Source organism: Flavobacterium sp. N1736, from assembly GCF_025947065.1.
GTDB lineage: Bacteria > Bacteroidota > Bacteroidia > Flavobacteriales > Flavobacteriaceae > Flavobacterium.
Genome location: NZ_CP109994.1, coordinates 4,902,075 through 4,959,745 on the forward strand (window position 1 = coordinate 4,902,075; position 57,671 = coordinate 4,959,745).

Below are 57,671 nucleotides of genomic sequence, written 5' to 3' on the forward strand. Positions count from 1 at the left end.
CTGTAATTTTTAAAGCGATTTTTATCTTCTACAATTCCCAATAGCAAATGTTTTGGAAATGAATTTATTGGCGGATTGCATTCTGTTTTTAGCTGAATAAAAAGATCTTTCAGTTCTTTGTAAGTCGCCACAACATCTTTTAATAAATCATATCGATAATGAATATCTGCCGGAATATTATTTGGGTCAATGCTAAGCAACGCACTAATACGCGTGTTAATAGCCGCAAGCTGTGTTACATAACCAAAAGGTATAAGAACGGTAGCTAAATTGGCAAGCAAGTCAGATTGAAACGAAACATCATTGACAACCGTGTTAAAAAGCTGTTTGATTTGATTGGCTGTTGCCGTACTATTAAATGTTGGAATTACTTTTTTTACGCCCAATTCGTCAAGCGAACTGTATTTTTCATAAACATCATATTTGTTGTAAAGACTGTCTTTTTCGGCAAAACCGTTTTTACCAATAATACTATTTGCATTTGCCTGACTCACAAGCAATACTCGTACATTAAAAATTTCTTCGCCACCTTTATTCGAACAATCGATTTCATCACACAAAGAAGCATCTTTAGTATAGTTTTCAAGATACAGAACAATAACATGATCTTTTAAATTAACAAAACTGCCCAACAAAGATTCGCCGCTTTCCAACGGAGTTCCAATTGGTTTTTCAGGCAATAACTCCCACATTGGCAGCATCACATTGTTTATATCTTTAAAAGGAAGATATTTGCCTTTGTCATTATCAAATAATCGGTAGGATTTATAGTCAATTTTTGAAAAATCAACGGAGAATAATTTTTGTTTAATAGCAGTTGCCAATGGCTTGTTGGTTTCTTTTTTTAATCGAATCAAATCGCCGTCAGTAGTAATTCCGGTTCCCTGAGTTATGGTTACGGTAGTATAATCAGCATTGGTTGAAACCTGAAAGCCACAAACAATCCCTGTACCGGAAAGAAATATTCTGTTTAATCGATTTTGGTCATCAAAATAATCAATAGTTTCGTTAAGCTGAAAGTGCGTTAACACCTGATCTTCTACATAACTATGATAATGCCCTGTGATGGTGGAAAGTTTTGTTGCCATGACCTTATATTTTATAATGTTCCTAAATTTGTTCTTCCTAAAACTATTTTACCCGAAATATTTTCTTCTTCGTCGACACAATTGTACAATGTGCCCGTAGGATAAATAGAATTTAATTTTGATAATGATCCAATAAATGTTGGTAAAGCGTTTTGTTTATTTTGCGTTTTATCCGTCAGAAATTTTTTAAAATCCCTTTCAAAATCCATCAAATCATTGTCTTTAGTTGTGATATGATCTTTTCGGTAGCCAATCCAGCAGATTTTACCCAAAATATGAGACGGAATTTCTTGTCGGATTACGTTTTCGGCAAAATTTCTAAAATCAACATCTGCAAAACGATACGTATATCCGGGTAAAACCACGCTAATTTTAAACGAATACGGATTAGGGATACAACAATCTTCTGAGCAATCGTCGATGCAAATTGGCATATAATAACTTTCGTTAATGACTTCGTTTGGGTTGGGAACCAGAAGAATATGTTCTACCAAAAAAACACCTTCATCGCTAAATTCTTCCTTAAAGAAAATGAGCAAATCCAGCATTGCCGCTTTTACTTCTTCCAACGTATTGTACAATTTGTATTGACGCGCAATAATTCTGTCAGGATTATTTTTATAATCAACAACTTCCGGATTTACAATATGAAATGAATATTTGTGCGTATCAGATTCAATTACTTCAAAAGTGTTGATAACAGTATCTTTAAAAGCAATTCCGTTATCTCTGTTTTTAATGAGAATTTCAAATTCATGCTCAATTTCTTTCTCGCTTGTTTCGTAAATTTTCAGGATAGAAAAGTACATTTCCTTAACGGCAGTCGATTGATTTTCATAATCTTCGGTTGCGGTTAATATTATTTTATTGGCACTGTTTTTAATTCTCCATCTCAAATGATTGGGAAGTTCGGAAGGACTCGGATCATAAATCTGAACAAATAAACTGGAAATATTTTTTCTTTTGATTCCTCTTTTGGATGTTACAGGGTTTTTATCGCCTTTAATTCCTAACAAACCCGCAATTCGGTTTTCTAATCCCGTTACATTAAATGTATTCCACAAATTAGAAACAGGCTGATTGAAATAATTAAAACCACTGCCTCGCTGACCGCTTATTGTATCGTAATTCATTAAAAAATCAGACTTGTTTTGCAGTACAATTTCTTCAGAAGCAGCGCCATATAATGATTTCATCAAAAAAGCATATTCTGCAAAACGTTCTGCAAAACGTGCAATAAGATGATCTTTTATTTGGTTTTGTCTTTTAATGGCGTCATCTAAATGTCCAAATAAAAATTCGTCCAGTTTTTCTTCGCCAGACGAGAGGTATTTTTCATTTACGATTTCGTCAAAACCTGCCATATCAGAAATTGCCTGTGTAAAATACGTATTTGGCAAATCATTATTGATCGAAAGCAATTCTTTAATGTTGCTTAAATGTTTAAAATAACTCGCCAGAATCTGATCAAAAAACAATAAATATCCTTTTAATTGTTTTGCTTTGGCTTTTCGTTCAACGCTCGCCGTTTCTGAAAGACCAATTTCGCCAATCCCATAATTTTCAGGAAAATTATTAGCAACGCTGCTGTAAAAATCAGATTCTACAATTTTGCCCTGAGGTATTTTTATTTCCCTGTTTTGAGCCGCTTTTTGCTGCGAATAAGCAAGATCTTCTTTTAAATCTTCTAAGTATTTTTTGGCTTTAACTTTATTGACTGTAACAGGCAAAACACCTTTACTAAAGTTCAGCGTACTTTTATAACAAAGACTTGGTTTTTTATTCGGCGGAATACAAATATTCCAAACACTTCCTTCTGTTTCTATGGCTTCGCAATTGTTTAGCGAAATATCTTTTATGACCGAAACACCTTCGATATTCATGATAATCTGCATAATATCAGAAAGGCGCACTTCGGTTTTTAACGACGAATTTTCTAATTCTGAAGCATCAATAAAACCATTATCCAAAAAAGGACCTTCAAAAATCTCATCGCTCGAATACCCTTTTTCAACCATTTCTGCCAACGAATAATATTTGATGGTTGGCGATAAATATTTTTCGAGTTCTAAAGTGATCAATGCATGCACATATTCTTCATTGGCTTCGGGATCAATTTCAATTAAAGCGCAAACGGCAATAGGATGAATTTGCACTTCCTGAACGGCTAAAATGTCTTCGCAAAGATTTCTGTTCTCATGAAATTTTTCAATTATTTTGGTTTTAAGCACATCTTTTTCAGCCGCGTTATTTTCATCAAAATCAACCAATACATTATAATATCCTCTAATTTCAGATTCTTTAATAAAAGTATCCAGCGTGCCGGCAAAATCTTCTTTTTTAAGTGAAATTTTCCCTTCCTTGCAATTGATATACAATTTTTTGGTTGTTTGTTGAAGCCAGCAGTTTTTGATTCTTTTTGGGTCAATATCAATTAAAATTTTTCTATAATCAAGAGCCGTAACAGCCTGCGTTGGTAAAATTTCAGAAGCCGTAAAAAACTGATCGTCAATTGGGTTCGCATTATTGCTTAATAAATCTTCGATAGGCAAATTGATACGCATGCCCAAATCGGTGATCGCATAACAAAGCACTTCCAGAATCGTGATTCCGGGATCATGCGTATTATAATCCGTCCAAAACTGACTTCCCAATGATTCAATGTACTCGATTCCTTTTTTTCGAAGGAAATCAAAACTCATGTCATTATTAGAACTGACGTTTTTTGGGATGCTGATATGTTGGTTTACAGTTGACATTCTTCTTTTGGTTCTATGGTTTTAACAGTACATTGTTTGATGTCGGTGCTTAATAAATGACTTTTTGCAGAAACTAAAATCGATTTTGGATTCGACGGAACGGCAACTTTATCTGAAAAAGCGCCATTTTTTAGCAGTTTTACATCTTGCAGATAATCAACATAACCCAATTTTTCGATGTAATTAATAAGCAAACTGGAGTGAATGCTGACTCCAAACGTGATCGGACTTTTTTTGTCGAGCGCCCAGGGCGATAAAAATTTGATGATATCAGCATTAAGTTCCTGCAAATAGAAATTCTCATCATAACCCGGTCTGAATTTTACTTTTAAATCAACCGTAACTTCTTCATAATTAGGGTTAATTACAAAAGTGTTTACGTGCAGCGAATTCAGTTTGTCGATATAATTTTTAACTTTATTAAGCATTGCTGTGCTCACACGTGGCTGGTAAATGTCGAATACGTTTTTGTTTACCGTGTCCGGAATAACAACAAGCGTTACATTTCCGGGAGATTGATACGATGTTTCCGAAGTATGATTGAGACATTTTACCTTATACAATCCGGTAAATTCCTGAAGAATAATATGCTCATAATCCCACATCGTGATGGCGCGGTTTTTATGGCGAAGGCGTTCGCTGATTCTTCTGTAGTAATCTTCGTTTGATTCCTGAGGTTTATAATCAAAGCTGTTGTATGGTTGCGTAACCGATTTTACATTGCTTAATCTTTGTATTAATTTCGAAATTGTTTCGGCTTCCAATCCGGTTTTGAGATGTGATAAATCATTGGCATTGTTTTGAAAACCAGCCAAAACAGCTTGCGAATGAATACCAATTATTTTGCAGACAACATCGTATTTTTTATGCATTTTGGCTTTAAGCCAAATATAATTTTTAGGAAGTCTGGTATTATTTTGAGTTGCTTCTTTTGGCAAGTTAAATTTCAAAATTCCCGATTGCAATAAGTTCTCGGTTTCATTCAGTAAAATATCCGAATAATCGAGATTGCGCCATTCGTTATGTCCTAAAACAGACCATTCTATTTTCTGTTTTCCCGAAAATGATGGCGTCAACGGATTTTCACTTCCTTCTAAAACCTGGAAAAGCAAGGTAATTTGCTGCAATTCCTGTACGTTTTCTAATCCAATAAATAATTCTCCGCCTTTGCAATATGTGGGAAGCAAATACGAATTTTTGTCTTCCACATACGCCAGATTTGACTTTAAAAAAGAATGTTCTTCAGAATATCCAAATGGATGAATGTGAAATAATTTTGCGTCATTTTTATCGTAAATACTTTTTAGGGTTTCCAATCCCATAGCTGTAAATCTGGTGGTTTCAAAAGCGGTATAATTCAAAACCAGACTTTCTACCAACGGCGTGTACGGTTCATTAGGAATTACCACATTTTTATTTTCACTGGACAATGCCAAAGCATAGGTTTTAGAATACAGATTGTTCAGAAATGAAGTATTTAAGGTTAGTTTTAACTGGGCATTTTTCTCTGTGATATAATTGGAATTGCTGATGTTAAAAGTGGTCTTAAACGGATTTGTTCCTGTAAACAGTTTTGTTGCCGCACCGAAATCCTGCCAGACATTATTGGATAAAATCGATAATTTATACTGAAAATAATCGTTGGTTGTTACGATTCCGCCCGCAGGTAAAAAAGTCGTTCCGCTAATGACACTGTCTCTAAACTTGTTTGTACTAATGGTTTTAAAAGAAGCTTCTTTATAAGCTTTATAATGTTCGACAAAATCTGCCGGAGTATTTTTCCAGACAATATCAACGTTGATATTGCTCCAGTTTTTGGTAAAAGCTTCCTTGTATTTGATGTAAAAACTGGAGCCTTTTACGGGTTGTGTCGAAAAAGGAAAAAATGGTTTTACAGGATTAATTATGCCATTATCGTTTTCTAAAAGTGCATTATGAATGTTTTGAACATCGATGTTAATGGTAATACTTTCTAATTTGTTTTGAGCTAATGATTTGTAAATGTCGTATCCATTTGCCTTTGCGGTATCCAGTTTAAATTTTGCAACAGGTAAATCAGTCGCAAATTCTTCACCGTATATTTTTGAATTATAACCTGTAATGGCGTCTACATTTTCATCAAGCTGAAAGGCAATTTTCATGACCTTTCCGTTTACGGATGTATTGTACGTTTCGGTTGGTTTTATAGCTATTGATAAAGGAATTTCAGGTACGTCAAACCATTTTTTGGCTGTAGTTAACTGAAGACTTAAACATTCTTTTATGGCAGCAGCAGTTACATTCGTGATATTATTCTGAAAAGTAAAACTCATTTGTATGCTGCGTTTTCCTTCTGCTAAAGACAGAATAGGAGAGGCAACGGCAAATCCTAAAGTCGCATTTGGTAATTCAGTTGGAAAACTGGCGTCGTTGGTATACCCAAAAGGCCACCATTGTGAATTGTCTTGATTTGGAAAAGCTTTTCCTAAACCGTCGTAAGAATTCGCCACCGGACTGGCAACTATTTTTTTTGAAGCTACGTCGTTATAGACATTTTTCAAGGAAGAAACGACTGTTTTATTAGCAATCAATTCGTTGTTTGAATAATAAGTTCTCGTTTTTCCGGAAGTATCTTTGCCACCGTCAAATCCTGTTTTGGCGTCGATTTTTTCCTGAGCGGCATTTTTTGCCAATTCAAAAATAAGATATACTTTATCCGGCGTTGCGGGCAATTTGTCAATTTTTAATATCTGATTGTAATAAAAATCGAGGTGACGTTTGGTAAGGTCGTTATATCTTTTTTTGCTGTTTTCAAGCAACATCAAAAAAGCAAGAAACAAAGTTAAATGCGGTGTAATGGCGTACTCCTTTTTATTTTTTTCAATTTGGTCGATCAGTTCGTTTTTAACACGATCCAGTTTCAATTGATTTTCTATGGATGGTTTTTCGCCCGTCCATTTAAAAAAATCAAAAAAAGCCTTCCAGTCACCTGAAGGAGTTTCCGGATTCGAGGTTTCAAAATAATTTACATATTCAGAAAAATTGTAGGCAAATAGAACCCAATCTGTTAATTCAAAATCATTAAGACGAATGTTTTCAGGTTGTAACGCATTGATATAGCGCTGCTTTTGGTCGCTGCCATTAGAAGTTAAAACACTCACTATAGTAGTACAATTACTCATCTTTCAACAATTTATAGATTGGTTCCTTCTTGTTTGTAAAATGGATAAACCATATTTATTCTCGAATTGGTAGCGCGCACTTTAAAATCGATCAGCACTAATAATACGCCGCCCAAATCGTCGCCTTTAGTAATGTCAATTTTTTCAACGTCAATTCGTGGTTCATGATACAAAATGGCGGTTTTAATGAGCTCGGAAACAAATGTTTTTAATGTCTGGTTCAACGGACTAAATAAAAGTTCATCCATATTGCAGCCGTATTTTGGCTGCATAATGCGTTCTCCAACCTTGGTTGAAAGCAAAATTTCCAAACTGCTTTTAATGTCTTCTTCATCCGTTAACATTGTTACAGCTTTGGTATTTTCTTTAAATTCAGGAGGAAAACTCCATCCAATACCTAAAAAATCTTGTTTTGTTTCCATAATCAACCAATTAAAACCGTTGCTAATCCGGCTACTATTGTGCCTCCGTGTGCAGTTGAATCGCCCATTCGTGCCGCTGGTTTACCGCCAATTAAAACCGTTGCAGAGCCTGCGGCGATGGTATCCGGCGGACCGGTACAGGTAATCATGTCGCCTAAACATGCAGCCGGAACGCCGCCAATTAATACGGTTGGCGCACCGCCGGGTAAAATTGGACCGCCCACATGCGGAACGGTTCCGGTTACCATTGGGCAAACGTGCATATCTGAAACTCTGGCGGCCGGTGCTCCCATAATTTTAATTTATTTGTACGACACTTCCTTTTACAATTGCCACTGCGCTCGATGATAATTCTGCACCTGCGCTTCCTTCTGCCTTGAACATTGCGGTGGCACTTATCGTAACATTTGTTCCTTCGATCTTAACATCTCCGGTTGCTTTTAATTCAATGTTTCCAGCGCTTTCCATTTTTATTCCGCTGCTGTCGATCGTGATTACATTCGAATTTTCATCTTCTATTTTAATGACGCCCTGATCTTCATCGAGCGTTATTTTTTTGCCGGCAGGAGTTTCAATTCCGATGGATTTTTTTTCATCATCAAACAAAACTTTCATTTCGCTTCGGGTTACAATTCCTTTTTGATGATTATCGTCAGACGCCACAATTGGAGCAGGTTTTCCACTGCTGTGAAGCATTCCCAGAACGATCGCATTATTTGGATCTTCATTGATGAAACCAATAAGTACTTCGTCTTCAATTTCTGGCCTGAAAAAAATACCCCGATTATTTCCTGCATCAGGCGAAGCCACGCGACACCAAATTCCTTGTTCCTCATTATTAATAATTGGAATTTTTACTAAAATCCGGTCTTCACCATTTGGATCTGATTCGAGTTGCGTAACAATGCCAACATGAAGCCCTTTTATGGCGGGAATAATTCCCGATCCTGTTGGTGTATGAATGTCAAATGTTTCAGAAAACCATTCCGGATTCAAGCCAAATTGAGCATCAATAGTCCAGTTTCCTTCTGCTATTTCATGAAAAACTCCGGTTATATAAGCATTTCCGTTAAAGCGATCGCCAACACCTTCGAGCGTAATAATGGTGTTTGGTTTTACGGCGGGAATTCCTTGAAATTTAACTCTTCCGCGAATTTTTGATAATTGTTGAAAAAGCAGTTTTGCATCCGCCCAATCCTGAAGTTCAACTTCAGTAATCGTTCCGCCGTGACGTAATTCAAGGTTTTCATGCTCGATAATTTCGGCTAAATCAGAAGCAGACAAATTACCGTTTAAACTGACACCCGGATCACTGGCTTCAATTTCTACCAATTCCTGATTGGTGTAATCCCAACTGTACGAAGACACTTTTGCAAATTGATTTCTTGCATCTATTTCGGCATCAAAATCAAGTAATGAAGCTCCAAAAGTTACTGTTTCAACCGGCGAAGAAGTTACGTTTGGTTTGCTGATGGTGATTTTACCATTTTCGACAAAACAAAGTTTCCCGTTAGCCTGCGCTCTTGAAACGATAAAATCCCAATCGGAAGTATTATATTGCACCAATTCTTTGTGACTGAAATTAGTAGCTTCAACATCCTTTTCTAATCCGTATGCACCAATAATTTCTTCAAATGCTTCGCTGTCTTTTACCTCATAAAAATATTTACTTTTTCTGCCAATGGTCATTTTCACCGCTTCGTCCTTACATTCTACAATTAACAAAGAGGCGCTGCCTTTTATTTTTATGGAATGTTTGATGATAATTCCTTTATAAATGGTTTCTTCATCATTGTGATAACCGGCTGTTATTTCGATTTTTTTTCCCGGAATGAGCAAATCTTCATTACTTAGTTTAAAATCCCTTTCAGAAGCTTCTCCATCCGTTAGAATAATTTGAGCCATAGGAATCCGGTTCACTTCATTTTGCACCACAAGACTTTTTACCTGATAGGTTTTGGATAATTCTTCGCCTTCAATTAAAATTTTATGCGTTACTAAATCGGCGCTTTTACTGGTTTGTATGACTCCGCTATTATTCATAATTGTTTTTGTAAGGGTGGAAAAAATATTCGCTGACCCGTTTTTAATCTTCTGAAATTGATGATATTATTCGCTTTGGCGACTTCGAGATAGTATTTAGAATCGCCGTAAATATGATACGACATCAAGGGCAAAGTATCGCCTTCTTTTACAATTCTGTAATGCGTTAAGTCAGGCGATTTATTATTCTCTCTCGCCGCTCTTAAATTATCTTCAACAAAACCCTGAAATTTTGCTTTTGCAACAGCTCTAATTGGAGTTCCGTCAGGTTTGAAGAGTTTAAACTCTACATCCATTTCGGTCAATGAGCCTTTAAAAAGCAATGTTCCCCACGAAATAATAAGGTAATTGGGTTTGTGTTCATCACCATTATAATCCAGAATAACTTTTTTGAATTTCTCGATGTCGTCGATGATTCCGTTGTCAGAACTTGGGTAACCATTGATAACTCCGGATCGGTCAAAAACAAAATCGAGTTCCAGATTTTCAGGTAATTTTTTATTGAACTTCGGCGAAACCGTACTCGTGCCGGAAGCCTGAGTTTCATCGCTTTCAATTTTATAGTGATACGTATATGTTTCCGGATTCATCAAAGTCGAAAATTCACCATCGGCGATTTTACTGTTAAATTCCGGGTCACTATACGCAACAACTTTAAGTTTTTCTAATTCTCCAGCCATGACTAACGTTCTTTTTTACGTTCCATAATTTTCATTACCTGTTCAACACATTCGGCTACGGGATCTTCACTTTTGCTTTTTGGAGCGCTTGGAGAAGGACTTGGTTTTGATCCTTCATTCACATTTATTTTGATGTGAAGCTCTTTTATTTCTATCGGCATAACTAACTTTTAATTAAGGTGAAATAGTTATAGGTAAGTTCAAAGTCTTCGACTACGAGCTTACTTTCCTGAGCATTAAAATCCTCAACCGACCATTTTACAGGATAGGCGTGAACCACATTCCATGAAATCAAAGGCTGATGTTCTTCATTAAGCAATTTGATGGTGAGGTTTACGGGTTTAAAAGCAAAGTTTTCGATGGCGTCTCTGCACCAGTCAATAACAACAGAATCAATCAGAATTCCTCTTTTTAAAGTCAGGTTTGGATATTTTGTCTTTACCGGAAGTTTGTGTTTGAATCTGTTTTCACCACCTTCGGCCATCTCCTCGGTTTCAATGTCTACAGACAAGCCGGAAACCGATTGAAACTGATGGTCTTTTTCCTGCGAGCCAAGACCTTCAAATTCAACTAAAAAGTGAAAACCGACAGGTGGATAATAGTTAGCCATGACTAATCATTTTGAATAGATAAACCTTCGTGAACCAACTCCATAGATTCGATAGCAACTTCGTTTCCATCGGCTTTTAAGTCAGTCGACTGTACTTTTGTAGGCCATGCATTTTTTACTTTCCAGGTAATCACGGGTTCGTGTTCTTCGTTAAGTAATTTTATGGTAATATCTCTTCTTTCTATGGTGTTTAGTTTTACCGTATTCCACCAATTGTAATACTCGTTATCGCTTGCAAACGATCCTCTTTTCATTGTAATATTGGAGAATTTTTGCATGCCGGGCATTTTGATTTTGGTATATTCGGGACTGGCTCCCTGACGGTATTCAATAACTTCAGTTTCTACATCTAATCCTGAAACTTCTGTAAATCCTATTTTTGTTCCACCCCAGTCAACTGAGAAATGAAACTTTGGTAGCGGATAACTCATGATCTATATTTTTTTAATGTTGATATTAATTAAGATTCCTGCATTTTGTGAGAGAAACGCAGAATAATGAATTCCGCCGGACGAACTACTGCAAGTCCTATTTCGACGATCATTCGGCCTTCCAGAATATCTAAAGCAGACATGGTTTGTCCAAGCCCGATTCTAACATAAAAAGCTTGTTCAGGTTTAGCTCCTGCCAATGCTCCGGCTCGCCATTGCAGAATTAAGAAATTCTCAATCATAGCTCTCACTCTTATCCAGGTATTGGCATCGTTTGGTTCAAATACAAATTGTTCAGTTGCTTTTTTGATGGATTCTTCGGCCATATTAAAGAAGCGTCGAACGGGTACATAACGCCATTCATTATCATTGCCGGCCAATGTTCTTGATCCCCAAATCAAGGTTCCTTTGCCGGTAAAGCTTCTGATGGCGTTAATAGATTTACCTGCAACTGTATCAACATTTAGGTTGTCCTGAATTGTGTTTGTTATTTTAACGGTTGGTTTTATTACGTAGTTCAAACTAACATTTGCCGGCGCTTTCCATACGCCTCGATCTTTGTCAACTCGGGCATAAACGCCTGCAACAGCAGAACTTGGAGGAAGTGTTATTGGCAAATTGTAAATTTCAGTAAGTATTTTATTGTAAGTCGCATTGTCTATACCTTCTAAAGAGCTTAATTTTCTTCCGTTCAATTCTCCATTATTTAAATCTTTTCCACTAACTGATTTAATGGCATTTAAAAGTGAGTCCAGATTTGTTGCAATAGCCGAAAAACTATTTGTAAGTCCTGAAATTCCGGTTTGAGCGTTTAAGGGTGCATAGTTTACCAGTTTTTTTAATTCTTTATCAAAACTAACATCGTCAGTTTGTATAATTTTAAGCAGTTTGGCTGCTGTGTTCTCATTCTGTATTTTTTTCTTTAATGTTTTTAAATTTTTATATACAGAGTCGATTTTATTTGCTGAAGAAAAATTCAAATTAAAAGCCGTCAAAGCACTTGAGATATTGCCTGCAATAACCATATTTTCATCAGATATTGTGCTGATTGCGGCATTTGCTTCTTCGTTTAAGTAATTTCTCAAAAGTGATAATTCTTCCAGAGTCGTAAGTAAGGAATCCAGATTATTTAAGAAAGCTGTTTTTTTGGCAGCGTCTGTCACAAAAGTTCCGCCCAGATCAAAACCGGTTGCATTATTACTGTACATCTGTAAAAACAAATCGCTTATTTGTCCCGCAACATCGCCCGCAACAGGTTCTTCGACCAATTTGGTAACTGCGGCATTAATTCCGGTTGTAGGATTTTCGACAAGAACCAATCCAGAAGCAATTTGATCGTATGCTTTTGCGGTATAAGAATAATGTTTTATAGTGATTTTAGTAGTGTCAAACGCATAATCCAATATGGTTTCTAAGTGTGGATAATAAACGGCTCCATGCTTAATGGTATCTTTTTCAGAACTGATTTTATCTCTTAAATCATCTATATTAGTATCTGTCGGACTTGATTCGTCGTAACTTAAAGTATCAATCAGGGTAAAACGATCCTGAAGTTTATTGCATTGCGCCAGTGCGTTGTTGTATAATCCGTAGAAATCCGTAGTGGTGATCGAAGATACTTGTGTGGCATCCGGAAACAGAATTAGGGTTGGTTCGTCTATTTTTTCTAATTCTAATAATCCGGCATTCAGCGCAGTACTATTATTGATTGTTGTTACCGGAGAATCTGCTTCATCCAAATCATTTCCATAACGACCAACTGAAACAATGTAGCACGGACCACCGCCATTTGCAAAAAATAACTGCATTGAATAGTACATTAAAAAAGGTTGTTTTGCAGTTGGCTGATCGACAATAATAGATCTTGTGTCGCCACTATCACTTGAAACATCATTAATTGTAACGCTAATTGTTGTTTCTGGTTTTGCAAAGCCAAAAAAGCGTTCGTACTCTAAGAGCGATGTGATTCTTGTTGGTTTCAATTTCAAATCTCCATTAATCTTGTTCGTAGCTTTTTCAGTATAGCCAATAAAAGCGGGAATCGCCGTTTCTACCTGGGCAACGGAAGGAGGAAATTTTACGATTTCCTCAACATATACCCCAGGTGTTTTGTAAGTTGTTGCCATGATTAATTGTTTTTAATTATTAAATAAATATTTCCGAATAATAATCACCATTGATTTTTATTATTGATTTTACAGATGGGTTAGGGTAATGGCTGTTCACCGGTTCCGGCGGCGTAAAATCGATAAGTGGGTCGATTTCAACAAAACCAAAACGTGTTAATGGTTTTGTTGCGTTGGTTTCAATTTCGGTTGCTGCTTTTCGGTTAATGTATTTCCAAAGCGTTTTTCGATTGTCAAAATGAATTTTAAAATTAGGACTTACCATTTTGCCGGGAATCGTCAGGATATTTCCTGAATTGTTATCGCCCCGCATGGTTAGTGAAATAAATCCAAAGACGCCTTGTTTTTCTGATGTTTGAAGTGTGGAAATTAAATCTGTAGTGGTTTCTTCGGAGACTAAATATTCATTTGAAATTAATTTGTTATCATTTATTTTTGGAAGGTATTCAAATGTTACCGGTTCCTTTAAAGACTTAACATTGCTGAATAGAAATACCTGATTGTAGGCAAAATCTAAATTGGTATAATTCTCAAATTGATAATCATTGATGGCGATTAAAAAGTTTAAGTTTAAATCGGCAGGAATTTTTATAAATGGATCGGCTTCGTCTGTTTCTTTGACTTTAACGTATATTCTAAAACCTGTTTTGGTTTTTTTGAATACCATTTTATAGTTTCTAAGTATTGTATTGGTTTCTAAAGTGGGCGTTATAGTTGTAAATGCATCTGTACTAAAACTTTGCAGTATTTTTTCTTTTGCGGAAGCTGACATACTTTGAAAAGTTTCTTCGCCATTATTCAGAAAATAATTGTGAAGAAGTGTCACTTCAAACAACAATCCATATGTAAGACTAAAACTCATGATTGTTTGCTTGTTTTTGTTACGCCTTTAACTTTGCTGATAAGTTGTCCTTCGCCCTGAATAACATTGCGTTCAATTTGTATCATGCTCACTTTGTATAAAGCAGATGGAAGTTGTTTGCCTCCCAACGTTCCCCAGATATAGTTTAACTCTTCAAAAGTGGGCGTGTAAAGTTCAACCGAGAATTTGAAGTTGTCAATATTGGTCATTGCAACATTGCTTCTGTTGTAAATAGTATTGGCTTGTGTAAATAGTTTTTTGCCCTGAAAAAATGCAATAATTTTCGAAATATCATTAAGTGAGTTGATGTATACGGTTCTATTAGCGCTAAAAAGCAAGTACAGATTTAAGTTGATAACACTGTTTTTATAAATTGTTTTAGCGTTTTCAATGGCATGATTGGGAAAGTTTTTTAAAGTTGCTTCTTCGTCTAAGTTAATTAAGGTAAGTGCCACTCTATCATCTAAATTTCCAGATACTGTTTCGTTTTGAGACTCTAAAAAAGCAACATTTTCAGGCACAACTGTTTTCTCTAACCCAATTTCGTCGAGATAGTTATTTACTTGTTCTGTAATTATTTGAATTATTTCAAAAATCATCTTGTGCTAAATTTTAGTGCATTTTATATTTATTCGCTTTTTTACGACGTCTCATTTATAATAATATGGTGTGAAATTTTGCTAAAAAAGATTAGCTCTAAGGCGCAGATTGAAAAACAAAAGAAGAATCTCCAGACTTTACTTGAAACTTGTAAAAGAAAAGAGGGCGTATAATATTTGTCGAAGTTAGAAAAACAGAAGTGTACCAAATAGGGGAAAAAGACCCTTTTTTTTAGAGGTTTTTTACTGTAAAATATTGATTATAAATTAGTTGTATTTTTAGTTTGCCTTTGTTTTGTCTGGCAAAAAAAGGAATTTCGGAACTGTGGAAACATGTAAAATTTAATAAAGAAAGGATGTGAAAAGTTTAGTTTTTGGGATGTGAGGATTTATCTTTCGTAGAATCAAATTTTATTAATTGACAATTTATTTGATAATGTTTGCAGAATTTGCTAGTTATAGCGGTGAAAATTTAGGAGTACGAAAATAGTTTTATTATCTATTTAATAGAAACAAATAGGAATGTCAAGAAAGTCAGAATTTGGATAAAAAACCTGAATTTGATAATTTTTAGCACGATTTATTTGTATTAAATAATTACCTGGTAAAAGATGATAAAAAAAATATAATCCATAACCATTTGTTATTGTTTGACTTAAAAATCTGTATCCAGATGGCGTCGGGACATAAAGATCTACAATTGCATTTGGAAGAGTATAATATTGATTATATGAAATATTGTAATATTGAACTTGACCTCTTATATTTACTGCATTTTGTGCTCTACAATTAATACTTAAAAATAGTATTATTAATAATAATCGAATTGCATTTTTCATAATGACATATTTATACTTGCGAGTTACTTAATAGTGTCGTTTTTATTATTTGATGTATTTTGATTTACAGGTTGAAGTTGTATAGTTCCAGGTATTCCTTGGTTTGGATTAGTGGGGCTGCTAGAATATTTGTAAGGAGTAGATTTTTTAAAAGAGATTGTTCCAATATCTATTTCACCATCAGTATTATTGACCTTTTTCGTTTTATCAAGTTTTAAATTAAACGAAACGTCTGGAAACCTATTTTTAGTGTCAGTAAAATTTAATATTATATTTCTACCTGTTTTATCAGTTCCTACAGCATAGAACTGAACTCGTCTTTCACATTTTTCAATTATTACCGGAGGATTGGATTGTTGTACAAATACTTCCTTAATATATTCTGAGGTAGGTAATGTATCATTATTTTCGTCTAAGTAGCGAACTTTTGCTGTTACCAACCAAACTTTATTAGAGTTGTCAGTCATTTGCGTTTTAAAGATATATAAACAAATGGCTACTATTTCAAGGATAAGGGCAATAAAAAGTTTATTCAAAAATTTTGGTTGAATATTGATTTTATTAATTAATCCTAATAGCGTTATAATACCTGTTGCTGCAAAAATCCCTACGCAAACAACACTAAGTAAATCTTTTACATCCATAATTAAAAAAATTGGATTTAAATATAAATATGATACTTCGCAAACACCCAATAATGAGTTGTTATCTTTCGTTTTCTAAATTAGCTACTGAAAAATTTCATACAATGATAAAGTTGTTCTTAGAGGATAGAGATAATTCTTGAGCTAACTTTCATCAGAATTTATAATAGTTTTTTACGATTTTATACGTAGGCTACAAAACAATAACGTAATTAAAATTATTAGTATACTATTAAATTTAAATGTTGATTATTAAGTTTAAAGCAAATTTAATGATTATAAATATTTAATATACAGGTATTTATACCCGTAATGTACAGGTATAAATACCCATTTTTTTGTGATTGGGTTTTAAATGTTGTTGTTAAAGCAAAGCCATATTTTACCGCTCTCCGAAGAATCTAATGAAAAGCTATGTGAATATTTCCTGATTTCGCACGCATAATTTAAAGGAAACAAAAAAAGCTCCAGATTTCTCTGAAGCTTTGTGGTAGTAGCCCGTAGCGGAATCGAACCGCTCTTACATGGATGAAAACCATGCGTCCTAACCGATAGACGAACGGGCCTGTTTTTCTATGCGGGTGCAAAAATGCAATTAATTTTAAAATACACAAAAAGATTTTTTTAAAATGGCCTTTACTTATTCAGAAAATATCCTGTTTATAAATAATCAATCCGAAATAAAAACAGGTTAATTAAGATCTATTTGATTGATTAATAATTGCTTGTTTTTGTATGAAAAAGGATTTTTTTTCTTCTTTTATTAAAATCACAACTTTAAATAAATTGAAAATTATTTTTTTTGAAAGAATATTCTTTTGACTTTTTTATTGCATTTTTGGAAAAGTTGTCAATATTGTTTTGAATTTATAGCATTTAAGGAATCTCAATTTACATTCGAAGAAAATTAGTTTTAAAGTCAGAGACTTTATGAGGTTTCTATTTTTAAATTATATTTGTTTGCGATGGCGCAAAGTCGGAGACATTTACGCAGCGTGAACAAGAACACTTCGCAGAGCGGGTGAACATTTAAATCTTTAACTTCTGCAGGTTTTGTATCTAGAATGTTTTGGTGTTTTTTGATTATATCGCTACATTAAAATAGTATATAAGTTTATTAAATGGCGCGTTATTTGATAATCAGTAGTTTGTATGGTGTGAAAAAAAGTTGTATTTTGAAACTTTTGTAATGTCTATTAAATAATTTGCTACATTTGTAGTATAATTAGATAACAATACTGTTTAATTAAATTTATTAAAAATGAAAACTCAAGACGTACTATTAATCGAAAAGCCTTCTAAGGGGTTATTGGCGTTGGTGCGTAAACTACAGGAGGAAAAAGAAGCAGAACAAGAAGAGATTAAAAGAAATTGGAATAAGCTCTTTCCTAAAAAAAATAAATGAGCCAAGAAACAATTTCCTATCCCTACACTGCAAAAAACGGTTCAAATTACATTATAAGATTTAAATATACTCCAGGAATGATTCCGGCAGGAGTAACAATATTAATACCTATTATTGAGGTAATAATATTTACAGAAGATAATGTTGAGATTATTCAAACTTCAACTACCTTATTAGAATTAGTTACCTTGATAAGATCAAATGCTGATTTGGTTGATGCAGTCTATTATAGTGTTTGTAGTGATAAGATGATTCTTAAATCAGCGAAAAGATCAGATTTGAGCCATCAAGAATACAGAAGCCAACTATTTAGTTCGATGTTTAACAAGGCAAATGCAGATAAAAAATATATCAATAAACCTGTAGTTATTACTGATCTTAATGTTGGTAATCACTATATACATCTTATGACACTTGAAAAAAATCAAGATGTGATTGATATAATAAGTGAAGAGTTAAAAAAACACGATAAATGATTTAGTTTGCTTATTAAGATTGGTTAAATAGCAAAGGAGAATCAAAATTCGTTTAATTGTAATAAATAGTTTTTCAACGAGTTTTTGGTTGATCTTAAATTTTATTTCCCCGCTCTGCGAAGTGTCCTTTGAAAGAGGCAAATGTCTCTGACTTTGCGTATTTTTTTTGTTTCTTAGAAATTGTAAACCTGATAAAAGTCTCCCGACTTTTACTTAATATAAACATAACAAAGCTCCAGATTTCTCTGAAGCTTTGTATGATATCTTTTATAAAGTTTCTTTCGAAATTATTTACTGATTAATTTTTCAAGCCTTGCCATCATTTCATCTTTTTCCTTCAACATCCTTTCATACAATGCAATCTTTTCTTCGTGAAGTTGGATCAATTTATCGATTTGATTATTATTGAAAGTTGGACTATAATTTATCAAACCTTGAGTATCATGGAAAGTATTCGAAATAATATTTATTGCTTGCTCTTCATCAAAATTCTTAAAAGCTTCAACAGGAATATTTAATACCTCTGAGATTTGATTAAGTATGTCATCTTCAATTACATCTTTTTGCTCCAGCATAGAAATTTTCTTTTGATTCCAGTCATTTCCCAGATCAAAAGCCAATGCTTCCTGTTTGATTCCAAGCATTTCTCTAAAACGTTTTACGTTTCTTCCCTGATGTATTTTCTGTTCCATAATAAATATTAATTTTCTAAAAACTCAAAGATAAAGTCATTTGGCTTAAAAATTTTGAATTTCAAAGATAAAAAAATATCCTTTTATATCCGTTTTTTCAGATGTTATATCCGCTTTTGTTCATCATAAACACATTCTTCAAAGGAATACTTCGTAGAGCAGAGTAGCTGCTGCTGGAATGATCTTTTTAATTTGTTACAATAAAATAGTCGTAATCATCCTTAATAATGTTATTTTCAGATAATGAATTATCTTTTAGATTTAATTTTAAAAGTTTATATGTAGCAATTCCATTATTATATATAATTTTCTTTCCAATTATTTGATTTGTTTGTGGATAATAAGTGAGATTACTTATATGTAGTTCACTAATGTTTATTAAAGTTTTGATTTCTGTACCAGTAGCGGGATTGAGTTCAACTATTCTTTTTGTTGCTCTAAAGGCATATAATTTCCCATTAGTTGCAGGAATTAACTCGTCATAACCATAATAAATATTTTCAGTTATTGAATTGTCAGAAAGTTTTATCTTGCAAAGTTTATGGATGTAGTTTCCATTATTGTCAATTAGTCCTTTATCTCCCATTATTTCATTAGTTTGAGGATTGTAAATTAATCCATAAAGTTGATCACTTCCTGTATTTATTAAGCTTCCAATTTCGGAACCTGTATTTGGATTTAATTCAATAATACCTTCATACAATTTGTACCCATATAATTTTCCTGTTGTTGTTACGATCAATTGGTCATAACCTGCATAAATCATTTCTTTTGTAGTTTTGTCTGCAAGTTTTACTTTAAAAAGTTTATAAGTGTTGCTTCCATTGTTATTTAAAACAAATCCTTGTGCAATAATTTCATTTGTTGGAGCAAAATATTTTAATTCACTTAAATAATCAGATCCTGTACCATATACCAGGGTTTGGGTTTCTATACCTGTACCAGAATTTAATTCCACAATGTACCCGTGTTGTTTGTATGCGAACAGACGATTTTGACCAATTATAGAAATATAACCTGCATTAACTGTTACACCATTTGCAGTTAATTGAAGTGGACCAGAAGTTGTGCCAACCGGAACTATAACACTTATTGTCGTTGAAGTAATTTGAGCAATTTGACCATTAGTACCATTAAATGTAATAGTATAAGTTGAATTTGGGTTAAAGTATTGTCCGTTAATTATAATAGTATCGCCTATATTAGTTGAATTAGTCGAGATGCTCTGAATTGTCGGGGTTTGAGTTTCTGGATTTGGGTTTTGAACTTCTTCTGTATTAGGACTTGAACAGCTAATTAAAATAAATAGTGCTAAAATTGAAAAAAAATGTTTCATTCTGAATGTTTGGTTTTTAATTGTTGATTTTTTTCAAAGATATATAGTATTCTTATAAGATGGTTGGTATAAACGTTGCTAAATGTCTCTTCAATATCACTAAAACCCTAGCTTCCTCAAAAGAGTCTCATGAAGATCTGCGCAAATATGTCTGACTTTGCGTATTTTTTTTGATGTTGTTATGAAATTAAACCTGATGTAAGTCTCCTGTCTTTTACGTTTTTAGTCTAAAACAAAAAAAGCTCCAGATTTCTCTGAAGCTTTTTTGTTTTTAGTAGCGGGAACAGGACTCGAACCTGTGACCTTCGGGTTATGAGCCCGACGAGCTGCCTACTGCTCTATCCCGCGATGTTTCGGGTGCAAAGATACGTCGTTTTTTGAGAAATCCAACGAAAACTTTAAAAAATGTTTTATTTTCTGTATTGAGTTGATATGACTACCTTTGCAAAATAAATAATTCACAAATGTCACATAAAGCAGGTTTTGTAAATATCATCGGAAATCCAAACGTTGGAAAATCAACATTGATGAACGCCTTTGTTGGAGAAAGATTATCGATCATTACATCAAAAGCACAAACAACGCGTCACCGTATTCTTGGAATCGTGAATGGCGAAGATTTTCAACTTATATTATCGGATACTCCCGGAATCATTAAACCGGCTTATGAAATGCAGGAGTCGATGATGAACTTTGTAAAATCGGCTTTTGAAGATGCTGATATTTTGGTTTACATGGTCGAAATAGGAGAGCAGGACTTAAAAGACGAAGCTTTCTTTAATAAAATAATCCACGCTAAAATTCCGGTTTTGTTATTGTTGAATAAAATCGATAATTCAAATCAGGAACAATTAGAGGAACAAGTAGCTTTTTGGACAGCAAAAGTACCAAATGCTGAAATTTTCCCAATCTCGGCTTTACAGAATTTTAATGTACCGGAAGTTTTCGGGAGAATCATTGAATTATTACCAGAATCTCCGGCATATTACCCAAAAGATCAATTAACGGACAAACCGGAACGTTTTTTCGTAAACGAAACCATTCGTGAGAAAATCTTACTGAATTACAGCAAAGAAATTCCGTATGCGGTTGAAATCGTAACGGAGGAATTTTTTGAGGATGAAAATATTATCAGAATCCGTTCTATAATAATGGTAGAACGTGAAACTCAAAAAGGAATCATTATTGGACATAAAGGTGCAGCTCTTAAAAAAGTAGGTACAGAAGCTCGTGCTGATCTGGAAAAATTCTTCGGAAAACAAATTCACATTGAACTTGTTGTAAAGGTGAATAAAAACTGGAGAAGCAACGCGAATATGCTTAAAAGGTTTGGTTATAATCAATAGGGTTTGTTTGTTTCAAGTTTTATTTGTTTCAGGTTTCAGGTTTGAAATGCGAAATGATAATCGAAAAAGTTCTTATGACCTTGAAGCCATAGCCCAGATGAGAACGGCATCCTTTTGTGGCGGGGTTCGCCATAAAAGATATAGTGGACAGCTGGAAATAGCTCCTGAAAATAACAGGAAAAATAATAAAAAACTTAGGTACTTAGAAACTTAGCGACTTAGCCACTTTTTTAACTACCTTTGCAAAAAATTAAAATACAGCATTTTGGATTTACAATTTAATATGATTTTGTCAAAAGCAGAATCTAAAATCTGAAATCTAAAATCTAAAATTCAAAAAAATGAATAACATTGTTGCGATAGTAGGAAGACCTAATGTAGGGAAATCAACCCTTTTTAATAGGCTGATACAAAGAAGAGAAGCTATTGTAGATTCGGTTTCTGGAGTTACCAGAGATAGAAACTACGGTAAAAGCGAGTGGAACGGAAAAGAGTTTTCTGTAATTGATACGGGTGGATACGTTCGCGGATCTGATGACGTATTTGAAGGTGAAATCCGTAAACAAGTTGAGCTTGCTATCGATGAAGCTGATGTTATTATTTTTGTTGTTGATGTAGAAGAAGGAATTACACCAATGGATGACGTTGTTGCGCGCTTATTGCGTAAGGTGACAAAACCAGTTTTATTGGCTGTAAATAAGGTAGATAACGCAATGCGTGAGAAAGATGCGCTTGAGTTTTATAACCTTGGTTTAGGAGAATATTTCACGTTTGCAAGTATTTCAGGAAGTGGAACGGGAGATTTATTAGATGCTTTGATTGATGCTTTTCCGGAAAAACCAGAGCCTGTTCAGGAAGAAATAGTTTTACCTCGTTTTGCTGTTGTAGGACGTCCGAATGCAGGAAAATCAAGCTTTATCAATGCATTAATTGGTAAAGAACGTTTTATGGTAACGGATATTGCAGGAACAACTCGTGATGCAATTGATACAAAATTTGACCGTTTTGGTTTTGAATTTAACTTAGTCGATACCGCGGGAATTCGTCGTAAAGCTAAAGTGAAGGAAGATTTAGAGTTTTACTCTGTAATGCGTTCTGTTCGTGCGATTGAGCATGCAGATATTTGTATTTTGGTTATCGATGCAACCCGTGGATTTGAAGGTCAGGATCAAAGTATTTTTTGGCTGGCTGAAAAAAACCGTAAAGGTGTTGTAATCCTGGTAAACAAATGGGATTTGGTTGAAAAAGATACCATGTCAACCCGTGATTACGAAGAAAAAATCAAAAAAGAATTAATGCCTTTTACTGATGTGCCAATTTTGTTCGTTTCGGCTTTAACGAAACAACGTTTATTGAAAGCATTGGAAGCTACGGTTCAGGTTTTTGAAAACAGAAAACAAAGAATTGCAACTTCAAAATTCAACGAATATATGTTGAAGGTTATTGAAGCATATCCGCCGCCAGCGACTAAAGGAAAGTATGTAAAAATTAAATATTGCATGCAATTGCCAACTTTAACGCCTCAGTTCGTGTTTTTTGCCAATATGCCACAATATGTTAAAGAACCTTACAAACGTTATCTGGAAAATAAAATTAGAGAAAATTGGGATTTTTCAGGAGTTCCAATTGATATTTATATCAGAGAAAAATAAAATAAAAAGTCCCCAAATAAGGGGATTTTTTTTTTGATCAAATTTTTTTAATGGCATGCTATTTGAATAAATGTAAAAAATACAATTAAACCTTTTAAGATTTTTTTAGTCTTACTATTCTAACTAACCAATTTATGATCAAATTTTATTATTTTTCACTGTTTTTTTTATTTTGCTTTGCAGCAAATGCCCAGAATGATATTGTTATCAAGGGAACCGTTCTCGATGTAAATACACAAGTGCCTTTAGAACTTGCCACAGTTTATTTTACAACTGTAAAAGATTCTACTGTTATTGAATATGCCACTACAGATAAAAATGGCAATTTTAGATTAAGTACTAAAAAATACGATAAACCCGTTGTTTTAAAAGTAAGCTATGAAGGATATCAAACTTTTTATGAAGACCAAAAAGGACTTTTAGAGAGTAAAGATTTCGGAAAGTTATATTTATTCGAAAGTATAAACGCACTTGATAATGTGGTGATTAAAAGTGAAGCGCCGCCAATTACCATAAAAAAAGATACTTTAGAGTTTAATGCTTCTTCATACAAAGTTCGTCCAGATTCGAATGTCGAAACTTTACTGAAACAATTGCCCGGAGTTGATGTTGACAGTGACGGAAAGGTAACTGTAAACGGGAGGGAAGTAACGCAGTTTTTGGTAAACGGAAAAACTTTTTTTGATAAAGACGGAGCAATTGCATTAAAGAATTTGCCTGCAGAAATTATTAAAAAAATTCAGGTTTCTGATTATAAAACAAAGAAAGAAGAATTATCCAAACAAGAATCTACCTCTGATTATTCCAGTATCAACATCACAATTGATGAAAAGAAGAATAAAGGATATTTTGGAAAAATACTCGGCGGATATGGATCTGATGATCGGTATGAAAGTAGTTTAATTGTGAATTTTTTCAATAATAAACAGAAAATAAGTGTTTTGGCTTCTTCCAATAATATAAACTCAACGGGATTTGCTCAGGATGAGGTTTTTGATAATATGGGAGGCGGAAGAAACACAAAAAGCGGCAGTTCTGGTTCCGGCGGAAAAGGAATTACACAATCTAATTTGATTGGACTGAATTACTCTGATGACTGGAGCGAAAAATTAGCAGCGATGGGAAGTTATAATTTTTCGAATTCAGTGAATAAGAATGATAGTAAATCAGACCAGATTAGCTTTTTACCTAACGGAGATATACACACTGCTGCTGAGTCAACTTCTAGAAATGAAAACACAGGAAATAAAGCAAATGTTGAGCTTGAATATAAAATAGACCCAACGATGCGACTTGTTGTGGCGCCAAAAATCAGTGAGGGACACTCAAACAGCAGGTCTTCTTCGTCTAGTTTTTCTGAAGATGAAAATGGAGACGCTTTAAACAAAAGTACTTCAAAATCTTATGGTGAAAGTAAAAATACCAGTTTTAGCAATGCGATCAATTTCAATAAATCATTTAAGAAAAAATCGCGTAATCTGAGTTTTGTATTCACAAATAATAATACAAATAGTGATTCTGACGGTTTAAATCTTTCTGAAACTATCTTTTATCAGGATAGCACAAAACCTAATGATGAAAGAAATCAAAACAATAAAAAATCAAGCAGTAACGACGCATATTCTGCAGATATTGAATATACAGAACCTGTAACAGATTCGTTGAGAATAAGATTTGGGTCAGATTTTGACTGGGCAAGTACGATGAATGATGAAAAGACCTTTAACTTTGATCCAGCCACACAATCTTATACTGATTTGAACGCAGCGTTGAGTAATTATACGACTTCAAAACAAAACTCAATTAGTCCGAAAGTAGGGCTTACTTTGCAAAAGAGTAAATTTACCATCAACTTAAATTCCAGAACTGCTATTATCGATTTTGATAATCATTCGTTATATCTCGGTCAGACAACAGATTTGAATAAAAAATATGCATTGCCTTACGGAGATTTTCAAATTAGATATAAATTTTCCCGCTCAAAAAATTTGACATTTAAATACGATTATTCAAACGCACTTCCTTCTTCAACGCAATTAATGCCGGTTTTAGATTTGAGTAATCCGTTGAACACCGTAATAGGGAATCCGAATTTGAAACCAATCGAGAAAAGCAGTGCTAATTTCAATTTTAAAAATTATGATTTCCGAACCCGTTCAGGATATAATTTTTATGTAAAAGGAGATTATTACAACAATGATGTGGTTTCTACTTCGATTTATGATGATAGCGGAAAAAGAACGACTACTTATGCCAATATTTCGGGAACATATACAGCGTCTATTGGCGGAAACTGGAATCAATCCCTAAAAAGAGATGCCCATGTTTTAAGATACGGTTTCGGATTAAACAGCAGTTATGCTTTTGATAAAGGTTTTACAAATGGAGTAATTTATACCGCAAAATCTGTAGCTGTAACTCCAAAAATAAATTTCACTTATGAGTATGGGGAGATTTTAATAGTTTCACCAACATACAGTTTATCCTATAATGATACAAGATATGAGGGCGCAGGAAATCCAAGTTCGAATGTAGTTCACAGAATTAATTTGCAGACAACAACATACTGGCCAGAAAATTTAATTTTCGGAAATGATTTTGGATATACATACAACTCTAATATTTCAAGCAATTTCAAAAAAGATTTTTATTTATGGAACACAAGTTTATCTTATGGTTTTTTTGATAAAAAAGTCTACGCAAAAGTAAAGGTTTATGATGTTTTAAATCAGAATCAAAGTGCTACAAGAACCATCTCGGCAACCTCAATTCGTGATGAAGAGAATACTGTTTTAAAAAGATACATCATGTTTTCTGTAAGTTATAAAATTGGAAATTTTGCCGGAGCAGAAAAAGGGAAAAAGAGAAGACAGAGAGAGGAATAGGTTTTTTTTGAAGGGACAAAGGTTCTGAGGTTCAAAGGGACAAAGATTGATCTCATATTTTCACAATTCACAATTTTCACAAAAATAAAAACATACAAAAAAGCGAGATAGATTTAAAATCTATCTCGCTTAATTTATTTAAAATTAACTAAATGTTATAGTGAATATTTTAAAGTAACGCCATAAGTTCTTTGATCTCCAAGTACTCCGGCATATTGTCCTGCGTTTCCACCGGCAGGCAATAATTGCTCATAATAATCTTTGTTTAAAAGGTTACGACCCCAGAAATGTACTGACAAACCCTGAGAAGCACGGAAACCTAAACGCGCATTAAAAATCGCATATCCCTGAACTACTAAATATTTTGAAGCCGATGGACTTGATGAAAATTCAGAACGTGCATAAGAATCAGCGGCTACGAAAATTTTTCCTGAATTCCCGAAGAATTTTGCATTATCAGAAAGTTCACCGCCTAAAGATCCTGCCCATCTTGAAGCACCAGGCAATGCAGATCCTGAAACATCTTTAAATGATACCGGAGCTCCTGTTTCTTCTAATGGAAGTGGCGCATTTGTAAATTTCACATATTTGCCATCTGTATAAGTTGCGGCTCCGTTTATTGTTAAATTTGGACTCACTACAAAACTTGCATCAAGTTCAACACCTTGTACACGTACTTTGTCAGCATTAGCAAGATATCCACGGTTTACACCTAACTCAGCTGCCTGAACGTTGGTTTGGAAATCATTAATATCCGTTTGAAAGAATGCTAAGTTAAAGATAGAATTTTTGAAAGGAGATGTTTTTACACCCAATTCATAATGATTTACTTTTTCTGGTTTAATTACTGCTAAGTCCAGCAAAGGATCTCCTGCAGCATTTGTTGGAAGTCCCGCAACGTTTACACCAACAGGTTTGTAACTTTTAGCATAAGTTCCATAAGCATTGATTTTGTCGCTTGCTTTTACAGTAACTGTAATATTTCCGGAAAAGTCTGTGTTGTCAATAGCCGTATCAAATGCCTGATCAGAATATACTTGTTTTTTCAAAGCAAGTAATGCAGGATCTGTTGTTTGTAAACCTCCATAAGTTGTACGGGCATAATGAGCATCTTTTTTGTCATAATTATATCGTAAACCTGGTAAAACATGTAACCAGTCTGTAATAGCCCAGTCAATCTGACCAAATACTGCAGCACTGGATGCTCTGATATTCGCATCAGTTTTGATTCCGTATCCTTCAAAAAGACCCGGCGTTTTCCATAAAGCACTTGTTGAACTTTGAGCAAATCTCCATTGTGCATTTCCAGATTCTTCAGTACCATCTGTTTGTGATGTTTGATCAATGAAGAATACTCCCGCAACACCACTAATTTTAGATGTTAATTGTCCTGCGTAACGAACCTCTTGGGTAATTTGGGTTTGTCTTGTTGGATTTTGTGATTTAGCCAACACTTGTAAACCTGTAAAATCCCTGTCATTTGATGGATCCCAGTTCCAGAATCTCCATGCAGTTGTAGAGGTTAAAGTTCCGCCTCCAATTTTTGTGTCGATATTTAAAGAAAGACCTCCCATATCCTGATTCGAACGCCATGGTGTATCCTGATCAATTTTGCGATCAAATGCATTTTGGCTTGGAAGCTGATAATTCAAATCTTTAATAATAGCATCAAATTGACGATAAGCTGCTCTTTGAGTTGGAGCAACACCAGCTACAACCTGAGCATACCCGTCAGGACGTTGTGTTGTAATATCAGCAGCTAATATAATATTCGTATTTACAGTTGGCGTCCAAAGTAATTGACCTCTTATACCTTGATTGTTTAATGTATTTGTAGATCTTCCAGTTGCAACATTATCCACTAAACCATCACGTTGTGTACCTGAGAATGATAATCTACCTGCAACTTTTTTACCTAAAGCACCAGTAACAGAAGCTTTAGCCTGCAGGAAAGAATAATTTCCGTAGCTAACTTCAAAATCAGCACCAGAAGTAAAACTTGGTTTACGGGTTGTGATATTAAATGCACCCGAAGTCGTATTTTTCCCAAATAAAGAACCTTGTGGTCCGCGTAAAACTTCAATTTGTTCTACATCGATAAAATCAAGCGTTGTTGCTGCCGGACGTGCATAATAAACACCGTCTACATAAAAACCAACGCCCGGATCAATTCCGTCATTTGTAAGTCCGAAAGGAGAACCAAGACTACGAATGTTAATTCCGGTATTTCTTGGGTTTGAAGAATATAATTGAACAGAAGGAACTAATTCTTTAATACGATTTACGTTAAAAGCTCCGGTTTGTTCTGCTTGTTTTCCTGTAATAACAGAAATTGCGATTGGCACATCCTGTACTTTTTCAATTCTTCTTCTTGAAGAAACAACCACTTCAATAAGTTCATTTTCTTCGTGAATAATTAATTGTAAAGGTGTTGTTGGTAAAGCTGTAAGTTCTATTTCAGTAGTTTTGTAACCTACATATTGAACCAAAAGTGTAACAGGAAGTTTTCCTTTAGAGTCTATGGTAAATTTTCCGTTTTGATCTGTAGTAGCGCTTGAAGTTGTTCCTTTTATAACAACATTAGCGGCTTCCAGCGGAATGTTTTCGTTTGTGTTAACCACACCTTCAATATTTTGTGCGTAAGATGTCGTGAAGGCTAAAAGTAAAAAGATGCTTGTAAGTGATATTTTATGTAGAGTTTTCATTTTTATATTAAGTATATGTGATTAGTAGAATTTAAAATAAATTTTTTTTAAATCAACACATACACATTAATGATGAATTGCTTTTCACGGTTGTGAAAAATTTGACTTGGTTTTTTTGCAAAAGATTTGTTACACTTGATGGAGTAAAATGTACTTTCATGAGTTAAAATTTTGTAATTGGTTAGGTGATTACTTTTTGCAAATATAAATATTAATTCTATCGATTTACTAGGAATTAGAAAATATTTTTTTATTTCTTTACCAATGAAGCGATAGTGATACCTTCCATAGCTTTCAAAGTTTTGTCTCTAATAAGAACCAATCCCTGATGTAGGCTGCATTCTGACTCAGTTTTGCAATCAGAACATGGTTCGTAAAAATTTAAAGAAGCACAAGGCAAAAGTGCGATTGCACCGTCAAATAAACGATGAATTTCTGCCAGAGTAATATCATTTTTAGATTTTATCAAATAATATCCGCCAAATTTTCCCTGCTTACTGCTCACAAAACGTCCTCTTTTTAGATCTAATAAAATTTGCTCTAAAAACTTTTTAGGAATATTAGCACCATCAGCGATTTCCACAGTTCTGGAAATGTGATTTTCGTCTTGTTCTGCTAAATAAAGTAAGGCTTTAAGGGCATATTTTGCTTTATGTGATAACATCTAATGAATTATAAATTATTAATTATGATTATGAATTGTAAATTTTGAAACTGATAACTGAAAACTGCGACTGCAGAACTGATATTGAATACCAGAATTTTACCAGCCTCCGCTAGAACCTCCGCCAGAGAATCCGCCACCGCCAAAACCTCCACCGAAGCCACCGCCTCCACCGCCAAAACCACCACCGGATGATCCGCCGCCGAAACCGCCAAATCCTCCGCCACTGCTTCTGCCAAGACTGCTTAACAGAATTACATCCATCAGGCTCGGTCCTCCGCCATTGTTACCTGAGTTTCCTCCACCGCCTTTTTTATTTCGGGAAATCAAAATTAAAACAATTACAACAATTACGATTAAAGGTAATATCGGGAAATCCTTTTCTTTTTTGGCTTGCTTGCGTTCGCCTTTAAATTTTCCTTTAAAAACATCGATTATGGCATCAGTTCCTTTGTCAAGACCGTTGTAGAAACTTCCTGCTTTAAATTCGGGAATGATTATATTTCTGATTATTGTTCCTCCAATTCCGGCCGTCAGACGATCTTCAACGCCGTATCCGGGATTAATGGCAATCTTTTTCTCGTTTTTGGCAAGTAAAATAATAACACCATTATCATCTTGTTTTGTTCCGCCAATTCCCCAGGTTTGTCCCCATTTTGTGGCCAGCTGGCTTACATCTTCACCTTTTAAACTCTCAATTGTAATAACAACAATTTGAGTTGTGGTAGAATCTGAATAACGAATTAGTTTTTCTTCAAGCTGTGCTTTTTCACCAGCGCTTAAAATATTTGCATAGTCATAAACGGAAGTCTGTAAACTAGGTTTTTCCGGAATAGTAAACTGGGCAAAAATGCTATTGCAGGTAAAAAAAGCGATAAACAAAAGAGTAAACTGAAAAATTCCGTTGGAATTTGATATTTTGTTTGTGGAAATTTTCATCATTTATCCTTTTGAAATTTCGTTTGATAATTCGTTAGTGTCACCTTCAGACCACGGAAAGTTCTTTTTTAATTGTTCTCCGGCATTCAAAATACCGTCGACAATTCCTTGTTTAAAGTTTCCTGATTTAAATTGTTCTACCATTTTGTCTTTGGTACAATCCCAAAAATCTGATGCTACAACATCATTTATGCCTTTGTCTCCGCAAATAGCAAAGCTTTTATCTTCGACGGCAAAGTAAAATAAAACACCGTTTTGAAGTTGGGTTTCATTCATTTTTAATTCATGAAAAACTTCTAAAGCCCTTTCAAAAGGAACTTTAGAAGTTGTTTTTTCTATATGTACTCTAATTTCGCCAGAAGTGTTTTTTTCGGCCACGCGAATTGCTTCAACAATTGTTAGTTCTTCTTCCTTGGTTAAAAAATCTTCTACTTTTGACATTCGAGTTATTTTAGATATTAGATTTCAGATTTTAGATTGCGGGCTAAACCTGAAATCTAAAATCATGGATCAAAAATATTATTTTTTTAGAATTTTACTTCAACTGGTTTATCTGCTCCTGCAACAGCTTCAAAGTATGGTTTTTCTTTGTAATCCAAGAACCATTTGTTCGGAATTGCAAGAATATATCCGTTGTAATCTTGTACGGCTTCGTTAAAACGAGTTCTTGCAGTTAAAATTTGGTTTTCAGTACTTGCCAATTCGTCTTGTAATTTTAAGAAATTCTCGTTGGCTTTTAAAGTAGGATATTGTTCAACAGAAACTAATAATCTTGATAAAGATGATGATACACCACTTTGCGCCTGATTAAATTGTGCTAATTGTTCAGGGGTTACATTACTAGGATCAATTGTTACAGATGTTGCTTTTGCACGTGCTTCAATAACCGCAGTTAAAGTTGATTTTTCAAAATCAGCAGCTCCTTTTACGGTGTTTACCAGGTTTCCAATAAGGTCATTTCTTCTTTGGTAAGTTGTACTCACATTTCCCCATTCTTTGTTAACTGCCTGACTTTTTTGCAAACCAGTATTTTTAATTCCAATTGACCAAAAAGCAATAATAGCGATAAGGGCTACAATAATTATTACGGGGATTAACCATTTTTTCATATTTGTTCTGATTTAAGTTTATTTCTAGTTTTTGATATTATTGTTACAATTCGTTTTTAATTTCTGTTAATTGTGTTTTTATGGTCTCTAATTTACGTATTATTTCGAATTTATCTAATGTTTTCTTTTGTCCTTCTTTTAAATGTGTTTTGGCACCTTCAAGTGTAAAACCGCGTTCTTTAACCAAATGATAAATCAATTGAAGATTTGTAATATCTTCCGGCGTAAACATTCTGTTGCCTTTAGCATTCTTTTTAGGTTTGAGAATATCAAATTCGCTATCCCAAAAACGTATCAAAGATGCATTGACATTAAAAGCTTTGGCTACTTCGCCAATGCTGTAATATCTTTTATCTTTAGAAAGCTCAATGTGCATGATTCTTATTTTTCTTATTTATTCCAAAATTACTACTTTTTATAGTATTAATCTAATGACTGATTTTCCTGGTTTGCCATTTGTGAAATTGCTACATATTCAACAGCCGATATATTTCCGTAATAAAAATTTAAAGGATTCACGACTTTTCCATCTTTATGAACTTCATAATGACAATGCGGACCTTCAGATCTTCCGGTACTGCCTACATAACCAATAACATCACCTCTTTTAACATGTTGCCCGGGTCTGCAATTGTATTTGCTCAAATGTGCGTACAAACTCTCATATCCAAAACCATGCCTGATGACCACATGATTTCCAAATCCCGAAGCAGCAGCATCGGCTCTTGCCACGACACCATCGCCCGTTGCATACACGGGAGATCCTGTAGGAGCAGTAAAGTCCATTCCGTTGTGCATTTTTCGCACTTTCGTGAAAGGATCAATCCTGTATCCAAAACCTGACGCGACACGTTTTAAATTTTCATTTCGTACTGGCTGAATGGCAGGAATTGCCAATAATAAATTTCCTTTTACGCTCGCCAGTTTCAAAATTTCGTCTAATGATTTTGATTGAATGGCTAATTGTTTTGAAAGTTTATCAACACGCTTTGTGGTATTTAATACCAATTGCGAATTGTTATAACCTTCTAAATCTTTGTATCTGTTAATATCTCTAAATCCTGATTTTCGGATAGAATCGGGAATTTCAGCTTTATTAAAATAAACCCTGTAGATATTGTTATCTCTTTCTTCCAGCGCGTCGGCGACATCATCAATTTCATCCATTTTTCTATTCAAAATGGCATATTTTAATTTTAAATTTTCGATTTCACGTGTTTGTAAGCGATCTTTTGGAGTCTCAAAATACGGAGTATTAATTAAGAGTACAAAAACCAAAAATCCAAATAGCGCCGAAGCCAGCAAAAACAGTAATGCGTAACCGATTTTGATTCTCTTTCTGGTTTTTATTTTCGTATAAGCCAGATTTTCTGAGTCGTAATAATATTTTACTTTCGCCATATTTTAAAATACCCTATTTTTGCAGCTTGTAAAATAGTTTGTCGAACAAATTTAATAAATGTTTCAGTTGTTCACAGCTTTTTTTCAAGAATTAAAAAACAATTAGATAATTAGATAATGTGACAATTAGATAATTTATTGTATTAAGAATTAAGTATTTTATTTTTAATCATCTAATTGTCACATTATCAAATTGGCACATTAATAAAATATGAAATCACAAGACGTACGTAAACAATTTTTAGACTTTTTTAAAAGTAACGGACATTTAATTGTTCCTTCTGCTCCAATCGTTCTCAAGGACGATCCAACTCTTATGTTCAATAACTCGGGAATGGCCCAGTTTAAAGAATATTTTTTAGGAAACGGAACGCCAAAAAGTAAAAGAATAGCCGATACGCAAAAATGTCTTCGTGTTTCAGGAAAACATAATGATCTTGAAGATGTAGGTTTTGATACGTATCATCATACGATGTTCGAAATGTTAGGCAACTGGTCTTTTGGCGATTATTTTAAAAAAGAAGCAATCAATTGGGCTTGGCAGCTTTTGACAGAAGTTTATAAAATTCCAAAGGAAAACCTTTATGTTTCTGTTTTTGAAGGAAGCAAAGAAGATAATGTTCCTTTTGATCAGGAAGCTTGGGATATCTGGAAAACATTAATTGATGAAGACCGAATTATTCTTGGAAATAAAAAAGATAATTTCTGGGAAATGGGAGATCAGGGACCATGCGGACCTTGTTCTGAAATTCACGTTGATTTACGTCCGGAATCTGAAAAAACGTTGGTTACAGGAAAAAGTCTGGTAAATAATGATCATCCGCAAGTTGTTGAAATCTGGAATAATGTATTCATGGAATTCAACCGTAAAGCTGATGGATCTCTGGAAAAACTTCCTGCACAACACGTAGATACCGGAATGGGATTTGAGCGTTTGTGTATGGCTTTGCAAGGAAAAACATCAAATTATGATACCGATGTTTTTACTCCGCTTATTGAAAAAGTAGAACAAATTACAGGTTTAAAATATACATCTGATGAAGTTAAAAACATCTCAGACGAACAAAATAAAACTAATATTGCGATTCGTGTAATTGTAGATCATGTTCGTGCGGTTGCTTTTGCAATTGCCGACGGACAATTACCATCAAACACAGGTGCTGGTTATGTAATTCGTAGAATTTTACGTCGTGCGATTCGTTACGGATTTACATTTCTTGGTACAAAAGAACCTTTTATTAATAAATTGGTAGAAGTTTTAGCGAATCAAATGGGAGAATTTTTCCCTGAAATCAAATCACAGCAACAATTGGTTACAAATGTTATTCGTGAAGAAGAAGCCTCTTTCTTGAGAACTTTAGATCAGGGTTTACAATTATTAGATAATGTAATTGCACAAACTAGCGGTTCAGAAGTTTCTGGAGCAAAAGCATTCGAATTGTATGATACTTTTGGTTTCCCGAAAGATTTAACGGCTTTGATCCTGAAAGAAAAAGGAATGTCTTTGAATGAAGCAGAATTTGATGCATCGATGCAGGAACAAAAAAATCGTTCACGCGCGGCATCAGAAGTTTCAACAGAAGACTGGACTGTTTTAATTCCTGGAAATGTAGAAACATTTGTTGGTTACGATCAAGTAGAAAATGATGTAAAAATTACCAGAATTCGTAAAATAGATTCTAAGAAAGATGGAGTTTTATACCAAATTGTTTTAGACAATACGCCGTTTTATCCGGAAGGTGGAGGACAAGTTGGTGATAAAGGAACATTGGTTTCTGCAAACGAAACGATCGAAATCATCGATACAAAAAAAGAAAACAATTTGATTTTGCATTTTGCAAAACAATTGCCTGAAAATATCGAAGCTGCTTTTGTAGCAAAAGTAAATACCGATTTAAGAGGTTCTACTTCTAAAAATCACTCGGCTACGCATTTAATGCATTTGGCTTTGAGAAACCTTCTGGGAACTCACGTAGAGCAAAAAGGCTCATTAGTAAATCCAAACTATTTGCGTTTTGACTTTTCGCATTTTTCTAAAGTTTCAGATGAAGAATTACGTCAGGTTGAAGCAAGTGTAAATGCGCAAATTGAAGCACAATTGCAATTGGTAGAACACAGAAATATCCCAATTAAAGAAGCATTGGATAAAGGTGCAATGGCTTTATTTGGAGAGAAATATGGTGATAATGTCCGTATGATTGAATTTGGTGAAAGTAAAGAGCTTTGCGGTGGAATTCACGTGAAAAACACAGCAGAAATCTGGCATTTCAAGATCATTTCTGAAGGTGCGGTTGCGGCTGGAATTCGTCGTATTGAAGCGATTACAGGTGATGCAGTAAAAGACTTCTATCAAAATCAAGAGAATACCTTATCTGAAATAAAAGAAACATTAAAAAATCCACAGGATATTTTAAAATCAGTGGCTTCTTTGCAGGATGATAATGCAAAACTTAAAAAACAAGTTGAGCAATTATTGAAAGAGAAAGTAAACGCTTTAAAAACAGATCTTGAAAAAGATTTTCAAGAAGTAAACGGAATAAATTTTCTTGCTAAACAAGTAGATTTAAGTATGGCTTCGACAAAAGATTTAGCTTCAGCTTTAGGAAGTTCAAAAGCAGATTCGTTTGTGTTTTTAGCTTCTATAGAAGATGGTTTGCCAAATATTCACTGTTATATTGCGAAAGAATTAGTTGCAGGCAATATCTTTAATGCAAATGCGGTTATCAAAGAATTAGGAAAATACATTGACGGAAATGGGGGAGGACAGCCTTTCTTCGCATCCGGAAAAGGTAAAAATGTAAACGGAATTACAGAGGCTTTGGCTCACGCAAGCGAGTTTTTAAAATAAGAGTTTTTTAATCTCGCAAAGATGCAGAGTCGCAAAGTTTTTTTAAGCTTTGCGACTCTTTTTTGTGAATAAAATTTTAATGTAAGTTTTTTCTTTAATTTTGTTTAAAAAAAGAAATAACAGAAAACGAGATTTCAGCTATTGTGGTTGATGTTTGTTATAAAATACACGTAAAATTAGGACCAGGCTTGTTAGAATCTGTTTACGAAGCTATATTACATCACGAATTAACAAAAAGAGGACTAAGTGTAGAAAGACAAAAAACATTGCCGGTTATTTGGGATAATATAAATGTAGATATTGGTTTTAGAGCTGATTTAATAGTAGAAAATAAAGTAATCCTAGAAATTAAATCAATACAACAACTAACAGATATACATGCTAAACAAGTTTTAACTTATCTTAAATAACAAAAATGAAATTAGGTTTGTTAATAAATTTCAATGTACCAATTATTAAATTAGGTATTAAAAGAGTAGTATCTAATCTCTAATTTAGACTTAAAAACTTATAAAAAAAGCAAAGTCGCAAAGCTTAAAAAACTTTGCGACTCTGCGTCTTTGCGAGATTCTTTCATCGCACAGGCAAAAACTATTTTCGTTCCCCAATTTGCTGACGCCACATCGCGTAATACAAACCTTTTTCAACGATTAAATCTTCGTGTTTTCCTTGCTCGATGATTTTTCCTTGTTCTAAAACAAAAATTCTGTCAGCGTGCATTACGGTAGATAATCGGTGTGCGATTAAAACGGTAATTCTGTTTTTGTCTGATATGTTTCTGATTGTTGCATTGATTTCTTCTTCGGTAATAGAATCTAAAGCAGAAGTTGCTTCATCAAAAATCAATAAATTCGGATTTCTTAAAATGGCGCGGGCGATTGATAAACGTTGTTTTTCTCCACCGGAAACCTTGATTCCGCCTTCACCAATTGTAGTGTTTAAACCATCTTCGGCACGTCTTAATAATTTATCACAACTTGCTCTTTTTAATGCATCATATACCTCTTCGTCAGTTGCATTTGGCTTTACAAACAATAAATTTTCACGAATCGTTCCGGAGAATAATTGTGCATCCTGCGTAACAAAACCTAATTGTTTTCTTAAATCTAATAAATCAATTTCGGTAGAATCAATTTCGTTGTAAAGCACTTCACCTTCTTCGGGCGTATACAATCCAACTAATAATTTTACTAGCGTTGTTTTTCCTGAACCGGACGGACCAACAAAAGCCACGGTTTGTCCTTGTTTGATTTCGAAATTAATATTTTCTACAGCTTTAAATTTAGCCGTTTTATGCTTAAAGCTTACATTAGAGAAAAGTAAAGACTGAATAGCTCCAACATGTTTAGGATTTTTTGGACGGAATTCTTTAGGAGCGCTTAATAAAATTTTAAAGTTTTCCATTGAAACTTTAGTTTCATTCAGTGCAATAATAAAATTTCCCAATTCCTGTAAAGGTCCAAAAATAAAAAAAGTAAAAAATACCATTGTCAGCAAATCGCCTACAATAATTTTTCCTCCGAATAAGAAATAGTACAAAGTAAAAACAACGCAGGTTCTTAAAAAGTGAACGGTTGTTCCCTGAATAAAACTTAAACTTCTGATAAAACGGATTTTCTCTAATTCCAGCTGAAGAATTTTAAACGTATTTAAATTCAAACGTTTTTCTTCCTGATATGTTAAACCAAGGCTTTTTACAAGTTCAATATTTCGTAAACTTTCTGTTGTTGAACCTGCCAAAGCATTCGTTTGATTGACAATTTTTTTAGAAACAATTTTTATTTTCTTACCTAAATATGAACTTACTAAAGCAATAATTGGCGCTGTAACTAAAAAGATAAGCGAAATACGATAATCAATTCGGGCAACATAAAGAATTACAAAAATAAATCCGATTACAGTTTGAAAAATCAAAGAAATAGAAAGCGTAATTAATTTTTCTGAATCAGAACGAACTTTTGTCAATTTGCTTAACGTTTCGCCGCTTCGCTGATCTTCGAATTCGGCATAAGGTAAATCGAGCGATTTTTTAATACCGTCCGTATACATTTGAGCTCCGGTACGCTGAATAACAACATTGGTAAAATAATCCTGAAAGTTTTTTGTAATTCTCGAAATCATTGCAGCACCAAGCGAAAGTCCCAGCCAGAATGATAAAGATTTAATGAATCCAATTTCGTTTCCTTTGTATTTATGCAGTCCAACACCGCAATCCTGCATTAATTTACCGGTAATAATAGAATCTGACAAGCTGAAACAAATATTTATGGCAGCCATAATCAAAGCAAAAAATAGTAGCATTTTATGTTTGATTATATAAGAATATAATAATTTCATAGATGAATTTGAGTTTATGGAAGATGCAAAAGTAGTGAATAGTTTTGCTTTATAAAGTTGATTTAAGTTATTAAAAACCTAAATATTTATAAATTTATTTTGTAGCAGAAAGCCCTTAATTCAAAAAAGACAAAATCAAAATTTTATTCGTAATCAAACGGAATTTTTAATGTTAAGAACAGAAACATAGAATCGCTATAAATTGACAAATCCGATAGCTTATCCCGAGGCTTCGGGACTGTCGGATTTTCACGAATATAATTGTCGTTAACCTATAATTTTCCTGTTTTAGAAGACCATCTTACAATACCATTATGTATTAATTCAAGATTTCCATCATCTTGTAAATGAAGTTTTGCTCCGGGAAATCCAGCTGTATTACTTGTCCACGTTATGATTGTAGGAATACCACTAACTCTTGCGCCTTTAATGATAATATTTCCGGTTGTTGACTCGAAATAGCAGCTTGGTTTACGACGATAATTCGAATTTCCGGCTTCCCAAATCACTTTGTTATCCGTTAAATCAATTACCTGCAGAAGACCAAGATCAAATTCCAGCGCATATTTGCCATTAGGAGATTTTATACGTTTGTTCCAGGGAAGATCGTGTATACTTTGCCCTGAATCTAAAATTGAAACAATAGGAAATGGATACCATTGATTTATTGATTTTTTATCAATAATTGATAATTCGTATTGTTCGCGTACACCAATTCCATCAGTTGTAAGAGATGGCGGTATATAATAATGCATAATAGAAAGAGGATCATATTCGCTATAATTAGTACTGCTTACTTTATTGATTATTTGTTCATCTACTTCTTCTTTTGTCCATCCCATATCACTATAAAACTTATAAACCTGTGGTAAATCCCATTTAATAGTTGCAGCAGGATTTTTCGTTTCATGCTGTAAGCCCAAAGCATGTCCAAATTCATGTAATATAGTTTGTGCGGCCCATTCTTCTTTAGCTACTTTAAGAGATCCTAATCGCATAGTTGGCTTGCTTTGATCGTAAATGGAACTCACATTTGACATTCCTAATACTGACCAGGCTCCATTATCTCCCAAATAAAAAGCAATTCTAATATGAGCATATTCAGTTATAGGTACATATTCAAATTTAAGATTGACATACATAGCCCATTCATTTACATATTTTTTCACCAGTTCTTGCTCAGGAATATCGCCATCTAAAAATTTGATTTTAATTACCTGACCAGTTTTCCATCTATACAAATCTGTAATTACGGCTTCTGGTTTTGAAATAATATTGTTTTTTGAATTTATTAGGTCAAATGTGCAAATATCTCTTTCGTTGGTATTAGAGAATGGGTTTGGTGTAGTTTGATTATCCTTCTCACAACATAAAAAAATAAATGCCAAACCAGCCATTATAAATTTTAGTTTCTTCATTTTACAGAGGTTAAAATTAGCTGGTAATTTATATGTAAAAAGATTGCAAAAAAAGAACGAATCTTTAATATGTCTTAAAACACCACAATTAAACCTGATCGTGGAGATAGCACTTTTTATGAAAAGATTTCTTTTGTATAAACTTAAACTGGATATTATGAAAAAGAAATTATTCTATTATTTACCACTGTTGCTTTTAGTTTTGAGTTCTTGCTCCGGAGAAGATTATGTTGACAATAAAAATATAGTTTTACCAAAAACATTAAAAATCATATATCCTTATAATACTTCTGCTAATTTTGACACTGAGATTGTTTATGATGCAAACAAAATTGCAAGTATCTCTAATAAATACAGAAAAAGGGAATATGTCTATAATGGCACGCAAATAATAAAAGAAATCGAATATAATTTAGAATATGATCAAGGAAAATCTGAAAAAGCATACACTTATATAAATGATAGTTTAAAAACTGTTACAACAGTAGTACACGGGCAAAAAACAAGATACGTTTATGTCTACAATATTGATGGCACAGTTACTATAGAAACATATATTTTAGATAAAGAAACTGCAAAAGAATCAAAAGAATCTGAAAGTAAAGTGCTGACTTTTAATAACGGAAATTTGATTAAATCAGTTTTTAATTCGACATATGGAGAGAGAAGCAGTACTTCTCGTTATGATTATGACGCAAACAACAATGCTTTTAAGAATGTTTTAGGACTTGATTTATTGTTAGATCAGGCAAATTTTGGTTCTGAATTAAATCTTTTTTCAAAAAATAATATTAAAAAATATAGCGCATTTACCATTGGATCAGGGATTGTTAGTGAACCTTATTTTGAGACTATCAATTATGAATACAATAAAAATGGTTATCCAGCCAAAAAAACAACTTATAATTATAAAGGAGACATAACTGAAATAATCGAATATATCTATTAATCGAAAAGTTTATTTTTTTATTGGTGAAAATTGGCGAAATTCGTGTTTAAATAAAAAACCATGCAATTCAGAACCCAAATACCGCTTTCTAAAACCAATAATCCAATCGATTATAATTCGAAAGTAATTTCTTTTGGTTCTTGTTTTGCAGAAAACATGGCCGATAAATTTGACTATTTTAAGTTTCAAAATAAAACAAATCCATTTGGAATTATTTTTAATCCGGTTTCGATTGAAAAAATAATCGAAAGAACCGTTCAGGAAAAATGGTTTACCGAGAAAGATGTTTTCTTTCATAATGAGCGATGGCATTGTTTTGAAGTACATTCCGATTTAAGCAATTCAGACCGACAAGAATTACTGGAGACTTTAAATAAAGCGATTTCAGAAACCAGTAAAAAATTAAAAGAAGCAACACATATCATTATTACCTACGGAACGTCGTGGATTTATAGAAATATTGAAAGCGATCAAATCGTAGCAAATTGTCATAAAGTGCCTCAAAAACAATTCTCAAAAGAATTATTGCCTGTTGATGTAATCGAAAAAAGCATTCAAAATACAATCCATTTAATCCAGACAATTAATCCGGAAATAGACTTCATTTTCACGATTTCGCCAGTCCGTCATATAAAAGATGGTTTTGTCGAAAATCAATTAAGCAAATCGCATTTATTTGCGGCTTTACATTTCAATCTATCCCGAAGCTTCGGCACTAAAACCAACAATATAAAATTAGAATACTTTCCTTCGTATGAAATCATGATGGATGAACTTCGTGATTATCGTTTTTATGCTGAAGATATGCTGCATCCCAATCAGGTTGCAATTGATTTTATATGGCATAAATTCAGTGAAAATTATATTGCCGAAAATGCTACTTTGATTATGAAAGAAATCGAAGAAATTCAAAGAAGCCTTCGTCACAGAAGCTTCAATCCTGAATCAGAAGAACATCAGAAATTTTTAGCCAAACTTCAGCAAAAAATAAATCTTCTGGGCGAAAAATTACCGCATATTAGATTTTAAAAAACACTTCTATAAAATATTTCTTTTGACTTTAGCCGAATTTAATTATTTGGCTAAAGCCATCTTATATTTATTCTTATTTCCGTTGGTTAAAACCAACGGCTAGGCAATATAACAACCCCAACAAACCAGATTTAAAAGAATAAAAATTTGCGTCTTTTCGTCTTTGTGGTAACTTTAAAAGTAAGAAATTAACTATTTTTCCGTATAATTTTAGAAGAATTGCGCATAATTATGTAAATTGTTAAAGTTTAAAATTTACAATTTTGTAAACTGTAGAAATACAGTTTCTATACAATGCAATTTTAATCTAATCGTGTTTTACTACGTATGAATAAGAAACCCATTCATTTTCTTAAAAAAACACTACGTGTACTACTTTGGTGCGTGGGTTCTATAGTTGCACTTTTATTACTCCTTACCATTTTAATTCAGCTCCCGTCAATTCAGAATTATGCTAAAGATAAAGCCATAAATTATCTGCATGATAAAATAAAAACCAAAGTTTCATTAGACCGAATTTTAATCAAATTTCCAAAAGATGTAGTTCTGGAAGGGTTTTATTTTGAAGATCAAAAAAAGAAAGTTCTGCTTGCCGGAAAACGTTTAGAAGTTGATGTCGATTTATTTAAATTGATTAGCAGCGAATTAGAAATCAACTCCGTTTCATTAGAAAATACTACAGCCAATATTTCCCGAAATAAAGAAGGTGTTTTTAATTTTGATTATATCATAAAAGCATTCGAATCAAAAGAACCAAAAGTAGAAGATCCGGATAGTAAACCTTTCAAAGTTTCTGTCGTAAAAGTGAATCTCGATAATATCAATTTTAATTTTAAAGATGATTTTGCTAAAAATGATGTAAAAGTAAAATTGACGCATTTTGATACTAAATTCAACAAATTTGAATTGGATAAAATGAATTTTGATATTCCGAATATCAATTTAAACGGATTAAAATTAGTTTTAGATCAGGATGCCGTAGAAAAAATTGCCGAAGTTTCTGTTGAAACTGTCGATACCATTTCTAAGAGAAAAGATTTCAAACTAAAATTAGATAAAATCAGTTTATCTAAAATTGATGTATCTTATGATAACAAAGATTCAAAATTAGATTCGGGAATAAAACTGGGAAATTTAGATTTAACGGTGAATGAAATTGACCTGAATAAACAGCTTTTAGATTTTGATTCTTTCGAATTAAAAAACTTAAAAGGAAACTTACGATTAGGGGCAAAAGACAAACAAATTAAAGCGCCAAGTTTAGATTCAACTTCCATAAAACAAACAGGATGGAAAGTAAAACTAAACGAAGTAGATATACAAAATATCGTTTTCAAATTTGACGATATGCAATCAAAACCCACTCAAAAAGGAATTGATTACAGCCATTTAGATTTAAGCAAATTTAATCTTAAAGCAGAAAAACTATCTTATGGAAATGATGTAATTTCCGGAAATATAAAATCGCTTGCCGCCAATGAAAAAAAAGGTTTAGAGATTCAGTCTTTAAAAACAAATTTCTTTTACGGACCTAAAAATGCGTCTTTAGAAAATTTATATGTAAGAACGCCTCAAACGCTTTTGCAGAATAAAATTAAAGTGAAATATGCTTCGCTTGCCGCCTTAAAAAAAGATTTAGGAAACCTGACTATAGAAGCCAATCTAAATCAATCTAAAATTGGTTTTAAAGATATTTTACTATTTGCGCCTGATTTACAAAAAACAAATCCGTTTAAAAGCAATCCAAATGCTATTTTGTATTTGAATACACGCCTGAGTGGAAAAATAAAAGACCTGAATATTCCGCAGTTTGAAATGAGCGGAATTGGAACTACAAAAGTTTCCCTTTCGGGAAAAATTACCGGTTTGCCGGATGCTCAAAAAGCCTATTACGATTTGAATATTAAAAAGTTATCAAGTACTTCAAAAGATGTTTATGCTTTTGTACCGGCGGGAACAATTCCGAAAAACATTCAGTTGCCATCGCAATTTAATTTGCAGGGAAAATTTAAAGGTTCGATTCAGAATTTCAAAACAAATCTGACTTTAAACAGTAGTTTCGGAAATGCAAAAGTGGATGCGTTATTTGATCAGCGCATTAAAAAACAAGAGAAATACGATGCGACGGTTTATTTACTTGATTTTAATTTAGGTAAATTAATTAAAAACGATTCGATAGGAAAAATTACGCTTAAAGCGAAAGTAAAAGGCAAAGGTTTAGACCCAAAAACGGCTCAGGCAGAATTGGACGGTTTGGTGCAAAAAGCGGTATTTAATAAATATACATATAGAGATTTAGCTTTAAAAGGAAATATTAAAAATGGAACTTTTGCTGTAAAATCAGGAATGAATGACCCGAATTTGAATTTTAATTTAGCTGCAAGCGGAAACACGAAAGACAAATATCCATCGATTCAATTAAAATTAAACCTTGATATTGCCGATCTTGAAAAACTTAATCTTCACGCCGGACCAATGAAATTGCGTGGAAATATTGATGCCGATATTGCGAATAGTAATCCGGATTTTTTAAACGGAAAGGTGTTTCTTTCGAATGTTCAGATTTTACAGGAAGCAGAACCAATTGTGTTGGATTCTGTTCGCATAATTGCTTTTTCAGACGAAAACCGAAATAATATTAAAATTTCATCTCAGTTTTTAAAAGCTGAAGTTGACGGAAAATACAAACTGACCACTTTAACAGCGGCAATAAAAAAATCAGTATCGAAATATCTTGATTTACAAAATCCGAAAGTAAACGGAGAATCAGACGAACAACGATTAGCTTTTACATTAACGGTAGACAATGATCCGCTGATTTTTAAATTAATTCCGAAATTAACCGGTTTAGAACCCATTAAAATTACAGGAAAATACAATAACGTAACAGATTCTTTAGAAATAAAAGGAACGATTCCGCGAATTGTTTATGCAAATAATACTATTGCCGACGGAAAAATAAATATCGAAGCGAAAGAAAATGCTTTAGAATATCAAATTTCTGTAGCAACAATTGAAAGCGGTTCAATGAAAATTCCGTTTACAAGTTTATCCGGAAAAGTCGAAAGTAATGTTTTGACATACGCTCTTGAAGTAAAAGATACAAAAGACAAACAGCAATATTTTATTGCCGGAAATTTGAATCGTGACGATAGTAAAAATATTTTTAAAATTGATGCTGAAAATTTTGTTCTAAACTATGATAAATGGAATATCGATCCTGAAAACTCCGTTGAATTTGGTGGAAAACGTCTTTATATCAATAAATTTTATCTTGATAATGCCGGAAATGAATTAAAAATTCAGTCGCAGGGAACTCAGGATAATGCGCCATTGCAGGTAGATTTTGTAAACTTCAAAATCGAGACTGTTTTAAATATGGTAAAAAAAGACGAGTTGTTGATGCAGGGATTGATAAACGGAAATGCGGTTGTCGAAAATGTAATGACAAGTCCAACTTTTACGTCGGATATAAAAGTGACTGATTTTGCTTTTAAAGCAGAACCGGTGGGCGATATTGAAATAAAAGTAGACAATAAAACTAATAATATACTGGCTGCAAATGTCAATTTAACCGGACAGGATAATGATGTAAAACTGACGGGAAATTATACGATAAATGGCGGAAATTTAGATTTTAATGTGGATATCAATAAACTGAATATCAAAAGTATTCAGGGATTCACAATGGGAAATATTACAGAAGGAAAAGGGTATTTATCAGGAAATTTTAAAATTACCGGAAATGCTTCTTCTCCTAAAATTGGCGGAGAATTAAATTTCAACGATACCGCTTTTAGAGTTACACAGTTAAATTCTTATTTTAAAACAGATCAGGAAAAAATCACTTTTTCAAATGATGTAATTTCATTTGATAAGTTTACGCTTATTGACGAAAATGACAACGAATTATCTGTAGACGGAACAATTCAGTCTCCGGATTTTAGAAATTATAATTTTGGTTTAACCGTTGTCGCCAATGATTTTAGAGCGATTCATTCAAAAGCGGCAGACAACGATTTGTTTTATGGAGATTTATTTTTAGATACCAAATTAAATGTAAAAGGAACGCTGGATAATCCGGTTATTGGCGGAAATATCAAGATAAATAAAGAAACAAAATTCTCTGTTGTTTTACCACAATCAGATCCTTCAATTGCTGATAGAGAAGGGATTGTTGAGTTTGTAGATGAAGATAATTTGTATTTGAAACAAACTGCCGAAATTCAGGAAAAACTCAATCAGTCTGAGTTAAAAGGGATGGATGTAAGTGTTGAAATTACGATCGATAAAGAAGCAGAACTTACGCTGGTAATTGATAAAGGAAACGGAGATTACTTAAATTTAAAAGGCGAAGCGCAGCTTACAGGCGGAATCGATCCTTCGGGAAAAACAACTTTAACGGGTAAATATGAGTTTTCAGACGGCGCTTATGAAATGAATTTCAATATGATCCGAAGAAAATTTAATATTCAAAAAGGAAGTTCGATTACCTGGAATGGCGAACCAACGATGGCAACTTTAAATATTACAGCAATTTATAAAGTAGAAGCCGCACCGATAGATTTACTCGGAAATCAGTTAGGGTCAGTAAGTTCGACCGTTAAAAATACATACAAACAGAAAATTCCGTTTCAGACTTTATTAAAAATGAAAGGCGAATTATTGAAACCGGAAATTAGTTTTGATATTATTCTGCCTGACGGAAATTATGATGTTTCATCTGATATCGTTTCGGCTTCGCAGGCAAAATTAGAACAGCTTCGACAAGAACCGGCAGAATTAAACAAACAGGTTTTTGCACTTTTATTACTTAACAGATTTATTGGTGAAAATCCGTTTGCAAGTGAAAGCGGCGGAACAAGTGCCGAATCGCTGGCAAGACAAAGTGTGAGCAAAATTCTTTCTCAGCAATTAAATGATTTGGCGGGAGAATTAATTACCGGAGTTCAGTTAGAATTTGACTTAGAATCCACAGATGATTACACTTCGGGAGCGAGAGAAAACAGAACCGATTTGAATGTTGGGGTTTCTAAAAAACTGCTGGATGACAGATTGAAAGTGACCGTAGGAAGCAGTTTTGGCGTTGAAGGTCAGGAACGTGCCAACGAAGAAAGTACCAATATTGCAGGAGATGTCGCACTTGATTATCAGCTTACAAAAGATGGACGATATATGGTTCGTGCTTATCGAAAAAATGAATATCAGGTTGCGGTAGAAGGACAGGTTGTAGAAACCGGAGTTGCTTTTATTATTACGATGAGTTACAATAAGTTCCGTGAACTTTTTCATCGTTCTGCCGAAGAAAAAGAAATGATTAAAGAGGAAAAACTGCGTAAGGAAAAAAGAAAACAGAAAGAAAAAGAAGAAAAGGAAAAAGAAGAAAATAAAGAGAATGAGCAAATTGAAGGAAATGAGCAAAAAACATAGCGATATGAAAATAAGATATATACAATATTCTGTGCTGCTTTTATCCTTGTTTTTTGTTTTTGGATGCAGCAACACAAAATATTTACCGGAAGGTGATTTATTATACACAGGAGCTTCTGTAACCGTGAAAGATTCTGTGATTAAAAAGAAAGAAAGAAAAGCGCTTGAAAAAGAACTTGAGGGTTTATTACGTCCAAAACCAACGAAACAAATATTAGGATTACGCCCAAAATTATGGATTTATAATATTGCAGGAGAACCTAAAAAAGAGAAAGGAATTAGATATTGGCTGCGTAATAAAGTGGGTGAAGCACCGGTACTTTTTAGTCAGGTTGATTTAGATTATAATTCGTCAATTTTGAGAAATTTTACAGAAAACCGAGGTTATTTTAAAACCCGTGTCAGTGCAGATTCAACCGCAAAAAATAAAAGAGTTACGGCAGAATACACGGTTGTACCCAAAAAACAATATATCATTAAAAGTGTCACCTTTCCTGATGACTCTTTGGCAATGTCAAGAATAATTGGAAGATCAAGCCGAAGAAGTTTATTAAAAGTTGGCAAACCGTATGATTTGGATGTCATTAAAGCAGAACGTGAACGCATAGACGCACGATTGAAAGAAAAAGGATATTATTATTTTAATCCCGATTATATTTTAGCTAAGGTAGACAGCAGTAAAGGCGATCATGAAGTAAAAGTGAGACTGGTAATAAAAGATGATGCACCGCCAAAAGCACTTACAGCTTATAAAATTGGTAAAATAGTTGTGTACCCGAATTTTTCGATTTCAAAAGACAGTGTAAAATATACCAAAAAAGATGTTGTTCAGTATAAAGATTTTACGATTATAGATACCGCAAATACTTTTAATCCGAGAGTTTTTGACAGAACAATATATTTTAAAAAAGGAGATCTTTACAACAGAAAAGACCATAATCTGACTTTAAACCGATTTGTAAATCTTGGAACTTTTAATTTTGTGAAGAATGAATTTAAACCATCAGACAGTTTAAAAAACACGTTAGATGCTTATTATTACTTAACGCTTTTACCAAAAAAGTTTATTCGTGTAGAGGTTTTAGGAAAAACAAATTCGGCGAGTTATACCGGAACAGAGGTAAATGTAAACTGGAATAACCGAAACTTATTTCGTGGTGCAGAATTACTGACTGTATCTGTTTTTGGCGGAGCCGATTTTCAGCTTTCGGGAACAAACAACGGAAAAAACATCTATAAACTCGGGACAGAAACCAGTTTAACATGGCCAAGATTTATTACGCCTTTTAAAATTGGCGGTTCGAGTGAATTTGTGCCAAGAACAAAAGCGACACTTCGTTATGAGTTTCAAAACAGAACACAGCTTTATGCGTTAAATTCTTTTAATGCTTCTTTTGGATATTTATGGAAAGAAAACATTCGAAAAGAACATCAATTGAATGTTGTAGATATTACATACGTGAGCCCGAATAATGTAACGGCTGAATATTTGCAGGATATAGAGGAAGATCCTGCGCTGGGGAAAGTAATCGAAAAACAATTGATTTTTGGACCAACGTATCAGTATACGTACACCAATACGATGCAAAAGCGTAAAAAAAATACATTTTATTTTAACGGAGAATTAGATCTGGCAGGAAACGTAACAGGTTTGGTAACCGGAGCCAATGTGAAAGAAGGAAACCAGAAGAATATTTTTGATGTTCCGTTTAGTCAATATGTAAAACTTAAAGCTGATTTCAGGCATTATTTAAAATTAAGTAAAGAAAGCGAACTGGCAAGCAGAATCATTGTTGGTGCCGGAATTCCGTATGGAAATTCGCTTGCATTACCAACCTCAAAACAATTTGTAGTTGGAGGAACAAATAGTATTCGTGCGTTTAGGGCAAGATCACTTGGCCCGGGAAGTTACTTAAATGCAGTAACAACAAACGATTATTTGCCGGATCAATCCGGAGATTTAAAATTAGAGTTTAGTACAGAATATCGTGCGAAACTTTTTAGTATTGTTCGCGGTGCATTGTTTGTAGATGCCGGAAATATTTGGCTTATGAACGCAGATCCCGATAAACCCGGAGCTGAAATTTCTAAAGATTTTATGAAAGAAATTGCTGTTGGAGCCGGAGCCGGATTACGTTTTGATTTGTCTTTCCTGATTTTAAGAACCGATTTGGCATTTCCGCTAAGAAAACCGTATTTGCCTGAAGGCGAAAGATGGGTAATTAAAGATATCGATTTTGGCAGCGGACCGTGGCGAAAAGATAATTTGATATTAAATATAGCTATTGGTTATCCATTTTAATTCGTGAAATTCGCAGCTAAAAAACTTCGTGACGAAAAATTTTTAAGCTCTTGAAAAAAAGAAGTAAATTGGTCTAATAAAATAATGGAATGCAAAATTTAATAAAAAGAATAATAGTTTTAGCTGCTGCTGTGCTTGTAATAGTTTTGGCTTTCAAATATTGTGAGTTCAAGAAAGACGACGATTCTACGATTGATTATAATACCAATCTTATTCAGCAGCAAATTTTGAATGTTGGAAAATTGGTTGTCACCGAAGGGCATTTCTCAGAAGTTATAACCTATAAAAATCAACAGAAATATTTGATGGATATGGTTTCTTTTGAGAAGAAAGCGCTTGTTGTTGTAAATGCAAATGTTACCGTTGCCTACGATTTGCATAAAATGAAATACGATATCGACGAAAAAAATAAAACCATTACAATTCTTAATATTCCGAAAGAAGAAATTACAATCAATCCCGATATTCAGTTTTATGATGTTGAGCAAAGCAAACTAAACCCGTTTACTGGTGATGATTATAATAAAATCAACAAATCGGTAAAAGCAAATCTGGCTAAAAAAATCGATAAGTCGTCACTTAAAACAAACGCTCAAAACCGATTAATTAGTGAATTATCCAAGATTTTAATTCTGACTAATTCAATGGGCTGGAAACTGCAATATGACGGAAAAACAATCGAATCTGATAAAGATTTTAATGAGAATTTGAAATTGTAATCAAAGGTTCATAGGGGCAAAGGTTCAAAGGTTTTTAACAGAATCTTGTCATTTCGACGGAGGAGAAATCACACAAGAAATTCCGTCTAGTATGCCGCCAATCTTTGTTGAGTTACTATTGTGATTTCTCATTCCTCGAAATGACAAGGCTTGCGTTTTATCACTTTTCGTGAAATAAAATCTGCGCAAAATCAACTTAAAACTGCCAAATCTTCGAGAAATAAATCAGTACAATTAATAAAAAAGTTTCTGTGTCTTAATGTCTTTGTGGCAAAGAACTATCAAAAATCAAATCTAAACCTCCAGCAATTAAATGCGCTACTTCCGGACGTTTTTCTTTCAATTGATCTAAATGAACCAGGACTTCCTGCAAAAGCTGTTTCTCTTCTGAATCTTTTAAAAGTTCTGCGATTTCAACAGTTAACAACCAATCGGCAGGATGATTATTTTTTAGTTTTTCAAAAACAGATTTAAGCTCAGATTTAGAATCTTTGTTTTCTCTGATCATACGAACCGTTTGATATAGAACTTCAAGATCGTCACGTTCGTCTGTATGTTTTGCTTTAATAGTAGTTGTTTTTGGAACAGTATTTATAAGATCAAAACTATTGACATCGGCCGGACCGGAAAAAGCAGAAACTACTTTTTTACCAATTGCCATATCATAATTCCCCCAATCAGGCTGAAACAAAATCGTTTCGCCATGAGTAACGGTACAATTTCTAAAACTAATCAGAATAATTTCACCGTGTAAGTTTCTTGAACCTGTAATGATTTCACCTTCAACAATAATACTGCCTTCAAATTCTAGTTTTACAGTTTCATTTTCGACAATACTATAGGCTTGCAAGTCTTTTGGACTCATATCTTCAATCGCCAAATTGAACCCTTTTAGTTTCCCAATCGGACTTCCAAATCCGTGTGGATGCGTTAAAGTACCGTGACCAACTAATTCTTTTTCGCGATAAGATAAAGCTGTTTTTCCTGTTGTCTGAATGTAAACCGGTTTTCCTTCTTCTTCCAAAACATTGGTAAAAACACCAGAAATTTGTAAACCTGTACTTAATTCAATTGTTCCCAAAGCATTCGAATGAATTAGTTTTTTAATTCCCGAAATTCCTCCGGTTCTTAAAGCCATTTTATTAGCAAATTCTTCCAGAATCAAACTTAAATAAGAGAAATTTGGCGTAACATAAAGTTGAGGCTGTAACTGCGTAATATCAAAATTTTGATTCGCAGCCGAAATATCATAAGGGATTTTCTTCACGTTGTCGGTCATGCACCAGGCACTTTCTCCGATAGAAGAAAGTAATCCGGCACCGTATATTTTTGGGTCTTCGACAGTTCCAATCAAACCGTATTCAACAGTCCACCAATGTAAATTACGAATTTGAGCCATTTCAGACAATTCGCCCATATTGTTTTGTAAATCAGCAACCGCTTTTTCAGCCTCGTCAATTTTTTCCTGTGGTGTATCTTCGGCTTCTTTCAAAATCGAAAGCAAACGAATCGCTTCATACATTTGATAATCTTTATGCGATGAAATAGCTTTACAGCCAATTTCGCCAAAGCGGCGCAAATATTCAGCATATTCAGGATTTGCAATAATAGGAGCGTGACCGGCACCTTCGTGAATAATATCCGGTGCTGGTGTATATTCAATATGTTCTAACTGACGAATATCTGAAGCAATTACCAAAACGTTATAGGCCTGAAATTCCATAAAAGCATTTGGCGGAATAAATCCGTCAACGGCAACAGCAGCCCAGCCAATTTCGGTCAGAATTCTGTTCATGCCATACATACTTGGAATTGAATCAACTTCGATTCCGGTTTTTTTCAAACCGTCTAAATAAGAATTATGGGCAACTTTCGATAAATAATCTACATTTTTACGCATTACATAACGCCAAACTGCCTGATTAATTGGCGAATAATCGCTATAATCCTGAGGTTTGATGAATTGCTGTAAATGTTTTGGCAATCTTTCTAATAACGGATTTGTTTCAATAGATGCATTCATTTTCGAAAACGTTGTAGATTAAGAATGTAAAATTACGAATTTGAATAGCTATTTCCTGAGATTAATTAAAATATTTTTATTTAATAGAATCTTTTGTTACAGTTTTGTTGAATTTTCTGCGTTTCTGAAATATTCAATTTTATGATTGAACATAAAAGCCATATTTGTGGCACGCATTTTTGCTTCTTCAGTAACTTCACCTGCGAAAAGAGTATCGATTGATGCGTTAAAAATTTGAATCCAGCGATCAAAATGTGTTTTATCTACAGGTAATTGTTTATGCGGAGGAAAAGGTGTTCCTGAATATGCGCGGACATCAAATAAAATAGTCTGCCAAAAACCATACATTTTTTGCAAATGCACCGGCCAGCGATCTTGTAATTTGTCGTTAAAAATTGGTCCAAGAAGATCGTCTTTTCTAATGTTATCATAAAAAGTATCGACCATCAATTTTATGTCTTCTATGTTTGAAATATCTTTAAGAGTTGCCATGTTTTCTAAATAAAATGAATTGCAAAAATACGATATATCATAGTTTACCCTTTCTGATATTTATCATTTGAGTGTTATTTATTTTATAAAATTGAATGTAAAATAGGATTTGAACAAACAGAAAATAAAGGTTTATATACTGATTTTATCATTTTATGATTTTTTAAAATACAAAAGTAAGATTATTATGCGATTTATTGTTTTTAAAATATTAAATATCAATGATTTAATAAAAAAATAGATAAGTTTTTGTAAGGTTAAAATTTCAAAATGATGTGTATTTGTAATGTAAGAAAAATATCATTTTAATTAAAATTACTATAATATTGATGAGAATTAATAAAATTAATCTTAAAAAATGAGAAAAAATTAATTATCAAAAACCTTAAAAAATGAACAAAACTACCCAAAAACCACAAAACCGAATGAAACTTATAATAATGTTTTGCATTATTATGATTTCATTAATGACTAAAACAACAGCACAGACTGTTACGCCCTGGATTACTTCAGGCGATCAAACAAGATTATTACAACAACAAGGTACTGTAAGCTTTGGTACAAATTCAGGATCTAATCCTTCTACAGTCACTGTAAACCCTTCAACAACCTATCAAACTATGGATGGTTTTGGATACACACTTACAGAAGGAAGCTGCGAAGTTATTAGCGGAATGGCTGCTACACAACAAAATCAGTTATTGAATGATTTGTATAATCCAACTACAGGATTAAACGCAAGTGTTGTTCGTATTAGTATAGGAGCTTCAGATTTAAGCAGTTCTTCGTACAGTTATAACGAAACTTCGGGCGATGTAAATATGAATAATTTTAGTTTGAACGGACCAGATTTAACGTATTTAGTTCCCATTCTAAAAAAGATAAAATTAATTAATCCAAATATTAAAATATTGGCAACTCCGTGGTCAGCACCACGCTGGATGAAAACCAATAATTCTTGGTTTGGCGGAAATTTACAAACACAATATTATGCGGCTTATGCCCGATATTTTGTGAAATATTTTGATGCCATGCAGGCACAGGGAATTTCGATTTGGGGAATCACGCCTCAAAACGAACCTGAAAATCCAAATAACGAACCAAGTATGCTGATGAATTCTACAGAACAAAAGAATTTTATTAATCAACAGCTTGGTCCTCAGATGGCATCCGCAGGTTATGGAAATATAAAAATCATAGCTTTTGATCATAATTGTGATAATACAGCGTATCCAATTGATGTTTTAAATAATAGCGGTTATGTTGATGGAGCAGCTTTTCATTTGTATTTAGGAAACATTTCGGCTATGTCAACAGTGCGAAATGCAACAAATAAAAATGTTTATTTCACGGAACAATATACAGGATCAGGAGGAAGTTTTGGCGGAGATTTTGGCTGGCACATGCAAAATGTTGTTATTGGAAGCACAAATAACTGGTCAAAAACAGTTCTGGAATGGAATGCAGCAAATAATTCAAGCCTTGGTCCGCGTACTCCGGGCGGATGCAGCACTTGTTTAGGAGCAATTACAGTAAACAATAGTACAAGTTATACAAAAAATGTAGCGTATTATATTATTGGGCAAATCTCAAAATTTGTAAAACCGGGTGCTCTAAGAATCAGTTCTTCAAGTACAAATGGATCTATTGTTTCTGCCGGATTTAAAAATCCTGACGGATCTATTGCACTTGTAATTTATAATTCCGGATCAGCAAATGCAATCAAAGTTGTTTCAGGAACATCTGCGTTTAATTATACAGTTCCTGCTTCATCTGCGGTAACATTTACCTGGGGAGCAGGAACACCGCCTGTTACAGGTTTGCCGGGATATTATAATATCATTTCAAGAAATAGTAATAAAGGTTTGGATGTGGCAGATAATGCAACAACAAGCGGAAGCCGTATTCAGCAATATGATGTTACAGGCGGTGGCGGAAATAATCAACGCTGGAAATTTGTATCTGACGGAAGCGGCAATTACTACATTATTGTAAAATCTATCGGATTGTATCTTGCAGTTGAGAATAATGGCGCGACAGACGGACTAAAAGTACAGCAAAGAACATTGTCTGCTTCAAACGAATTTAAATGGACCGTTACAAGTCTTGGAGATGGTTATTATAAAATCATCAATTTGAATAGCGGAAAATCATTAGATGTCGAAAATGTTTCTACGGCAAATGGCGCAAATATTCAGGTTTGGTCGTATACAGGAGGTTTAAATCAGCAATGGCAATTAGTACAGGTTGAATCTACAGCTAAAAAAGTTGCAGTAGAAGAAGTTAATTCTCCATCTGATTTATCTGTTTATATAAATACATCAAACGACTATTTAAAAATTAATACACCAAATTCAGGTTCGGGGCAGGTTGAGATTTATTCGGTAACGGGTCAGATTTTGCTGAAAAGTACGATTGATTTTGTAAGTGGAAATGAAACAGAAGTTGATATTTCAAAATTATCAAAAGGATTATATATTGTTAAAGTTACTGATAGCAAAGGTTCACATTCTAAGAAAGTGGCTAAAAAATAGTTTTTATATTTCTGAATTCAATTAGTAATTTTATATTGAGTGAAAAGGCTGTCTGATATTATTTCAGGCAGCCTTTTGTTTTTTAACCAATTAACTGTGTAAACAAATCCTGATTGTCATTTAAGTACTGAAACTCAAATCCGTTTTTTGTCATATTTAGTTTAATATTCATAATGTCTTTTTTGTTTTTCAATTCTAAACCAACAACTACAGAACCTACTTCGCGATTGTTTTTTTTATGAAACTGAAAATAAGTAATGTCATCATCGGGACCTAAAATGTTATTTACAAATTCTTTTAAAGCTCCCGGACGCTGTGGAAACTGAATCATAAAGTAGTGCATTAAACCTTCATAAAGTAAAGAGCGTTCTTTTATTTCGGCAGTTCTTTCAATGTCATTATTGCTTCCGCTTACTACACAAACCACTTTTTTGCCTTTTATTTTGTCTTTGTAAAAATCTAAAGCAGCAATTGTTAATGCGCCTGCAGGTTCTACAACCATAGCTTCTTCATTGTATAATCGTAGAATTGTAGTGCAGACTTTTCCTTCGGGAACGAGAATAATATCATCCAGATTATTTCGGCAAATGTCAAAAGTCATATCTCCAACCTGTTTTACGGCGGCGCCATCAACAAATTTATCTATTGTTTTGAGTGCTGTATTTTTATTTTCGGCAATAGAAGTTTTCATTGAAGGAGCGCCTTTTGGTTCAACCCCAATAATTTTTGTATTCGGACTCAAATGTTTAAAAACTTCAGATAATCCTGAAGCAAGTCCACCGCCGCCAATCGGAACAAAAACATAATCAATAGGTTCTTTAAAGCTTTCTAGAATTTCTAAACCAACAGTTCCCTGACCGGCGATTACTTTTTCATCATCAAAAGGATGAATGAAAGTTTTGTGATTTTTAATAGCGTCTGCAGTTGCCGATGCATAGGCATCATCAAAAGTATCTCCTGTAAGAACAATTTCTACAAAGGATTTTCCAAACAATTGCACTTGTTTTACTTTTTGTTTTGGAGTAGTTTTTGGCATATAAATTTTGCCTTTTATCTGAAGTAAATGACAGGAATAAGCAACGCCCTGAGCATGATTGCCGGCACTTGCACAAACAATTCCAGTTGCTTTTTCAGTATCTTTTAACGAAGAAATTTTGTTGTAAGCACCTCTAATTTTATACGACCGAACAATTTGTAAATCTTCTCTTTTTAATAAAACAGTCGATTTAAATTCTTCTGAAAGATTCAAATTTTGTGTGAGTGGTGTAGCGGCAACCACATTTTCAAGTTGCTTTTTTGCGGCAAGTACTTCGTTAAATAGATTCATGATAGTGTCTTTTTGTGAACTGGTTTTTTCTTTTGCCACAGATTAAAAATTCTTATTATCTTTTTAATCTGTGGCAAAATATTTAAATAAAAAAACCTCCCGATTTGGGAGGTTTTATAAATTGTATTTTGTTTACTTATTTATATAACACCTCGCCATCATTGCCCAATTGCAATAATGCTAATAATAGCGATAATAATGTTATTAAAGTTTGTCATTTTTTTGTTGTCTGAATAACAAATGTATAAATTATTTTGAGAAGTAGTCAATAACTTTTTTTAGTTTTTACAAAAAACTGAAAACTGAAACTGAAAACTATTTTTTAACCGGAGGATATTGAGCCAAAACTTTGCTTACAATTTCTTGTACTTTTGCGTCTTTTTTATCAACGTTTTTTGTTAAAGTTCCAACACCTTCACCTTGCCAGATCATTTCTTTCTTTTTAGCATCGATTAAATCAATGAATAAAGTTCCTTCTGTAGAAGTTGAAACAGTAGTCTGGTTTCCGTACATCATGTAAGGATTCCATCCCCAGCCCCAACCGTAACCCCAACCGGCGCTGAATTGGTTTACATTTACCTGTTCTCTTGATTTAGTAAAAATGTTTACTAATAAATCAGGATTTTCGCTTTTGGTAAAACCTTTTGCCTGCAATTCAGTATCTATTGCGTGAAGAATACGTCTTTTATCCAAATCAGAAATTTCAACCTTGTCAATTCCCGGCTTAAAGAAAGCATAAGTTTTATAAGGCGTAAAATCTACGTTTTTGTCGTAATCAGAATAAACACTAACCGTGCTGCAAGAGGCTAAAAGTAAAAGCAGAAAAATGGGTACTAATTTGAATGTTTTCATATAATTAAGTTTTAATGTTCTCATTTTTAAATAAATAAGAAAACTTTAGGCTAAAATAAACTTTCGTCTACTATATTAGGTAAAGTTACTTTTAGTAAAGGCTGAACTTCCATTGCTCTTTTTATAGCAAAAATAGCTTCGTCATTTCGGGCCCAGCTTCGTCTTGAAATCCCGTTGTTAACATCCCAGAAAAGCATTGATGCTAAACGCTTTGAAGCCTCTTTAGAACCATCAAGAACCATACCAAATCCGCCGTTAATAACCTCTCCCCAGCCAACTCCGCCGCCATTATGAATCGATACCCAGGTTGCACCTCTAAAGCTGTCGCCAATCACGTTTTGAATCGCCATATCTGCCGTAAAACGAGATCCGTCATAAATGTTTGACGTCTCTCTGTAAGGAGAATCCGTTCCTGAAACATCATGATGATCACGGCCTAAAACCACAGTTCCAATTTCGCCTTTTGCAATCGCCTGATTAAAAGCTTCTGCAATTTTAATTCGACCTTCGGCATCAGCATAAAGAATTCTTGCC

General features: G+C 33.6%; 44 protein-coding genes and 2 tRNA genes (2 of these 46 cut by a window edge). 13 read left to right on the forward strand and 33 right to left on the reverse strand.

Annotation, left to right across the window (positions count from 1 at the left end):
* The 16 genes from OLM54_RS20745 to OLM54_RS20820 all read right to left on the reverse strand — a co-directional run.
* Positions 1-1,088, reverse strand: the 5' portion of a protein-coding gene (locus OLM54_RS20745; protein WP_264536432.1) for a hypothetical protein. The gene continues 1,615 nt to the left of window position 1, outside the view; the window shows 1,088 of its 2,703 coding nt (coding positions 1-1,088); it begins with the start codon at positions 1,086-1,088; the stop codon falls past the left edge of the window.
* Positions 1,089-1,099: 11 nt separating this feature from the next.
* Positions 1,100-3,847, reverse strand: coding sequence for a hypothetical protein (locus OLM54_RS20750; RefSeq protein WP_264536433.1), 2,748 nt, complete (start codon positions 3,845-3,847; stop codon positions 1,100-1,102).
* Positions 3,835-7,008 (reverse strand): baseplate J/gp47 family protein, encoded by a 3,174-nt coding sequence (locus OLM54_RS20755; RefSeq protein ID WP_264536434.1) that lies wholly within the window; start codon positions 7,006-7,008, stop codon positions 3,835-3,837. The genes OLM54_RS20750 and OLM54_RS20755 overlap by 13 nt, the downstream gene beginning before the upstream one ends.
* 11 nt (positions 7,009-7,019) lie before the next feature.
* Complete coding sequence (locus OLM54_RS20760) at positions 7,020-7,430, reverse strand: GPW/gp25 family protein (RefSeq protein WP_264536435.1); 411 nt, start codon at positions 7,428-7,430, stop codon at positions 7,020-7,022.
* A gap of 2 nt (positions 7,431-7,432) precedes the next feature.
* Positions 7,433-7,723 carry a PAAR domain-containing protein gene (locus OLM54_RS20765; protein ID WP_264536436.1) on the reverse strand — a complete coding sequence of 97 codons (291 nt, stop codon included), beginning with the start codon at positions 7,721-7,723 and terminating at the stop codon, positions 7,433-7,435.
* A 4-nt stretch (positions 7,724-7,727) separates the two neighbouring features.
* Positions 7,728-9,473 (reverse strand): type VI secretion system tip protein VgrG, encoded by a 1,746-nt coding sequence (vgrG, locus tag OLM54_RS20770; protein ID WP_264536437.1) that lies wholly within the window; start codon positions 9,471-9,473, stop codon positions 7,728-7,730.
* Entirely contained in the window at positions 9,470-10,153 is a 684-nt protein-coding gene (locus tag OLM54_RS20775) for a CIS tube protein (RefSeq protein ID WP_264536438.1), read from the reverse strand. Before OLM54_RS20775 ends, vgrG begins: the two co-directional genes overlap by 4 nt.
* 2 nt (positions 10,154-10,155) lie before the next feature.
* Positions 10,156-10,314: a DUF5908 family protein gene (locus OLM54_RS20780; protein WP_264536439.1), complete on the reverse strand. Its 159-nt coding sequence runs from the start codon at positions 10,312-10,314 to the stop codon at positions 10,156-10,158.
* Positions 10,315-10,316: 2 nt separating this feature from the next.
* Entirely contained in the window at positions 10,317-10,763 is a 447-nt protein-coding gene (locus OLM54_RS20785; RefSeq protein ID WP_264536440.1) for a phage tail protein, read from the reverse strand.
* 2 nt (positions 10,764-10,765) lie between these two features.
* Positions 10,766-11,194, reverse strand: a complete 429-nt coding sequence (locus OLM54_RS20790; RefSeq protein WP_264536441.1) for a phage tail protein — start codon at positions 11,192-11,194, stop codon at positions 10,766-10,768.
* A 29-nt stretch (positions 11,195-11,223) separates the two neighbouring features.
* Positions 11,224-13,320, reverse strand: coding sequence for a phage tail sheath C-terminal domain-containing protein (locus OLM54_RS20795; protein WP_264536442.1), 2,097 nt, complete (start codon positions 13,318-13,320; stop codon positions 11,224-11,226).
* 19 nt (positions 13,321-13,339) lie between these two features.
* Complete coding sequence (locus OLM54_RS20800) at positions 13,340-14,182, reverse strand: hypothetical protein (protein WP_264536443.1); 843 nt, start codon at positions 14,180-14,182, stop codon at positions 13,340-13,342.
* Complete coding sequence (locus OLM54_RS20805) at positions 14,179-14,781, reverse strand: DUF4255 domain-containing protein (protein ID WP_264536444.1); 603 nt, start codon at positions 14,779-14,781, stop codon at positions 14,179-14,181. Before OLM54_RS20805 ends, OLM54_RS20800 begins: the two co-directional genes overlap by 4 nt.
* A 503-nt stretch (positions 14,782-15,284) precedes the next feature.
* Positions 15,285-15,620 carry a hypothetical protein gene (locus OLM54_RS20810; protein WP_264536445.1) on the reverse strand — a complete coding sequence of 112 codons (336 nt, stop codon included), beginning with the start codon at positions 15,618-15,620 and terminating at the stop codon, positions 15,285-15,287.
* Between the two features lie 23 nt (positions 15,621-15,643).
* Positions 15,644-16,264, reverse strand: a complete 621-nt coding sequence (locus OLM54_RS20815) for a hypothetical protein (protein WP_264536446.1) — start codon at positions 16,262-16,264, stop codon at positions 15,644-15,646.
* 494 nt (positions 16,265-16,758) lie between these two features.
* A tRNA-Glu gene (locus OLM54_RS20820) sits at positions 16,759-16,830 on the reverse strand.
* A 695-nt stretch (positions 16,831-17,525) separates the two neighbouring features.
* Here OLM54_RS20820 and OLM54_RS20825 point away from each other — a divergent pair.
* Both OLM54_RS20825 and OLM54_RS20830 read left to right on the forward strand, forming a co-directional pair.
* Positions 17,526-17,669 carry a hypothetical protein gene (locus OLM54_RS20825; protein WP_264536447.1) on the forward strand — a complete coding sequence of 48 codons (144 nt, stop codon included), beginning with the start codon at positions 17,526-17,528 and terminating at the stop codon, positions 17,667-17,669.
* Positions 17,666-18,145, forward strand: coding sequence for a hypothetical protein (locus OLM54_RS20830; RefSeq protein WP_264536448.1), 480 nt, complete (start codon positions 17,666-17,668; stop codon positions 18,143-18,145). The genes OLM54_RS20825 and OLM54_RS20830 overlap by 4 nt, the downstream gene beginning before the upstream one ends.
* A gap of 287 nt (positions 18,146-18,432) precedes the next feature.
* On the opposite strand, the gene OLM54_RS20835 is transcribed toward OLM54_RS20830, so the two are convergent.
* The 3 genes from OLM54_RS20835 to OLM54_RS20845 form a co-directional block, all read right to left on the reverse strand.
* The gene (locus OLM54_RS20835; RefSeq protein ID WP_264536449.1) at positions 18,433-18,837 is read right to left on the reverse strand and encodes a helix-turn-helix domain-containing protein; all 405 of its coding nucleotides are present in this window, start codon (positions 18,835-18,837) and stop codon (positions 18,433-18,435) included.
* A gap of 187 nt (positions 18,838-19,024) precedes the next feature.
* On the reverse strand, positions 19,025-20,173 hold the full coding sequence (locus OLM54_RS20840; protein ID WP_264536450.1) for an IPT/TIG domain-containing protein: 1,149 nt from the start codon (positions 20,171-20,173) through the stop codon (positions 19,025-19,027).
* 275 nt (positions 20,174-20,448) lie between these two features.
* Positions 20,449-20,521 (reverse strand) — tRNA-Met (locus OLM54_RS20845).
* A gap of 116 nt (positions 20,522-20,637) precedes the next feature.
* Here OLM54_RS20845 and era point away from each other — a divergent pair.
* The 3 genes from era to OLM54_RS20860 all read left to right on the forward strand — a co-directional run bounded on the left by era (position 20,638) and on the right by OLM54_RS20860 (position 26,056).
* On the forward strand, positions 20,638-21,519 hold the full coding sequence (gene era, locus OLM54_RS20850; RefSeq protein ID WP_041517423.1) for a GTPase Era: 882 nt from the start codon (positions 20,638-20,640) through the stop codon (positions 21,517-21,519).
* A gap of 341 nt (positions 21,520-21,860) precedes the next feature.
* Positions 21,861-23,171: a ribosome biogenesis GTPase Der gene (gene der / locus OLM54_RS20855; RefSeq protein ID WP_264536451.1), complete on the forward strand. Its 1,311-nt coding sequence runs from the start codon at positions 21,861-21,863 to the stop codon at positions 23,169-23,171.
* Positions 23,172-23,305: 134 nt separating this feature from the next.
* Complete coding sequence (locus OLM54_RS20860; RefSeq protein WP_264536452.1) at positions 23,306-26,056, forward strand: outer membrane beta-barrel protein; 2,751 nt, start codon at positions 23,306-23,308, stop codon at positions 26,054-26,056.
* Between the two features lie 155 nt (positions 26,057-26,211).
* Here the strand turns inward: OLM54_RS20860 and OLM54_RS20865 are convergent, their stop codons facing one another.
* The 7 genes from OLM54_RS20865 to OLM54_RS20895 form a co-directional block, all read right to left on the reverse strand.
* Positions 26,212-28,761 carry a TonB-dependent receptor gene (locus OLM54_RS20865; RefSeq protein WP_264536453.1) on the reverse strand — a complete coding sequence of 850 codons (2,550 nt, stop codon included), beginning with the start codon at positions 28,759-28,761 and terminating at the stop codon, positions 26,212-26,214.
* 250 nt (positions 28,762-29,011) lie between these two features.
* Positions 29,012-29,425 carry an RrF2 family transcriptional regulator gene (locus OLM54_RS20870; protein ID WP_264536454.1) on the reverse strand — a complete coding sequence of 138 codons (414 nt, stop codon included), beginning with the start codon at positions 29,423-29,425 and terminating at the stop codon, positions 29,012-29,014.
* A 99-nt stretch (positions 29,426-29,524) separates the two neighbouring features.
* Positions 29,525-30,364: a TPM domain-containing protein gene (locus OLM54_RS20875; protein WP_264538591.1), complete on the reverse strand. Its 840-nt coding sequence runs from the start codon at positions 30,362-30,364 to the stop codon at positions 29,525-29,527.
* A 3-nt stretch (positions 30,365-30,367) separates the two neighbouring features.
* Positions 30,368-30,805, reverse strand: a complete 438-nt coding sequence (locus tag OLM54_RS20880; protein ID WP_264536455.1) for a TPM domain-containing protein — start codon at positions 30,803-30,805, stop codon at positions 30,368-30,370.
* Positions 30,806-30,891: 86 nt separating this feature from the next.
* Positions 30,892-31,473, reverse strand: coding sequence for a LemA family protein (locus tag OLM54_RS20885; RefSeq protein WP_264536456.1), 582 nt, complete (start codon positions 31,471-31,473; stop codon positions 30,892-30,894).
* A gap of 43 nt (positions 31,474-31,516) precedes the next feature.
* The gene (locus OLM54_RS20890; RefSeq protein ID WP_264536457.1) at positions 31,517-31,849 is read right to left on the reverse strand and encodes a MerR family transcriptional regulator; all 333 of its coding nucleotides are present in this window, start codon (positions 31,847-31,849) and stop codon (positions 31,517-31,519) included.
* A gap of 47 nt (positions 31,850-31,896) precedes the next feature.
* Positions 31,897-32,874 (reverse strand): M23 family metallopeptidase, encoded by a 978-nt coding sequence (locus OLM54_RS20895; protein ID WP_264536458.1) that lies wholly within the window; start codon positions 32,872-32,874, stop codon positions 31,897-31,899.
* 211 nt (positions 32,875-33,085) lie between these two features.
* On the opposite strand from OLM54_RS20895, the gene alaS reads away from it, so the two are divergent.
* On the forward strand, positions 33,086-35,722 hold the full coding sequence (gene alaS, locus OLM54_RS20900; protein WP_264536459.1) for an alanine--tRNA ligase: 2,637 nt from the start codon (positions 33,086-33,088) through the stop codon (positions 35,720-35,722).
* 188 nt (positions 35,723-35,910) lie between these two features.
* Positions 35,911-36,132 carry a GxxExxY protein gene (locus OLM54_RS21670; RefSeq protein WP_319802294.1) on the forward strand — a complete coding sequence of 74 codons (222 nt, stop codon included), beginning with the start codon at positions 35,911-35,913 and terminating at the stop codon, positions 36,130-36,132.
* Positions 36,133-36,313: 181 nt separating this feature from the next.
* Here OLM54_RS21670 and OLM54_RS20910 read toward each other — a convergent pair whose 3' ends face one another.
* The gene (locus tag OLM54_RS20910; protein WP_264536460.1) at positions 36,314-38,059 is read right to left on the reverse strand and encodes an ABC transporter ATP-binding protein; all 1,746 of its coding nucleotides are present in this window, start codon (positions 38,057-38,059) and stop codon (positions 36,314-36,316) included.
* A gap of 272 nt (positions 38,060-38,331) precedes the next feature.
* On the reverse strand, positions 38,332-39,477 hold the full coding sequence (locus tag OLM54_RS20915) for a matrixin family metalloprotease (RefSeq protein ID WP_264536461.1): 1,146 nt from the start codon (positions 39,475-39,477) through the stop codon (positions 38,332-38,334).
* Positions 39,478-39,634: 157 nt separating this feature from the next.
* Between OLM54_RS20915 and OLM54_RS20920 the strand changes: the two genes are divergently transcribed.
* From OLM54_RS20920 to OLM54_RS20940, 5 genes are all read left to right on the forward strand, one after another.
* Positions 39,635-40,426, forward strand: coding sequence for a hypothetical protein (locus OLM54_RS20920; protein WP_264536462.1), 792 nt, complete (start codon positions 39,635-39,637; stop codon positions 40,424-40,426).
* Between the two features lie 60 nt (positions 40,427-40,486).
* Positions 40,487-41,455, forward strand: coding sequence for a GSCFA domain-containing protein (locus OLM54_RS20925; protein WP_264536463.1), 969 nt, complete (start codon positions 40,487-40,489; stop codon positions 41,453-41,455).
* A gap of 330 nt (positions 41,456-41,785) precedes the next feature.
* Entirely contained in the window at positions 41,786-46,888 is a 5,103-nt protein-coding gene (locus OLM54_RS20930; protein WP_264536464.1) for a translocation/assembly module TamB, read from the forward strand.
* A gap of 4 nt (positions 46,889-46,892) precedes the next feature.
* Entirely contained in the window at positions 46,893-49,190 is a 2,298-nt protein-coding gene (locus OLM54_RS20935) for a BamA/TamA family outer membrane protein (protein WP_413614457.1), read from the forward strand.
* A gap of 89 nt (positions 49,191-49,279) precedes the next feature.
* The gene (locus tag OLM54_RS20940; protein WP_264536466.1) at positions 49,280-49,909 is read left to right on the forward strand and encodes a DUF4230 domain-containing protein; all 630 of its coding nucleotides are present in this window, start codon (positions 49,280-49,282) and stop codon (positions 49,907-49,909) included.
* A gap of 256 nt (positions 49,910-50,165) precedes the next feature.
* Here OLM54_RS20940 and OLM54_RS20945 read toward each other — a convergent pair whose 3' ends face one another.
* Together OLM54_RS20945 and OLM54_RS20950 are read right to left on the reverse strand one after the other, a co-directional pair.
* Positions 50,166-51,932, reverse strand: coding sequence for an aromatic amino acid hydroxylase (locus OLM54_RS20945; RefSeq protein ID WP_264536467.1), 1,767 nt, complete (start codon positions 51,930-51,932; stop codon positions 50,166-50,168).
* A 96-nt stretch (positions 51,933-52,028) separates the two neighbouring features.
* Positions 52,029-52,424, reverse strand: coding sequence for a group III truncated hemoglobin (locus OLM54_RS20950; protein ID WP_264536468.1), 396 nt, complete (start codon positions 52,422-52,424; stop codon positions 52,029-52,031).
* Between the two features lie 392 nt (positions 52,425-52,816).
* Here OLM54_RS20950 and OLM54_RS20955 point away from each other — a divergent pair, with 392 nt between their 5' ends.
* Positions 52,817-54,958 carry an RICIN domain-containing protein gene (locus OLM54_RS20955; RefSeq protein WP_264536469.1) on the forward strand — a complete coding sequence of 714 codons (2,142 nt, stop codon included), beginning with the start codon at positions 52,817-52,819 and terminating at the stop codon, positions 54,956-54,958.
* Positions 54,959-55,040: 82 nt separating this feature from the next.
* On the opposite strand, the gene ilvA is transcribed toward OLM54_RS20955, so the two are convergent.
* The 3 genes from ilvA to OLM54_RS20970 form a co-directional block, all read right to left on the reverse strand.
* The gene (gene ilvA / locus OLM54_RS20960) at positions 55,041-56,285 is read right to left on the reverse strand and encodes a threonine ammonia-lyase IlvA (RefSeq protein ID WP_264536470.1); all 1,245 of its coding nucleotides are present in this window, start codon (positions 56,283-56,285) and stop codon (positions 55,041-55,043) included.
* Between the two features lie 315 nt (positions 56,286-56,600).
* On the reverse strand, positions 56,601-57,137 hold the full coding sequence (locus OLM54_RS20965; protein WP_264536471.1) for a DUF4136 domain-containing protein: 537 nt from the start codon (positions 57,135-57,137) through the stop codon (positions 56,601-56,603).
* Between the two features lie 50 nt (positions 57,138-57,187).
* On the reverse strand, positions 57,188-57,671 hold the final stretch of the coding sequence (locus tag OLM54_RS20970) for a urocanate hydratase (RefSeq protein WP_264536472.1). 1,493 nt of this gene lie beyond the right edge of the window; the window shows 484 of its 1,977 coding nt (coding positions 1,494-1,977); the start codon falls outside the window, past its right edge — the gene reads right to left on this strand; the stop codon is at positions 57,188-57,190.

Bases quoted from the DNA above. Each gene is read 5' to 3' on its own strand.
- OLM54_RS20750 (WP_264536433.1), bottom strand. From the start codon at position 3,847: ATGTCAACTGTAAACCAACATATCAGCATCCCAAAAAACGTCAGTTCT.
- OLM54_RS20755 (WP_264536434.1), bottom strand. From the start codon at position 7,008: ATGAGTAATTGTACTACTATAGTGAGTGTTTTAACTTCTAATGGCAGC.
- OLM54_RS20760 (WP_264536435.1), bottom strand. From the start codon at position 7,430: ATGGAAACAAAACAAGATTTTTTAGGTATTGGATGGAGTTTTCCTCCT.
- OLM54_RS20765 (WP_264536436.1), bottom strand. From the start codon at position 7,723: ATGGGAGCACCGGCCGCCAGAGTTTCAGATATGCACGTTTGCCCAATG.
- vgrG (WP_264536437.1), bottom strand. From the start codon at position 9,473: ATGAATAATAGCGGAGTCATACAAACCAGTAAAAGCGCCGATTTAGTA.
- OLM54_RS20775 (WP_264536438.1), bottom strand. From the start codon at position 10,153: ATGGCTGGAGAATTAGAAAAACTTAAAGTTGTTGCGTATAGTGACCCG.
- OLM54_RS20780 (WP_264536439.1), bottom strand. From the start codon at position 10,314: ATGCCGATAGAAATAAAAGAGCTTCACATCAAAATAAATGTGAATGAA.
- OLM54_RS20785 (WP_264536440.1), bottom strand. From the start codon at position 10,763: ATGGCTAACTATTATCCACCTGTCGGTTTTCACTTTTTAGTTGAATTT.
- OLM54_RS20790 (WP_264536441.1), bottom strand. From the start codon at position 11,194: ATGAGTTATCCGCTACCAAAGTTTCATTTCTCAGTTGACTGGGGTGGA.
- OLM54_RS20795 (WP_264536442.1), bottom strand. From the start codon at position 13,320: ATGGCAACAACTTACAAAACACCTGGGGTATATGTTGAGGAAATCGTA.
- OLM54_RS20800 (WP_264536443.1), bottom strand. From the start codon at position 14,182: ATGAGTTTTAGTCTTACATATGGATTGTTGTTTGAAGTGACACTTCTT.
- OLM54_RS20805 (WP_264536444.1), bottom strand. From the start codon at position 14,781: ATGATTTTTGAAATAATTCAAATAATTACAGAACAAGTAAATAACTAT.
- OLM54_RS20810 (WP_264536445.1), bottom strand. From the start codon at position 15,620: ATGAAAAATGCAATTCGATTATTATTAATAATACTATTTTTAAGTATT.
- OLM54_RS20815 (WP_264536446.1), bottom strand. From the start codon at position 16,264: ATGGATGTAAAAGATTTACTTAGTGTTGTTTGCGTAGGGATTTTTGCA.
- OLM54_RS20825 (WP_264536447.1), top strand. From the start codon at position 17,526: ATGAAAACTCAAGACGTACTATTAATCGAAAAGCCTTCTAAGGGGTTA.
- OLM54_RS20830 (WP_264536448.1), top strand. From the start codon at position 17,666: ATGAGCCAAGAAACAATTTCCTATCCCTACACTGCAAAAAACGGTTCA.
- OLM54_RS20835 (WP_264536449.1), bottom strand. From the start codon at position 18,837: ATGGAACAGAAAATACATCAGGGAAGAAACGTAAAACGTTTTAGAGAA.
- OLM54_RS20840 (WP_264536450.1), bottom strand. From the start codon at position 20,173: ATGAAACATTTTTTTTCAATTTTAGCACTATTTATTTTAATTAGCTGT.
- era (WP_041517423.1), top strand. From the start codon at position 20,638: ATGTCACATAAAGCAGGTTTTGTAAATATCATCGGAAATCCAAACGTT.
- der (WP_264536451.1), top strand. From the start codon at position 21,861: ATGAATAACATTGTTGCGATAGTAGGAAGACCTAATGTAGGGAAATCA.
- OLM54_RS20860 (WP_264536452.1), top strand. From the start codon at position 23,306: ATGATCAAATTTTATTATTTTTCACTGTTTTTTTTATTTTGCTTTGCA.
- OLM54_RS20865 (WP_264536453.1), bottom strand. From the start codon at position 28,761: ATGAAAACTCTACATAAAATATCACTTACAAGCATCTTTTTACTTTTA.
- OLM54_RS20870 (WP_264536454.1), bottom strand. From the start codon at position 29,425: ATGTTATCACATAAAGCAAAATATGCCCTTAAAGCCTTACTTTATTTA.
- OLM54_RS20875 (WP_264538591.1), bottom strand. From the start codon at position 30,364: ATGAAAATTTCCACAAACAAAATATCAAATTCCAACGGAATTTTTCAG.
- OLM54_RS20880 (WP_264536455.1), bottom strand. From the start codon at position 30,805: ATGTCAAAAGTAGAAGATTTTTTAACCAAGGAAGAAGAACTAACAATT.
- OLM54_RS20885 (WP_264536456.1), bottom strand. From the start codon at position 31,473: ATGAAAAAATGGTTAATCCCCGTAATAATTATTGTAGCCCTTATCGCT.
- OLM54_RS20890 (WP_264536457.1), bottom strand. From the start codon at position 31,849: ATGCACATTGAGCTTTCTAAAGATAAAAGATATTACAGCATTGGCGAA.
- OLM54_RS20895 (WP_264536458.1), bottom strand. From the start codon at position 32,874: ATGGCGAAAGTAAAATATTATTACGACTCAGAAAATCTGGCTTATACG.
- alaS (WP_264536459.1), top strand. From the start codon at position 33,086: ATGAAATCACAAGACGTACGTAAACAATTTTTAGACTTTTTTAAAAGT.
- OLM54_RS20910 (WP_264536460.1), bottom strand. From the start codon at position 38,059: ATGAAATTATTATATTCTTATATAATCAAACATAAAATGCTACTATTT.
- OLM54_RS20915 (WP_264536461.1), bottom strand. From the start codon at position 39,477: ATGAAGAAACTAAAATTTATAATGGCTGGTTTGGCATTTATTTTTTTA.
- OLM54_RS20920 (WP_264536462.1), top strand. From the start codon at position 39,635: ATGAAAAAGAAATTATTCTATTATTTACCACTGTTGCTTTTAGTTTTG.
- OLM54_RS20925 (WP_264536463.1), top strand. From the start codon at position 40,487: ATGCAATTCAGAACCCAAATACCGCTTTCTAAAACCAATAATCCAATC.
- OLM54_RS20930 (WP_264536464.1), top strand. From the start codon at position 41,786: ATGAATAAGAAACCCATTCATTTTCTTAAAAAAACACTACGTGTACTA.
- OLM54_RS20935 (WP_413614457.1), top strand. From the start codon at position 46,893: ATGAAAATAAGATATATACAATATTCTGTGCTGCTTTTATCCTTGTTT.
- OLM54_RS20940 (WP_264536466.1), top strand. From the start codon at position 49,280: ATGCAAAATTTAATAAAAAGAATAATAGTTTTAGCTGCTGCTGTGCTT.
- OLM54_RS20945 (WP_264536467.1), bottom strand. From the start codon at position 51,932: ATGAATGCATCTATTGAAACAAATCCGTTATTAGAAAGATTGCCAAAA.
- OLM54_RS20950 (WP_264536468.1), bottom strand. From the start codon at position 52,424: ATGGCAACTCTTAAAGATATTTCAAACATAGAAGACATAAAATTGATG.
- OLM54_RS20955 (WP_264536469.1), top strand. From the start codon at position 52,817: ATGAACAAAACTACCCAAAAACCACAAAACCGAATGAAACTTATAATA.
- ilvA (WP_264536470.1), bottom strand. From the start codon at position 56,285: ATGAATCTATTTAACGAAGTACTTGCCGCAAAAAAGCAACTTGAAAAT.
- OLM54_RS20965 (WP_264536471.1), bottom strand. From the start codon at position 57,137: ATGAAAACATTCAAATTAGTACCCATTTTTCTGCTTTTACTTTTAGCC.